53 protein-coding genes (1 of these 53 running past the window's edge) are annotated in these 57671 nt (G+C 70.0%); 18 read left to right on the plus strand and 35 right to left on the minus strand.

Annotation, left to right across the window (positions count from 1 at the left end; genetic code table 11):
* From CSR00_RS15055 to CSR00_RS15065, 3 genes are all read right to left on the minus strand, one after another.
* Nucleotides 1–622: anti-sigma-D factor RsdA (locus CSR00_RS15055; RefSeq protein WP_245906050.1), on the minus strand; the 622-nt coding region annotated here is incomplete at its 3' end.
* Nucleotides 615–1193 carry a sigma-70 family RNA polymerase sigma factor gene (locus CSR00_RS15060; protein ID WP_099023224.1) on the minus strand — a complete coding sequence of 193 codons (579 nt, stop codon included), beginning with the start codon at nt 1191–1193 and terminating at the stop codon, nt 615–617. The genes CSR00_RS15055 and CSR00_RS15060, both read right to left, overlap by 8 nt.
* Nucleotides 1194–1282: 89 nt before the next feature.
* Nucleotides 1283–2074: a hypothetical protein gene (locus CSR00_RS15065; RefSeq protein WP_245906052.1), complete on the minus strand. Its 792-nt coding sequence runs from the start codon at nt 2072–2074 to the stop codon at nt 1283–1285.
* A gap of 441 nt (nt 2075–2515) precedes the next feature.
* On the opposite strand from CSR00_RS15065, the gene CSR00_RS15070 reads away from it, so the two are divergent.
* The 6 genes from CSR00_RS15070 (at nt 2516) to CSR00_RS15095 (ending at nt 9396) form a co-directional block, all read left to right on the plus strand.
* On the plus strand, nt 2516–2806 hold the full coding sequence (locus CSR00_RS15070; protein WP_099023226.1) for a WhiB family transcriptional regulator: 291 nt from the start codon (nt 2516–2518) through the stop codon (nt 2804–2806).
* A gap of 129 nt (nt 2807–2935) precedes the next feature.
* Nucleotides 2936–3328 (plus strand): ArsR/SmtB family transcription factor, encoded by a 393-nt coding sequence (locus CSR00_RS15075; protein WP_099023227.1) that lies wholly within the window; start codon nt 2936–2938, stop codon nt 3326–3328.
* Nucleotides 3321–5315: a heavy metal translocating P-type ATPase gene (locus CSR00_RS15080; RefSeq protein ID WP_099023228.1), complete on the plus strand. Its 1995-nt coding sequence runs from the start codon at nt 3321–3323 to the stop codon at nt 5313–5315. Before CSR00_RS15075 ends, CSR00_RS15080 begins: the two co-directional genes overlap by 8 nt.
* A gap of 87 nt (nt 5316–5402) precedes the next feature.
* Nucleotides 5403–8201, plus strand: coding sequence for an ATP-binding protein (locus CSR00_RS15085; protein WP_099023229.1), 2799 nt, complete (start codon nt 5403–5405; stop codon nt 8199–8201).
* The gene (locus CSR00_RS15090) at nt 8198–8734 is read left to right on the plus strand and encodes a heme NO-binding domain-containing protein (protein ID WP_176562072.1); all 537 of its coding nucleotides are present in this window, start codon (nt 8198–8200) and stop codon (nt 8732–8734) included. Before CSR00_RS15085 ends, CSR00_RS15090 begins: the two co-directional genes overlap by 4 nt.
* A complete protein-coding gene (locus tag CSR00_RS15095; protein WP_099023231.1) occupies nt 8731–9396 on the plus strand; it encodes a histidine kinase dimerization/phospho-acceptor domain-containing protein in 666 nt (221 codons plus the stop codon). The genes CSR00_RS15090 and CSR00_RS15095 overlap by 4 nt, the downstream gene beginning before the upstream one ends.
* A gap of 13 nt (nt 9397–9409) precedes the next feature.
* Here the strand turns inward: CSR00_RS15095 and CSR00_RS15100 are convergent, their stop codons facing one another.
* From CSR00_RS15100 to CSR00_RS15120, 5 genes are all read right to left on the minus strand, one after another.
* Complete coding sequence (locus CSR00_RS15100; protein ID WP_245906053.1) at nt 9410–10090, minus strand: response regulator transcription factor; 681 nt, start codon at nt 10088–10090, stop codon at nt 9410–9412.
* A 274-nt stretch (nt 10091–10364) separates the two neighbouring features.
* Complete coding sequence (locus CSR00_RS15105; protein ID WP_099023232.1) at nt 10365–10781, minus strand: hypothetical protein; 417 nt, start codon at nt 10779–10781, stop codon at nt 10365–10367.
* Complete coding sequence (locus CSR00_RS15110; RefSeq protein ID WP_176562073.1) at nt 10778–11143, minus strand: STAS domain-containing protein; 366 nt, start codon at nt 11141–11143, stop codon at nt 10778–10780. Before CSR00_RS15110 ends, CSR00_RS15105 begins: the two co-directional genes overlap by 4 nt.
* A gap of 321 nt (nt 11144–11464) precedes the next feature.
* Nucleotides 11465–12685 (minus strand): glycosyltransferase, encoded by a 1221-nt coding sequence (locus CSR00_RS15115; protein ID WP_099023234.1) that lies wholly within the window; start codon nt 12683–12685, stop codon nt 11465–11467.
* An 82-nt stretch (nt 12686–12767) separates the two neighbouring features.
* Entirely contained in the window at nt 12768–13565 is a 798-nt protein-coding gene (locus tag CSR00_RS15120; RefSeq protein WP_099023235.1) for a dolichyl-phosphate beta-glucosyltransferase, read from the minus strand.
* Between the two features lie 293 nt (nt 13566–13858).
* Here CSR00_RS15120 and CSR00_RS15125 point away from each other — a divergent pair, with 293 nt between their 5' ends.
* The 3 genes from CSR00_RS15125 to CSR00_RS15135 all read left to right on the plus strand — a co-directional run bounded on the left by CSR00_RS15125 (nt 13859) and on the right by CSR00_RS15135 (nt 19687).
* Nucleotides 13859–15199, plus strand: a complete 1341-nt coding sequence (locus tag CSR00_RS15125) for an oligosaccharide flippase family protein (protein WP_099023236.1) — start codon at nt 13859–13861, stop codon at nt 15197–15199.
* Between the two features lies 1 nt (nt 15200).
* Complete coding sequence (locus tag CSR00_RS15130; RefSeq protein ID WP_099023237.1) at nt 15201–16442, plus strand: polysaccharide pyruvyl transferase family protein; 1242 nt, start codon at nt 15201–15203, stop codon at nt 16440–16442.
* A 131-nt stretch (nt 16443–16573) separates the two neighbouring features.
* Nucleotides 16574–19687 carry an FUSC family protein gene (locus tag CSR00_RS15135; protein ID WP_141564366.1) on the plus strand — a complete coding sequence of 1038 codons (3114 nt, stop codon included), beginning with the start codon at nt 16574–16576 and terminating at the stop codon, nt 19685–19687.
* A gap of 13 nt (nt 19688–19700) precedes the next feature.
* Here the strand turns inward: CSR00_RS15135 and CSR00_RS15140 are convergent, their stop codons facing one another.
* The 4 genes from CSR00_RS15140 to groES form a co-directional block, all read right to left on the minus strand.
* On the minus strand, nt 19701–20066 hold the full coding sequence (locus CSR00_RS15140; protein ID WP_099023239.1) for an Rv1352/Rv1906c domain-containing protein: 366 nt from the start codon (nt 20064–20066) through the stop codon (nt 19701–19703).
* 55 nt (nt 20067–20121) lie between these two features.
* Nucleotides 20122–22488: an arylsulfatase gene (locus CSR00_RS15145; protein ID WP_099023240.1), complete on the minus strand. Its 2367-nt coding sequence runs from the start codon at nt 22486–22488 to the stop codon at nt 20122–20124.
* Nucleotides 22489–22668: 180 nt separating this feature from the next.
* The gene (gene groL / locus CSR00_RS15150) at nt 22669–24297 is read right to left on the minus strand and encodes a chaperonin GroEL (protein ID WP_099023241.1); all 1629 of its coding nucleotides are present in this window, start codon (nt 24295–24297) and stop codon (nt 22669–22671) included.
* A 98-nt stretch (nt 24298–24395) separates the two neighbouring features.
* Nucleotides 24396–24698, minus strand: coding sequence for a co-chaperone GroES (gene groES, locus CSR00_RS15155; protein WP_003929249.1), 303 nt, complete (start codon nt 24696–24698; stop codon nt 24396–24398).
* A 238-nt stretch (nt 24699–24936) separates the two neighbouring features.
* On the opposite strand from groES, the gene CSR00_RS15160 reads away from it, so the two are divergent.
* The gene (locus CSR00_RS15160; RefSeq protein ID WP_218014494.1) at nt 24937–26427 is read left to right on the plus strand and encodes an HNH endonuclease signature motif containing protein; all 1491 of its coding nucleotides are present in this window, start codon (nt 24937–24939) and stop codon (nt 26425–26427) included.
* A 14-nt stretch (nt 26428–26441) separates the two neighbouring features.
* Here the strand turns inward: CSR00_RS15160 and tsaD are convergent, their stop codons facing one another.
* The 9 genes from tsaD to CSR00_RS15205 all read right to left on the minus strand — a co-directional run bounded on the left by tsaD (nt 26442) and on the right by CSR00_RS15205 (nt 35049).
* A complete protein-coding gene (tsaD, locus tag CSR00_RS15165) occupies nt 26442–27467 on the minus strand; it encodes a tRNA (adenosine(37)-N6)-threonylcarbamoyltransferase complex transferase subunit TsaD (RefSeq protein ID WP_099023243.1) in 1026 nt (341 codons plus the stop codon).
* On the minus strand, nt 27464–27964 hold the full coding sequence (gene rimI, locus CSR00_RS15170) for a ribosomal protein S18-alanine N-acetyltransferase (protein WP_099023244.1): 501 nt from the start codon (nt 27962–27964) through the stop codon (nt 27464–27466). Before rimI ends, tsaD begins: the two co-directional genes overlap by 4 nt.
* A complete protein-coding gene (gene tsaB / locus CSR00_RS15175) occupies nt 27961–28626 on the minus strand; it encodes a tRNA (adenosine(37)-N6)-threonylcarbamoyltransferase complex dimerization subunit type 1 TsaB (RefSeq protein ID WP_099023245.1) in 666 nt (221 codons plus the stop codon). Before tsaB ends, rimI begins: the two co-directional genes overlap by 4 nt.
* The gene (tsaE, locus tag CSR00_RS15180; RefSeq protein ID WP_099023246.1) at nt 28623–29093 is read right to left on the minus strand and encodes a tRNA (adenosine(37)-N6)-threonylcarbamoyltransferase complex ATPase subunit type 1 TsaE; all 471 of its coding nucleotides are present in this window, start codon (nt 29091–29093) and stop codon (nt 28623–28625) included. Before tsaE ends, tsaB begins: the two co-directional genes overlap by 4 nt.
* The gene (locus CSR00_RS15185) at nt 29086–30201 is read right to left on the minus strand and encodes an alpha/beta fold hydrolase (RefSeq protein ID WP_245906055.1); all 1116 of its coding nucleotides are present in this window, start codon (nt 30199–30201) and stop codon (nt 29086–29088) included. Before CSR00_RS15185 ends, tsaE begins: the two co-directional genes overlap by 8 nt.
* Nucleotides 30194–31363: an alanine racemase gene (gene alr, locus CSR00_RS15190; RefSeq protein ID WP_099023272.1), complete on the minus strand. Its 1170-nt coding sequence runs from the start codon at nt 31361–31363 to the stop codon at nt 30194–30196. The genes CSR00_RS15185 and alr overlap by 8 nt, the downstream gene beginning before the upstream one ends.
* 67 nt (nt 31364–31430) lie before the next feature.
* Complete coding sequence (locus tag CSR00_RS15195) at nt 31431–32816, minus strand: glutamate decarboxylase (protein ID WP_099023247.1); 1386 nt, start codon at nt 32814–32816, stop codon at nt 31431–31433.
* 10 nt (nt 32817–32826) lie between these two features.
* Nucleotides 32827–34242 (minus strand): NAD(P)H-hydrate dehydratase, encoded by a 1416-nt coding sequence (locus CSR00_RS15200; protein ID WP_099023248.1) that lies wholly within the window; start codon nt 34240–34242, stop codon nt 32827–32829.
* A gap of 60 nt (nt 34243–34302) precedes the next feature.
* Nucleotides 34303–35049 carry an SDR family NAD(P)-dependent oxidoreductase gene (locus CSR00_RS15205; RefSeq protein ID WP_099023249.1) on the minus strand — a complete coding sequence of 249 codons (747 nt, stop codon included), beginning with the start codon at nt 35047–35049 and terminating at the stop codon, nt 34303–34305.
* Between the two features lie 100 nt (nt 35050–35149).
* On the opposite strand from CSR00_RS15205, the gene CSR00_RS15210 reads away from it, so the two are divergent.
* Together CSR00_RS15210 and CSR00_RS15215 are read left to right on the plus strand one after the other, a co-directional pair.
* Nucleotides 35150–35524 (plus strand): hypothetical protein, encoded by a 375-nt coding sequence (locus tag CSR00_RS15210; protein WP_099023250.1) that lies wholly within the window; start codon nt 35150–35152, stop codon nt 35522–35524.
* A 141-nt stretch (nt 35525–35665) separates the two neighbouring features.
* Nucleotides 35666–37096, plus strand: a complete 1431-nt coding sequence (locus CSR00_RS15215; RefSeq protein ID WP_218014495.1) for an alkaline phosphatase PhoX — start codon at nt 35666–35668, stop codon at nt 37094–37096.
* Between the two features lie 9 nt (nt 37097–37105).
* Here CSR00_RS15215 and glmS read toward each other — a convergent pair whose 3' ends face one another.
* A complete protein-coding gene (gene glmS / locus CSR00_RS15220) occupies nt 37106–38971 on the minus strand; it encodes a glutamine--fructose-6-phosphate transaminase (isomerizing) (RefSeq protein ID WP_099023252.1) in 1866 nt (621 codons plus the stop codon).
* A 66-nt stretch (nt 38972–39037) separates the two neighbouring features.
* Between glmS and CSR00_RS15225 the strand changes: the two genes are divergently transcribed.
* Nucleotides 39038–39880, plus strand: coding sequence for a dienelactone hydrolase family protein (locus CSR00_RS15225; RefSeq protein ID WP_099023253.1), 843 nt, complete (start codon nt 39038–39040; stop codon nt 39878–39880).
* A gap of 57 nt (nt 39881–39937) precedes the next feature.
* Nucleotides 39938–40978, plus strand: a complete 1041-nt coding sequence (locus CSR00_RS15230; protein WP_176562074.1) for an LLM class F420-dependent oxidoreductase — start codon at nt 39938–39940, stop codon at nt 40976–40978.
* Between the two features lie 3 nt (nt 40979–40981).
* Here the strand turns inward: CSR00_RS15230 and CSR00_RS15235 are convergent, their stop codons facing one another.
* The 11 genes from CSR00_RS15235 to CSR00_RS15285 all read right to left on the minus strand — a co-directional run bounded on the left by CSR00_RS15235 (nt 40982) and on the right by CSR00_RS15285 (nt 51861).
* A complete protein-coding gene (locus tag CSR00_RS15235; protein WP_099023255.1) occupies nt 40982–42454 on the minus strand; it encodes an ICP22 family protein in 1473 nt (490 codons plus the stop codon).
* 3 nt (nt 42455–42457) lie between these two features.
* Entirely contained in the window at nt 42458–42766 is a 309-nt protein-coding gene (locus tag CSR00_RS15240) for a hypothetical protein (protein ID WP_099023256.1), read from the minus strand.
* A 46-nt stretch (nt 42767–42812) separates the two neighbouring features.
* Nucleotides 42813–44150, minus strand: a complete 1338-nt coding sequence (gene glmM / locus CSR00_RS15245; RefSeq protein ID WP_099023273.1) for a phosphoglucosamine mutase — start codon at nt 44148–44150, stop codon at nt 42813–42815.
* A 136-nt stretch (nt 44151–44286) separates the two neighbouring features.
* Entirely contained in the window at nt 44287–44754 is a 468-nt protein-coding gene (gene rpsI, locus CSR00_RS15250; protein ID WP_176562076.1) for a 30S ribosomal protein S9, read from the minus strand.
* Nucleotides 44755–44813: 59 nt separating this feature from the next.
* Entirely contained in the window at nt 44814–45257 is a 444-nt protein-coding gene (gene rplM, locus CSR00_RS15255) for a 50S ribosomal protein L13 (RefSeq protein WP_099023257.1), read from the minus strand.
* 181 nt (nt 45258–45438) lie between these two features.
* Nucleotides 45439–46605, minus strand: coding sequence for a GAF domain-containing protein (locus tag CSR00_RS15260; protein WP_099023258.1), 1167 nt, complete (start codon nt 46603–46605; stop codon nt 45439–45441).
* An 88-nt stretch (nt 46606–46693) separates the two neighbouring features.
* Nucleotides 46694–47218, minus strand: coding sequence for a glycerol dehydratase reactivase beta/small subunit family protein (locus CSR00_RS15265; protein WP_099023259.1), 525 nt, complete (start codon nt 47216–47218; stop codon nt 46694–46696).
* Complete coding sequence (locus CSR00_RS15270) at nt 47211–49091, minus strand: diol dehydratase reactivase subunit alpha (protein WP_245906057.1); 1881 nt, start codon at nt 49089–49091, stop codon at nt 47211–47213. Before CSR00_RS15270 ends, CSR00_RS15265 begins: the two co-directional genes overlap by 8 nt.
* A gap of 11 nt (nt 49092–49102) precedes the next feature.
* On the minus strand, nt 49103–49699 hold the full coding sequence (locus CSR00_RS15275) for a propanediol/glycerol family dehydratase medium subunit (RefSeq protein WP_099023260.1): 597 nt from the start codon (nt 49697–49699) through the stop codon (nt 49103–49105).
* Nucleotides 49696–51417, minus strand: a complete 1722-nt coding sequence (locus CSR00_RS15280; RefSeq protein ID WP_099023261.1) for a propanediol/glycerol family dehydratase large subunit — start codon at nt 51415–51417, stop codon at nt 49696–49698. Before CSR00_RS15280 ends, CSR00_RS15275 begins: the two co-directional genes overlap by 4 nt.
* Before the next feature lie 9 nt (nt 51418–51426).
* Nucleotides 51427–51861 (minus strand): diol dehydratase small subunit, encoded by a 435-nt coding sequence (locus CSR00_RS15285; protein ID WP_099023262.1) that lies wholly within the window; start codon nt 51859–51861, stop codon nt 51427–51429.
* A gap of 302 nt (nt 51862–52163) precedes the next feature.
* On the opposite strand from CSR00_RS15285, the gene CSR00_RS15290 reads away from it, so the two are divergent.
* The 3 genes from CSR00_RS15290 (at nt 52164) to cobA (ending at nt 54977) form a co-directional block, all read left to right on the plus strand.
* Complete coding sequence (locus CSR00_RS15290) at nt 52164–52937, plus strand: (2Fe-2S)-binding protein (protein ID WP_141564367.1); 774 nt, start codon at nt 52164–52166, stop codon at nt 52935–52937.
* Nucleotides 52938–53160: 223 nt separating this feature from the next.
* The gene (locus CSR00_RS15295) at nt 53161–53781 is read left to right on the plus strand and encodes a LuxR C-terminal-related transcriptional regulator (protein WP_176562075.1); all 621 of its coding nucleotides are present in this window, start codon (nt 53161–53163) and stop codon (nt 53779–53781) included.
* Nucleotides 53782–53828: 47 nt separating this feature from the next.
* Nucleotides 53829–54977: a uroporphyrinogen-III C-methyltransferase gene (gene cobA, locus CSR00_RS15300; RefSeq protein WP_099023265.1), complete on the plus strand. Its 1149-nt coding sequence runs from the start codon at nt 53829–53831 to the stop codon at nt 54975–54977.
* 28 nt (nt 54978–55005) lie between these two features.
* Here the strand turns inward: cobA and CSR00_RS15305 are convergent, their stop codons facing one another.
* A complete protein-coding gene (locus CSR00_RS15305; RefSeq protein WP_099023266.1) occupies nt 55006–55716 on the minus strand; it encodes an MIP/aquaporin family protein in 711 nt (236 codons plus the stop codon).
* Between the two features lie 289 nt (nt 55717–56005).
* On the opposite strand from CSR00_RS15305, the gene CSR00_RS15310 reads away from it, so the two are divergent.
* Nucleotides 56006–56410: a GlcG/HbpS family heme-binding protein gene (locus CSR00_RS15310; protein ID WP_099023267.1), complete on the plus strand. Its 405-nt coding sequence runs from the start codon at nt 56006–56008 to the stop codon at nt 56408–56410.
* Between the two features lie 165 nt (nt 56411–56575).
* Here CSR00_RS15310 and exaC read toward each other — a convergent pair whose 3' ends face one another.
* On the minus strand, nt 56576–57671 hold the 3' portion of the coding sequence (exaC, locus tag CSR00_RS15315; RefSeq protein WP_099023268.1) for an acetaldehyde dehydrogenase ExaC. The gene runs 428 nt beyond the window's last position; the window shows 1096 of its 1524 coding nt (coding positions 429–1524); its start codon lies off the right edge, out of view; its stop codon occupies nt 56576–56578.

Below are 57671 nucleotides of genomic sequence, written 5' to 3' on the forward strand. Positions count from 1 at the left end.
GGGGTGGCAGGGTGGCCTGCGGATCCCGGGTGCCGACCTTGACGCTGAGTTCGTTCCACTGCTGGATCAGATCCGTCTTGGTGTCGACGTTGTCGACGCTCTGCACCTGGGTGCTGACGGCCTGCAGCTTCTGCTGGGCCTGCTCCCAGTCGCCCTGCTCGATCATCTGCTGAACCTGGGCCATCTCCGTCTTGGCGGCCAGGGCGACGCGATCATCGCGGACGGCGGCCTGCTCGCCGAAGATCGCCGTGCGCATCCCGTAGAGGGGGTCTCCGGGGCCCGAGCCGGCGACCACCGCGCCGAACCCGCCGATGCCCAGCACCGCGGCGGCAAGGGAGGCGACCACGGCGAGGCTGCGGCGTGGCCGGTGCTGGCCCGGCCGGGCGGCCAGGCCGTCCTGCAGGGCGCCGATGGCCTCCTGCTCGCTGACCAGACCGGACGACGACGGCGTGCGGATACCGTCGCGCCAGCCCTCCAGCATCGCGAACAGTTCGGCGTCGTCGGGGTCGGCCGGCCGCACATGGCGCTGGTCGGCCAGCGCGTCGAGCAGACGGTCGGTGGCGGCGATGGCGTCCAGCGACTCGCCGCCGCCCGAACCCGCTCCCCTGGTGAAATCAGCCACGGTCGTATCCCGTCGCCGTGATCTCGCTCTTGAGGCGGGCCAGTGCCCGGTGCTGCGCCACCCGCACCGCGCCGGCGGTGCTGCCGACCGCCTCGGCGGTCTCCTCGGCGGACATCCCGACCACCACCCGAAGGATCAGAATCTCGCGCTGCTTCTCGGGCAGCACGCGCAGCAGTGCGTCCATCCGTGCCGCGGAGTCGGCGTTGATCGCCAGCTGCTCGGGCCCGGCCGTGTTCGAGGACTGCTCGGGCACGGAGTCGGTGGGTTCGGCGCGGTTGCGCGCCGCGGACCGGTGCGCATCGGCAACCTTGTGAGCGGCGATTCCGTACACGAAAGCCAGGAACGGTCGTCCCTGATCGCGGTAGCGCGGCAGCGCCATCATGGCGGCCAAGCAAACCTCCTGTGCCACGTCATCAGCCGAGAGACCACTACGCTCCGCGGTCCCGATGCGGGCCCGGCAATAACGGACCACGATCGGGCGGATTGTCTCCAGCACTTCCCGGAGCGCATCCCTGTCGCCGGCGACTGCGTCAGCAACGACGGCGTCGAGACGTTCTCCTGGAATTGTCATCGACGGCGGTATCTCCAACGTTACGAGCCGGACACTTCCGGGCGGCGTGGCACAGCTAAGACAATAGCGACCGGTCGGCCGCACACGGCTCAGCCCGCGGCCCAGCACCCGCCGCGTCGCGAAATCGCTGCGGCGGCCTCGTCCCGGATCGCCGTCATCTCATCGGCGGGATATGTCGCGCTGCCGATGCCGTCGAGCAGGCTGGCCACCGCCCAGCGCAACGGGAGTAAACCGCGGTCGGCCGTCTCGCCCAGCAACCCGTCGGCCAGCCGACGCGCCTCACCGGTGCGCCCCGCGCAACACAGGGCGGCCGCGGTCACCACCTCGCTCTTGACCCGGTGACGCACCGAGGACCAGGTTCCGGCGACTTCGGCGGCCCGGCGGGCGTGTTCGATCGCCGGCTCCCCCGCGCCGGCCGCCATCGCCAGTTCCGCCCGGACCCAGTGCAGTCTGATCTCCGGGCGTGTCGTCTCCCCGCCTGCCGCGGTGAGCGCGCGCTCGGCCCGGTCCAGCAAGGCCGCCGAGAGTGCCAACCGGCCGAGCCCCAGCGCGTCGGCGGCCAGGCCGATGAGCGCGTCGGCCCGGGCGACCTCGACTTCGGCGGATTCGCCCTCGGCCTCGGCGAGCGCCCGGCCGTCGTGACCGCGCGCCGCGGCGTGTCCGCCGAGCTGGCGCAGCAGTGACCCCCGGGTGCTGTGGGCCAGCGACACCCACGGCGCCGCCGGGTTCTCGCCGAGCAGTGTCGACAACTCGGTGTGGGCAATCGCGTAGTAGCCCTGTGCACCGGCGGCGACCGCGCGTAGCCAGCGTTGCCGTGGCGTGCACGCCGCCGGCAGCGGCCACCGGCCCGGTTCCGGGCCGAAGGCCGCGGAGTCGAGCACGGACTCGGTGAGCCGGGGTTGCGGCGAAGGGGTGGCGAGAGAAATGTGGGGCTCCTGGACGGCCGGCAGGTGAATTCTGTCCCCGGCGATAGTTAACAGTTTGTCTTCGTCATGTTACGAGCACATCAACTGCCTACTGAACGCTAGAAATGATCGCGGGCTCGCAGCCGATGACGAACTGCGGAAATCCATAATCGGGGTTATCCCCGCGCCCCGAATTAGCATTCCACAAGTTGCGAAACGGATCTAAGTATGAACGTGGCGTAAATTTTGTCGCCCTCGGTATGTCATTCCGCACATAACCCGGCTATTGACGCCATTTCCTGCCCGACTCTACGTTGTGAGCACGAGTTGTCACCGGCGACAGGACTCGGATCGGTTCCCGATCTCATGCATTCCCAAACGTGTGCTGGGAGAAGGCATCCAGGAAGGAACGTCCAAATGCCACAGCCGCAACAGCTACCCGGTCCCAACGCCGACATCTGGGACTGGCAGATGCAAGGACTTTGCCGAGGCGTCGACTCTTCGATGTTCTTCCACCCCGACGGCGAGCGCGGCAGGGCCCGCGCTCAGCGCGAGATGCGCGCCAAGGAGATGTGCCGGCGTTGCCCGGTGATCGCCCAGTGTCGTTCCCATGCGCTGGCCGTGGGCGAGCCCTACGGCATCTGGGGCGGCCTGAGCGAGTCCGAGCGCGAGCTGTTGCTCAAGCGCGGCATCCGACGCACCGCCTGACCCCGAAACACTTCCGCCCGAGCCCCTGCCACTGATTCCGGTGGCGGGGGCTTGGCCGTTCCCGGACTCCCTCGCGGGCTTCTCCGATCGGCGTACCATCGTCATATCAACACTCGTTAGCATGTTGATATGAGCGAGCCGAGCGCCGACACCTGCGACCTGCTGTGCCTCGATCTGCCCCATGCCGAACGGATCCGTGCGGCGCTGCCCCCCACCGGCACGATGGCGGCGGCCGCCGCCGGCGCGCGCGCCCTGGGCGACCCGACCCGCTTGACGATCGCCACGGCCCTGCTGCACTCCGACGAGATGTGCGTCTGCGACATGGCCTGGGTGGTGGGCCAGGCGCAGAACCTCGTCTCCCATCACCTGCGCCAACTCAAGACCGCCGGGATGGTGACCTCGCACCGCCGCGGCCGGCTGGTCATCTACCGGCTCAGCGAGCGCGGACGCGCACTGACCGAAGCGGTCACCGCTCCGTTCGTGTCCCCCGCGTCCCCCGCGACCGGGGCTGACCGTGTCTGACGACTGCTGCGGCACCGGGCGCGACGTCGAGGCGGGGCCGGAGAAGCTGTGGCAGGTGCGGCAGCTGCAACTGGCCGCGCTCGCGGCGGCGCTGCTGCTCACCGGTTGGGCGGTGGGCCACGCCGGCCTGCCCGCGGTGGCGTTGGCGGCGGAGCTGGCCGCCGTGCTCGCCGGTGCCGCGACGTTCGTGCCCGGAACACTGCGGAATCTGGCGCACGGCCGAATCGGCGTGGGCACCCTGATGACGATCGCCGCCATCGGCGCGGTCGCGCTCGGTCAGATCGCCGAGGCCGCGCTGCTGGCGGCCCTGTTCTCCATCGCCGAGGGCCTCGAAGACTACGCGGTGAACCGCACCCGCCGCGGTTTGCGGGCGCTGCTCTCGCTCGTGCCCCCGACCGCGTCGGTGCTCCGCAGCGGGCGGGAAATCGCCGTCGCTCCCGACCAACTCGTCATCGGGGATGTGTTGGTCGTGCGCCCCGGTGAACGCGCCGCCACCGACGGTGTCATCGCCGCGGGGCGCACCAGCCTGGATCTGTCGGCCATCACCGGCGAGTCCGTTCCGGTGGAGGCCGGCCCCGGCGATGCCGTGCACGCGGGGGCCATCAACGCCGGCAGCGCGATCGAGGTCACCGTCGCCGCCGCCACCGCCGACAGCTCACTGGCCCGCATCGTGCACATCGTCGAGGAGGCGCAGGAGCGCAAGGGGGCCGGCCAGCGGCTCGCGGATCGCATCGCGCGGCCGCTGGTGCCGGCGATCATGGTCCTGGCGGCCGTCGTGGCCGGCGTCGGCGCGCTGCTCGGCGACGCGGTGCTGTGGTCGCAGCGCGCGCTGGTGGTGCTGGTGGCCGCCTCGCCGTGCGCGCTGGCGATCGCGGTGCCGCTGACGGTGGTGGCCGCGATCGGCGCCGCGAGCCGACAAGGAGCCCTGGTCAAAGGTGGCGCAGCCCTGGAGGAGCTGGGTCGCATCGGCGTCGTGGCACTCGACAAGACGGGCACCCTGACCGGGAACAGCCCCGCGGTGATCGAGACGGTGACCGGTCCCGGGGTCACCGCGGATCAGGCACTGCGGATCGCCGCGGCCCTGGAGACCCGCAGCGAGCATCCGTTGGCTCGGGCGATCCTGACGGCGGCCGGCGGGGAGTCCGGCGAGGATCCCGTGCCCGCCGACGACATCGTCGCGATCACCGGCCACGGGCTCGCCGGGCACATCGGGGAGGTCACGGTCCGCCTCGGCAAGCCCGGCTGGATCCCCGCCGGGCCGTTCGCCGACGACGTCGCGCGGCTGCAGTCCGACGGGGCCACCGTGGTGCTCGTCGAACGCGGCGGCACGGTGCTGGCCGCGGTGGCCGTGCGCGACGAACTGCGCCCCGAGGCCGCCGAGGCGGTACGCCTCCTGCACCGGCTGGGCCTGGACACGGCGATGCTCACCGGCGACAACCGCCGCACCGCCGAAGCCCTGGCCGCGCGGGCCGGCATCACCACCGTGCGGGCCGAACTGCTGCCCGAGGACAAGGCCCGGCTACTGGCCGGGCTCTCCGGTGGGCGGCCCGTCGCGATGGTCGGCGACGGGGTCAACGACGCTCCCGCGCTGGCTACCGCCGATGTCGGGATCGCGATGGGTGCGATGGGTACCGACGTGGCGATCGAGACCGCCGATGTCGCGCTGATGGGTGAGGACCTCCGGCATCTGCCGCACCTGTTCGCCCACGCCCGTCGCGCCCGCCGCATCATGGTGCAGAACATCACGCTGTCGCTGGCCCTGATCGCCGCGCTGGTCCCGCTGGCGGCCCTCGGCGTTCTCGGCCTGGCGACCGTGGTGTTCATCCACGAACTGGCCGAGGTGCTGGTCATCCTCAACGCCATCCGCGCCGGTCGCACGGCGGCGCCGCCCGGCCCGGGCCGGGGCGCGCGGGCAACCGCGGCAGGCGGTCACCGGCCGAGCGGCAACACCGGCGCCGGTAGCCGTTCGGCGACGTCGTCGCGGTAGCACACCCACCCACCTCGATTTGCTCGGCAAATGCGCCAACGACTCGACGAATGCCGAGTACGCTCCACTCGCTGAGAGGTGATTGGGGTGGCGGGGACCGACGCCAACGTGTCATTGGTTTGGTGGATTCGCGGTGCCGTGGCGCTGGTGCTTGCCATCGCCGCGGCCGATGTCCTGGGTTGGACGACCGGTCTCAGGCCGCTGACGCAGGTGCATCCCGACTGGCCGCGCATGATGCCGTGGAGCGCCGCCCTGATGGCCGGTCTCGGCATAGCCATTCTGCTGCAGGCCGGGCGGTCGTCCGGCACCCGGGTGTGGATCGGGCGGGCACTGGCCCTGTCCGTCGGCGCCTTGGCGGCGGTGTTCCTCCTGCAGAACACCTGGCCCGGCCGTCCCAGCGTCCAGGCGGCGTTGTCCATCCTGGCGCTCTCGCTGGCGGTGGCTGTATTGCGGCTGAACCGGAGATGGGCCGACATCGCCTGGCCGCTCAGTACGATCACCGCGCCGATCCTGCCGCTGCTGGCGCTGGTGACCTACCTTTTCGACGCGGCCGAGATGCTGAGCGGGTCGCTGTCCGTCGGCATGAACGCGGCGACGGCGGTGGCAATCGTGTTTCTCACCGACGCAACGGTCGCCACCCGGCCCGACCGTCAACCGGTGGCCTGGCTGGTGGCCCGACCCGACCGCCGGATGCTGGTGCGGTTGGTCGTCACCTTCATCCTCGTCCCGATCTGGGTGGCGATCTGGCGGCTGCTGCTGCTGGCCTTCGGCCTGCGCGGCGACGCGGTGTGGGTGCTCTCGGTCGCCCTGGCCACACTCATCCTCGGGATGCCCTTCTTCGTCATCAGCCGTCGTGTCCAGAAACTGGTGACGGACCAGCTGGTACAGACCAGCAAACGCGCCGAGGCCGAGCACCAGCGCGCGGAGGCCGAGCACGCCCGCGCCGAGGCGGTCCAACGGTACCGCCTACTCGCCGACAACGCCGTCGACGTCGTCGTCCACCTGCGCGGCCGCGAGCCGGTGTGGATTTCGCCGTCCGCCGAGGCCGCCTTCGGCTGGCCCGCGCAGCAGTGGATCGGCGTCGATTTCGTCCCCCGCATACACCCGGACGATCTGGACGGCGTATTCGCCGCGCTGGCCAAGAACGCGCAGGGGAAACCCGCCGTGGAACGGTTTCGTGTCGCGACCGCCTCCGGCGACTACCGCTGGGTCGAAGGCCACGGAAAGCCCTACACCGATGTCGAGGGCAACGTCGACGGCGTCATCGTCGCCCTGCGGATCATCGACACGCAGGTGGAAGTCGAGCTGGAGCTGCAACGGGCGCTCGACTTCGCCATCGGGCTGGCCGGGGAGAAATCCGACTACGTCGCGACGGTCAGCCACGAGATCCGCTCCCCGATCCATGCCATTCTCGGCTTTGCCGAGCTTCTGGAGAGTCAGCTTTCCTCCGAGGGCCGCAACGAGGCCGCGGAGTGGTCCCGCCGCGTCCGGACGGAGGCCGAACGGCTGGCGCGCCTCATCGCCGATCTCCTGGATCTGTCCCGCCTGGATGCCGGCAGGACCAAGCTGGCGGCCGAACCTTTCCGGCTCCGAAAGATGGTCGACGAGGTCATCCAGATGTCGAGACTGAAGGCCGAGGCCAAGGGCCTGAAGCTCGACTACTCGGTGGACCCGACCATCTCGGATTGGCGAATCGGGGATGCCGACACGTTGCACCAGGTGCTGCGCAACCTCGTCACCAACGCCAAGAAGTTCACCCGCGAGGGCCGCATCGACGTCGAGGTCTCCCCAGCGGCCACCGAGACGAGCGCCGATCTGGTCCGGTTCGCGGTGACCGACACCGGCCCGGGAATTCCCGCCGAGGAAATCGATCGGATCATGCAGCCCTTCGCGCAAGTGCGGGGCTCCGACGCCGAGCGCGGAAGCGGTCTGGGACTGGCGATCTCGGACCGCCTCGTCAAGGCCATGGGCGGTGGCAGGCTCGAAGTCGCCAGCCTCGAGGGCCACGGCTCGACGTTCCACTTCACCGTCCCGCTGCCGGAGTCCGAACCACTCGAGCCGGCCCCGGTACCGGAGACCGGTCCCGCCCAAACGGATTCCGCCAAGACGATTCTCGTCGTGGACGACAACCCGACAAATCGCCTGTTGGTCGAGGCGCAGCTGACAAAACTCGGATACCACTGCGAGGTCGCCGCCGACGGGGCCGAAGCCTTGGAGCGCCTCGAATCGGGGGGAATCGATGCGGTGCTGATGGACTGCAACATGCCGCGTATGGACGGATACGAGGCGACCCGCCGAATCCGGGCCAGGGAACGCGGCACGGGCGGCCACATACCCGTGCTGGCGCTCACGGCCTCGGCGGTGGGCTCCAACCGCGACGCGTGCGAAAGAGCCGGTATGGACGGCTTCCTCGGCAAGCCGTTGCACCTGTCGAAACTCGCCGCGGAGATCGGCCGCTTCGTCGGAGCGGGTCGGGCCGGCAGCGTCGCCGCAACGGCCCACGCCGCTGGCGGCGGCCCGGAGACGACAGCGCCACACATCCTCGACGACGCGCGTGTCGACCGACTGCTCGAGGAACTCGGAGCCGATCCGTTGCAGAAGGTGGTTGCTGCCTTCGTCTCCGAGATGCCACGCCGCCTGGCCGAGTTGCGTCGAGTGGCCGCGCAACGCGACGCTGACGCCGTGCGGCGCAGCGCTCACGCCATCCGTTCGCCGAGCGCGATGCTCGGCGCTTCGGCACTGGCCGAGCACCTCAGGACCATCGAGGAGTCGGCCGACCCCGTCTCCCGCCTGTCGGAGGCGCAGCTCGAGGACCTGATCAACGCCTCGGTGCACCGATTGCAGGCGAGGCTGGGCCAACTCGTCGACCAAGGAGGAGCCCGGTGAAGGGTGTGTTGCTCAATGCGGTCGAGGAAGCGGTGTCGCGTCGGTGGGGCGAGGAGATGTGGGATGACCTGCTGGACACCTGCGGTCTGGATGGTGCGTACACGGCTCTGGGAAACTACCCGGACTCCGAACTCGTCGCGGTGGCTCGTGCCGCAGCCGACCGGCTGGGTTGCTCGGTCGACGACGTCCAGCGCACGCTCGGGCGGCTCACGTTCGGACCGCTGATGTCGCGCTACACCGGGTTTCCCGAGGCGCCGACCTCGCTGCGCGAGTTCCTGCCGAAGGTCAACGAGGTAATCCATCCCCAGGTGCTCAAGCTCTACCCCGGAGCCTCGGTGCCTCGATTCGTGTTGCGCGACAACGGCGACGATCTCGAGCTGGACTATCTGTCGGTGCGCAACATGTGCATGCTCGCCGAGGGGTTGGTTCTGGGGGTCGCTGATCATTACGCTGAGACCGTGGTCGTGGATCAGACCAGGTGCAGGCAACGGGGAGATTCCCGCTGCACCATTCGCATCAGGGCCGCGGGTTGAGCGAGCCCGATGATAGCGCTGCGGCCATCGAGCGCCTTCAGCGCCGCCTCGCCCGCGAGAAGTCGGCGCGGCTTCAGGCGGAGAACATCGCCGAGCGTGTCGCTTCGGATCGATGGGAGCTCCGCCAACAGCTCGAGGAGAAGCTCGCGCTGCGAACCTCCGAACTGGAAGCGGCACGGCGCACCGCCTCCGAGGCCGTGACCGGACGACAGCGCTGTCTCTCGGAGATCAGCCACGAACTGCGGACCTCGTTGACGGCGCTGTATTTCCTGGCGGAGTCACTGTCGGAGGAAAGGCCGATCAGCGCAGAGCAGATCGAGGAGTTGCGCAGGGTCGTCACCGACATGCAGTCCGTCATGGACGTGGTCGCCGACGCGTCGGACGGTGCGGATCCCCGGCCGGCGCGGGCCCCGGGTTCCCGGCATCAAATGCCGCTGGCCGACGTCGTCTCGGCACACGAGAACGGCTGGCACCAAGCCGCCGCCCGCTCGGGCAAACTGCTGATCCTGGATGTCGACACCCCGTCCGGTCCGCTGCACGCCGGCGCGGCCGATGAAGTCAACCAGCGGGTGCTCGGCCTGATTCACGAACGGTCGAACACCTCGGATCCGGTGATCGAGCTGCATCTCAAGGTCGGCGCCGACGGCCTGGAGGCCAGTTGAGGCCGGCCGGCCATCAGCCACCGGCGAGCCGGAAGCCGACTCCCCGCACCGTCGCGATACGGCTGCTCCCACCGGCCTTGTCGATCTTCTTGCGCAAGTTACCGATGTGCACGTCGACGACGTGATCGTCGCCGAACCAATCGGAGCCCCAGACGCCTTCCCTCAACATCTCCCGGGTGTGCACGACCTTCGGACGTGCGGTGATCGTGTCGAGCAGGTCGAACTCCGTCTTCGTGAGCACCACCTCCTCGCCGGCCACCGTGACCCTGCGGGCGTCAGGATCGATCTGCAGGTCTCCGAACACCCGCTCGCGCGAGGCGGAATCGGCCATCGGGGCACGCGCTCTTCTGCCCACGGCATTGATGCGCGCCGACACCTCTCTCGGATAGAAGGGCTTGGTGACGTAGTCGTCGGCGCCGATCGACAACCCGACGACGCGGTCCACCTCGTGATCCTTCGAGGTGAGCATGATGATGTGAGCGTCCGACGATCCCCGCACCCGCCTGCAGACCTCCAGCCCGTCGATCTCCGGCAGCACCACGTCGAGCAGGACAACCTCCGGCCGGAAGGAGGAAACGAGATCCAGCCCGGCTCGCCCGTTGTCGGCCACCGCCACCTCGTGGCCGTCCTGGAGCAGCACGGGCCGCAGCGTCTCGACGACCTCTGAAGAATCTTCGACGATCAGCACGCGCACAGACCCCAGTGTGCACTCATCGCCGCTCCGGGAGGGGCAAATCCATCGGCCCGAAGCGACGATCGCGCTGTTTGTGCACACGTGCCGCTGAAGCCGCCACCCCCGTGGAGAGGCCGGACCGACCGGGTCAGCGGGTGCTGACCTTCCGGGGTGCCGGCGTCCGCCGTTGATAGGCGGGATCCTTGCAGCCCCAGGCTGTCCGGCGGAGACGACGGGTGTTGCGGAAAGCGGCGAGAGCATCAGCGTCCATGTCGGGTCCACCTCTTCCTTGTGCTCATGCCGGGACCAGGGCCCGGTCTCCGCCGCCGCGGAACGCCCTCTGCACGGCGCGCAGCCGCCCCGGCCGCGCGCTTCGGGAGTCATCACCGGAGTGGCTGGATACGGTCAGCGGAGGCAGGGGGTTCCACACACCTCCCGGACGCAGGAAGCGCCACAAATCGGCCCGGCCGATGATGCGGGCGGCATCCGAGTCCTCCGGGGGCAGCAGCACCCGGATCGGGATACCGGTCCGGCTGCCCCGCGCGACGATGCTGGTGACGGCGGCCAATCCTGCGCCGGAGAGGTCCTGCACTCCGGTGAGATCGACTATCACGGTGCCGTCGTTGCCGACGGCCAGCTCGAAGTTGTCCCTGAGTCTCATCGCCTCGACCGGATCGAGGACGGGCCGCGACCGCAGGATTGTGGCGCTCATGCCGCCCGCACCGCGGTGGGCCGCCGCCCGGACACCGCGTCGGCGGGGTTCAGCGCCTCATAGTGTCCGGACAGTTCGAGGATGACCCGGGCCGCCACGCTGGGACCGGCGAGAGTGAGATCGCCGCCGTGGTCGATGCACCGCAACCGTGCCTGGATCAGCGCATCCATGCCGCTTCGATCCAGGTACCGAACCTGGGATGCGTCGACCACCACGTCGGTTCCCGGCGCGACCGCACGGTCGATCGCCGAATGGAACTCCGCGACCTCGTGCACGTCGAAGCGCTGGGGCAGGTCGATCGTGCGAATCGTCCTCGGTGCGGATGCGGCGGGGCGCTGGGCGACTGCCGTCGATGCTGTCATCGTGTTACACCTTCTGCTGGTTGTGTCCGGTTCGTCCGGTTCTGTGGAGGGCCGGTGTTCGGCCAGTTCTGAAGGTAGGGCGCCAGATGCAAGGCAAGAAGGGGACATTCTTCAGGATCTGCTCAAGAAATCCGTGCTCCCGACAGGTCGCCCGCGCGGATGCGGCGCCGGCCGGGCGAGAGGCCGGCAAGGCGGGCGAGTTCGCTACGCGATCGGCCGATGACCCGACCTCGGGCACGCCGAACGTGGCAGCGGGACATGCGAAGACCGCCGTAGCGTGGTCCCGACACCGTCGGCACCACGCTCGGCATATCCGGCCGATCAGCCCCGGCCGCAGATCTCCTGCAGATGGACCAGATGCCAGTCGGCGATGTCGGCAAGTGGAATGCCGCACGCCGCAGCGCGATTCGCCTCCCCCATCGCGGCCATGCCGACGGGATCGGCGAGCATCGCACGCAGAGCCCGGGCGAGGTCGCCCGGGTCGCCCGCATCGAAGGTGACGGCCTTGAAGCCCTCCTCGCGCACGCACTCGGCCAGGTCATCGATAGCGGGCAGCACCACCGGGCATCCGTATGAGCCGGCCTGGTGCAGGACGCCCGAAGAGCCCGTCGTGCTCGTGTAGGGGAAGACCGCGACGTCTGCCGCGCCGAACACGCCGGGTACGTCCTCCTCGGCCACGTATCCGGTGAAGCTGATTCCCGGCACGCCGCGATACTTCTCTTCGATGCCCTCGAGATACCCCACCGCATTGTGGCTGTCGGTACCGGCGACAACGACCTCGACGTCGACCCCCTGGGAACGCAGGATGGCGTGGGCATCGAGGAGGACCTCGAGCCTCTTGTAGGTACCCCACTTGCCGAAGGCGAGCAGAGACGGCATCCCAGCGGGCTCCCGCACGACGGGGTCCGGCTGCTCGAAGCTCCCGTGCGGGGCGAGGTAGACGTTTCGCGCGCCGTACCTGTCGGACAGCACATCCACGTACTGGGGCATCGTGACGCACACCTTGTTCGCCGCGAGAACCATCCTGGTCACCAGACCACCGAGGAAGGACAGCACCCAGGTGAGCACCCGGTTCGACGAGTACCCGGCCTCCTGGAGGTCGACGGTGTCGACCAGGTTGTGCAACAGGACCACCGTCGGCGTTCCGCCGGCGCGCAGGAGCGCGGGCACCATGAGCCCCAGCGCCGCGGCCGCCTTGCCGGACCCGAAGCTGGTGAAATGGGCATTCACCAGCACCACATCGGGTTTGCACGCCCGCACGGCCCTGGCGATCCGTACCGGATTCCACAGGGAACCGTATCGCCAGGCCGGCACCGCCCTGGCGCCGTCGGGCAGGTCGACAAGAGACTCCTCCGCGCCTTCTTCCAGATCATCATGGAGGATGATCAGCTCGCGCACTTCAGGTTTGGCCGCGAGGTGGCGGGCGAGGTGATAGCCGTACTCGTTCAGCGTCGTCCGACTCGGCGGATAGGCGGTGACGAGGGACACCCGCAGTCCGTCCGGACCCGGCGTGACGGGATTGATCTGGTCGGTGACGCTCATCGCTCGTCTGCTCTCGATGTGGGGCGGGCCCCGGGGTCGGTTCGATTCGACATTCGGGGTGATGTGGACATGTCGACGGCTCCTAGGACGCGACCGCGGCGGGCATCGCGCCGGCGTAGCGGCCGCAGAGGTCTCGATACCGCAATGCGGCGACGTCGCGCAGGAAGCGAAGCGACTCCCGGCCCGGGCTGACCTTGGAGCCCGGGGCCTCGATCCAGCGGACCGGGATCTCCTCGATTCCGATGCCCCAGCGCTGGGCCAGCCAGAGGATCTCGAGATCGAACGAGAAGCCGTCGACGCGGGACGCGCGGAACAGGGCCTGCGCCGTTTCGCGCGTGAACAGCTTGAAGCCGCACTGCGTGTCCTTGATCCGCACTCCCGTGACCTTCCGGACGCCCCCGCGCAGTGCCGCGCTGATGAAGCTGCGCAGGCGGCCCCGGCCGCGCTCCTCGGCCCCGGCCGCCGCCCTGGAGGCCACCGCGACGCCGACACCCTCGATCTTCTCGTCGATGGCCCGAAGCAGCCTGTCGAACTCCTCGATCGGCGTCGACATGTCGGCGTCGCTGAACAGGATGTACCGTCCCCGCGCCGCGATCACGCCGTCGCGAACGGCTGCGCCCTTGCCGCGGTTGATCCCCGGTTGCAGGACGGTGACGTTGGCAAGGCGAAGCGACCTGACCAGATCGGCCGTGCCGTCGACGCTGCCGTCGTCGGAGACGATCAGTTCCCAGGCGAGCCCGGAGGAACACAGGTGGGCCGAGATCGCACCGATGGTCGGCACGATCCGGTCGTTCTCGTCGAACGCCGGGATCACCACCGATACGTCGGGGGTGCCCGTCAGCTTCGTGTCGCGCCAAGTCTGGAAGTCCGAGTAAGTCATCCGAGTGGTCCTTTCGTCCTGCACCGAAACGTAGGGACGGCCCTTCAAGAAGACTTCCGGTGAAACATCAAGTGATCGGCAAGGTTGCGGCAAGCCCGCTCGGGGGTTCGCGGACCCCGAACCTCACACCCGCGAATACCGTTCACAGCGAGGAGATTCCGACCATGATCCGGTCGTCCGGCCCCGCTCCGGCACACGGCGGCCCGGCCCGGCCCGAGCCACGGACCGACCTTGACGATTTCTTGAGACGGCACAGCGGATGCGCTTGAGGACCGACCCCGAGCATGGTTGGCGTGGTGATCACGGAAGCACCGGCCGCGGCCGGCTCGGCCCGCACACGGGCACCCGCGGAGAATGCCGGCTTCGCCCGCCGGCAACTGAGCGGTGCGCTGATCCTCAGCGTGACGATGCTCGGGGTCAGCGCGGCCAACTACCTGCTGAACCTGCTGCTCGCCCGTTTCCTCACGCCCGTGGAGTTCGGCGACGCCAACCTCGCGGTGAACATGGTGCTGGCCGCCGCCGCGGCCGCGGCCACGCTGCAACTCCTGTCGGCCCGCACCGGCGCGATCGACGACCCCGCAGGGATCGAGGCACGCCGCAGACTGATGCGCTGGGCCTGGGGTGTCGGCGGGGCCATCGGAATCGGGCTGGTGCTGGGGTCGTCGTCGCTCGCCCACACCTTCAACACGTCCACCCCCGTACTGTTCGCCGTGATCGGGCTGGGACTTCCCGTGTACCTGGCGCAGGCCGTCCTGCGCGGCGCGCTGCAGGGCGACCTCCGGCTGGGACGGCTGGCGGTCACCTACGGTGTCGAGGCGGCGGCCAGGGTCGGGATCGCGCTGATCATGCTCGCGCTCGGCCTCGGGGTGATCGGGGCTGCGGTGGCAATCTCGCTGTCGTTCGTGGCCTCTGCGCTCGCGGCTCGTCACCGGAGCGCGACCACCGCCGCGGATGCGCAACCCACGCCCTCCCCCACCGCGGCCAAACCCCCGGGACTGGCCGCGGTGTCGGTGGCCGCAACCATCCTGCTCGTCGGGCAGGTCGTGATCGCCAACGGGGACGTCATCCTGGCCAAGGCGGTGATGGACCCGCAGGCGGCGGGCACCTACGCGGGGGCCGCGGTCATCGGGCGCGGACTGTATTTCCTGTCCTGGGCCGTCGTCCACAGCACGTTTCCCGTCGTCGCGCGGGCCGAGAGCACCGAGGAGCGGCGCCGGGCGTTGATCCGTGCCCTGGCCATGGTGGTGACCACCTGCGTGGCCGGCGTGGCCGGGCTTGCGCTCCTGGGTGGGCGACTCGCTCCGCTGCTGCTGGGGCACGGCTACGGGGAGGCCGCCGAGGTGCTGGTTCCCTACGCGGTGGCCACCGCACTGTTCGCCGTGGCCAACCTGGTCGCCAGCCTCGACCTCGCCATCGGCCGCCGGCTGGCGCCGTCGGCCCTGCTGCTGGGCGCTGTGCTGCAGACGCTTCTGCTGCTCACGTTCGGCACCACCCCCATGTCCATGGTGGTGGCCCAGGTCGTCGCCATGGCCGCAACCGCGGTGCTGGTGGGCGCGGCCCACCTCTGCGACAATCGGACCGACCGGCGGATCTCCCGGCCAGCGGAGAGCGCCGACGAGCACGGAGATCGATGAGATGACCGCCACCACAGGCAGCACGCACCAGGCGGCCCGGTTCCCCGGTACCGACTTCGGCTCGACACGGCGCCCACGGCGCAGTGTCCTGTTCCTGGGAACCCACGGGCAGGCCAACGTCGGCGACGAGCTGTTGCTCGAAACCTTCCTCACCGAGCTCGGTGCCGACCACACCTACGCGGTCAACTCCTATGATCCGGCCGCGACCACCGCGCAACTGGCAGGCCGCTTCGACGTGACGGTGTTCGACACTGGGTCGGATCGCCTCGGACTGCTCCGCAGCCTGTGGCGCTGCGATGTCGTCGTCTTCGGTGGCGGGAACATCCTCAAGGAGCTCTACCGCTCGGTGGGCAGGTGGAGGTACTCGACTCTGACGATGGTCCTCGCAGTCGTGCTGCTGGCCCGGCTGATGGCCAAGCCCGTCCTGATGGCCAACGTCGGAATCGGGCCCGTGACCTCCGTCCCGGGCAGGGTGTTGGTTCGGGCCATCCTGCGACTCGTCTGGCTCATCTCGGTGCGGGACGAGGGGTCGTTTCGCTTCGCCGTCTCGGTCGGCTGTGTCGGGCACAAACTGCGACTCGTCCCGGACGCCGTCTGGGCACGCGATCCTGAATCCCTTCGCGGCCGCACCGATCCCCGGGGGCGCGCGCAGGATCGTCCGCTGCGGATCGCGCTGAACCTGAACAAGGACGTCGATGCGGCCGACCAGTGGGGCCGGTTCCTCGATCTGCTCGTCACCGCGCTGGACGACGTGGCCGACACGCACCGCGTCGAATTCCACGCTCTCCCCATGCAGTGCGGCTACAAGAGCGGAACCGACCTCGAGGTGTTGAAGGAGGTGCTCGGACGCCTGGACGCACCTGTGCATATTCACGCGCCCACCGATCATCGGCAGGTCGCCGCCATCATCGCCGGCTGCGACGTCGTCGTCAGCGAGCGACTGCACGCCATCATCCTGTCGGTTGTGCTCGGATGCCCCGTCGTCGCGCTGCCCTACGACGTCAAGGTGCGCGAGCTCGCGACCCAACTCGGGGTCGAGAAGCGATCCTTCGATGTGTCCGCCGATCTGGACCCGGCCGCACTGGCGACGGCCATCCTGGGAGCCTCCGACGACCCGGGTTCAGAACGGGACCGGATGGCGGCCGTGGTGGCCGCCAAGCGGCGTGAAGCCGCTGCCGGGTTCGCGGCCGTGCGCTCCTGGGTCGCGTCCCCGGCACGAACGTGGGAGCTTCCCGGCGCGTGACCACCGCCGCCGAGCCGTCCGAGGGCACTGGTTCCCCCTGGACGCGGCGTGCGCGCGACGAGCCCCCCGGTACCGCGGGCCGACACCGATCCCTTTTCACCGCAGACCAATTCGCGCACCAGCGTGTCGCGGTGGTGGTCTGCGCACTGTATTTCGTCGCGAGCTTCGTGGTCTTCCGCGATGTGGCCCTCGCGATACCCGACGTCATCTCCGGCAAACGCGTGCTCGTCGGCGACGAACTCGTTCCGTTCTTCAATCCCAGCAGCCAGCTGCTCGAGCAGGCCCAGGGCCAGTTCAACGAACTGACCAACGGATACGAGTTCCGGGTCAGGTACTCGTTTCTCACCACGTGGTTGCGGCACTACATGGTGCTGCCTTTCGCCGTGCTGCTCGTGCTCCCCACCATCGTCAGCGCCGCCTATGTCACCACGTCGTGGTTCATACGGCGCAGCTTCCCCGCCCTGCCCGCGACGACGGTCTACCTGGCCACCGCCGCACCCACCGCCCTGATCTACATGATCATGATCTACGCCAAGATCACCCACTTCTACACGTTGGTGCTGGGCCTGTGCCTCATGACGATCAGCGCCTTCCTGATGCTCGACGCGTTGCTGTTCCGCCAGCAGAGGTGGGGCCGCCGGATGATCGCCGCGTGCCTGGTGACCCTGTTCAACCCGGCGGTGCACTACCTGGTCCTGTTCGCCCTGTTCCTGGGCTTGGCGGTGGTGACGCTCGTCCTCGGCGAGGTGGCCAAGTTCATCCGCTCCGGCGGGCCGGGCGGACTCTGGCGGCGGTTTCGGATGCCGGTGCGGATGCGGTGGGCCCGGCTGAGTGCGGCCCTCGCATCGGCGGGGCGCACCGGCAGGGTGCGTGCGGCACTGGTGCGGATGAACGGCACGACGACCGTGAAGTGCGGTTGGGCACTGGCCACACTGGTGATCTTCGCCCTCGTGCCCTACGCCCTGTTCGTGAAGTTCGTTGCCCTGCGGGGGGTAAGCGACCTCTCCGAAACGGTGCCGGGCGACTACTACTTCATCCGCGACGCGTCGGTGTCGCTGTTGCACATCCTGTCCTGGGATCTCGCCGGGATCATGGACAAGATCAACTTCGGCGACTACCTCGCCAAGGTCCCCCGGGTCTCGAATATCGTCTACACCGTCCTGATCCTCGTCCCCATCGCAGTTCCACGGGTGCGCCGTACGTTGCTCACCTCCCGGCCACAGCGCCAACTCTTCGGCGTGATCTATGTGAACGTGGCGTTCGCGGTCTGGGCCACCGTGGGTTACGGCGACCCGACCTGGTTTCCCACCTTCCACCGTTCCGTGGCGGCGCTGACGCGTTCGGTCGCGGAGCTCAATTCGACCGCGGGCGACGCCACCCTCGCGATTGCCTCGACGGTCGTACAGGTTCTGCGATTTCCCCACCGCTTTCAGCTGATCCTGTTCATGCTGGCACCGCTGCTGCTGGCCCTGTCCCTCGCCTGGGCGCTGGGTGCACTCGGCCGGAGGACGGAGCATCTGCGCGGCGCTCCGGGCCGTCGGCGCGGCCACGACCGGAAGCGCCCACGTCCGGCCGGGAGCACGGCGGCGGCGGTGCCGGTGGCCCTGACGATTGCGCTGAGCCTCGGTCTCTTCGCGCCGTTGCTGTCCAACGAGAGCTACCGCTCGGCGTACGCGACCGGTGATTTCGACGATTTCCTGTCGGCCTACCCGCTGGACGATCTGAAGGACCTGAAGAACGAACTGGTCACACTGCCGAAGGGCAAGACCGTGGTGTTGCCGCCCACCGAGACCGCCAAACTGGTCGTCGGCCCGGATGGGGTGCCCCACAAGTTCATCGACAAGTTCTACATCTACTATCTGGACCAGCCGAGCTTCTACTACGGCCTCACCGGGGACAAGAAGAACAAGTTCGAGTTCTTCCTGCTGTTGCGCGCCCTGTACTACAAGCAGGACTGGTGGGTGGACATCGCCCGCGACATGGGCCTGGAATACATCGTGCTGAACAAGCAGATCGAGAACAACCGTGGCGTCGGCGCCGAGTACCTCCCCGACATCGAGACCTACCTCAGGGACGGCATCGAGGCGGTCCCCCAGCACGCGAGGCAGCTCTACGAGAACGACAGCTTCGTGCTGTACAGACTGGAGGACCCGGCGCCCCCGGACCGGCCGGTGCTGCTGTTCGACACGTCCTGGAACGGCTTCCTGAACACCGTTTTCGACCGTCTGGATCTGAGCCGCTGTTATGACTTTCAGTACATCTCGGATTTCGGGGGCAGCGCATCCGGAGAGCCGATCAACCTCATCACGACGGACCCGCGGGAGGCCGCACTGGACATCTGGTCGGTCGACCATCCGGGGAGCTTCTTCGCACCGACCACCAACGGCAACGCGTTCAACTCCGACGTGGTCACCTCGGCCTACTACCTCTCGCCGATGTTCCGGCTGTTCTTGATGTTCTCCTTCACCAAGTTCAACCGAACCGAGATCGTCACGCCCGGCATCTTCGGCACCCTGATGGGTTCCTTCACCGGACTGCCCAGGGCAACCCAGGTCAAGGTACCCGTGCGGGTACCCGACGCCGGCCGATACCGCGTCCTGATGCGCGCCGCTGCCACCGCCAACGATCTGGAGGTGACATCGAAATCCCTTGGGCTGCAGAGCGGAATGGAGCTCCGCTCACCGCCCGACGCGCTCCAGGTGTTCGGCAAGCAGATCGTGTACGACCCCAACCGCACACCCACACCGGTGTCTGCCCTGTCGGTCCCCCAGCTTGAGAAGCTCATCCCCGACAAGCTCATTCCGGTGAACCTACGCTACGCATACCAGGACCTCGGGGTGGTCACCGCCGAGTCCGGGGCGCACACCGTGGTGATCGACAAACTCGATGACAATCCGATGCTGCTGGAAGGTCTGCTTCTCGTCCCGGAGGACGAGTACCAGCGGGTCGGCCTGCCCCCGTCGGTGCACGTGGTGGACAACGTCGACGATCTGGACTGCTCGGAGAGATCGGACGTCCGCTCCGGGATACTCGAATCCGCCGACGCCGTCGGCGGCGAGGTCAACCAGGGGCCCACCCTGGAACAGCTGCTGGAGTTGCTCGGCGGCATGGACGACCTGAAGACGGCCGAACCCGGCGGCACGGGGCAACGATGGCTGCACCTGGGAGCGACGATTCTGTTGGTGTTCGCGGCCCTGGCGGTGATCCGCCGGCGCATCCGGCGTGGGCCGGAGGCCGACGACTGATTGCGCTCGGCGTTCAGGTGACCCGGGTCCAGGGTTGACAGTTCCGCGACTCGAAGGCCCTGACGGTGGAGTTGATGTTCGCGTACATCGGACCGAGGGAGATGTTCGTGGCGACCACGTTGTCCTTGTTCCCGTCGGGCGTGCTGTAGGTGAACCACAGGCACATCGAATCCTGCGTCGGCACGTCGTTGATCCACACTCCGAAGGCCGACGCGGTGCCGCCGGTGCGGTAGAGGCCCGGCGCGATGCCGGGTCCGACGAGGAAGAACCCGTTGCCCGGGATCGGGTCCATCGGGTCCGCCGCAGCCGGTGGCGCGAACGCGATCGCGGCCGCGGCGGCGAGCCCGGCCGCGGCGTGCTGGAGGCGCGGTGAGGGCACCTTCCCTCCTCGTTCGCGTACCCGATTCCACCAGCAGCGTACTACCGTCGGGCGACTACTGACGGGCCATGGCCACGCGGGCCTCGGCCTTCCTGGTCTCGTCGGGATCCTCGTGTTCCGGATCGCCCAGGGCGACCCTGACGGTGTGGATCGCCCCGGTATACCGGTACGGCGGCGCGTACCGCTCCGAGATGGCCGAGCCGGGGTTGCGTCCCACCGTCATGCCGCCGCCGATTCCCACGGCCAGCGGGATCGTGACGTCGAAGTCGGCCTCGCCCACCAGGGTGTCGTCGACGAACAGACTGGCGTGTCCGGGAGTTCCCTTGCCGTGCCTCACATCCGGAGCGCCGGTCGGCGTGAACCGGTACCGCAGCGTATGCCGGCCCGGGCCGATCGGCTCGCCGGAGACCACGTGGAGCTCCTTGATGCCCACGTAGTTGTGGACGTAGTGCAGCTTGCCGCCCTCGACGAACAGGGCGTAGCCGCCGACACCGCTGCCGTGGCAGAACAGCACTCCCTCGTCGCCGTCGCAGATCTCGGCGTCGACGGTGATCGTGTGCGCGCGATTGAGCACCTTGGCCGCCACGTTCTCGGGAACCACCTGGGTGCCGGGGAAATACACGAATTCGTCGCGCTGGGCGCTGATCTGCGGCCGTTCGTCCGCGAAGCGCATGGTGCCGCGACTGTCCAGCGGCAGTACGTTGTACTTGCCGGCCTCGGTGTACCACATGGCGATCATCTCGATCAGACGCGGCCGTTCCCGGTCGGCCAGGTTGTGGGTCTCGGCCGGGTCCACGTCGACGTGATAGAGCTCCCACGACGTCGCATCGATCTCCCGCAACTTCTCGTCGGTCAGTTCCAGCATGCCGAAACCGACTCCGGCCTCGGCGAACGAAGGACCGGGGAACGGGCAGACCGCACGCCATCCGTCGTGGTAGAGCGAGCGGTGGGCGAACATCTCGAAGTACTGGGTGTGGTGTTTGGTCGGCGCGTCGGCGGCGTCGAAGGTGTGCGCCATGCTGACGCCTTCGATCGGCGACTGGGTGACTCCTCGAACCTCGTTGGGCGGCGCCAGATTCAGAGCCTCCAGGACGGTCGGCACCATGTCGATGGCGTGCGCGTACTGGTGGCGCACCTCGCCCTTGGCCTCGATCCCGGCCGGCCAGTGCACCAGGAAACCGTCGGCCACCCCACCGCGGTAGGTCTCCCGCTTCCAGCGCCGGAACGGGGTGTTGCCGGCGAAGGTCCAGCCCCACGAGTAATGGTTGAAGTACTTCGGGCCGCCGAGATCGTCCAGGGCGGCGAGGTTCTGCTGCAGGTCGTCGGGAACGTTGTTGAAGAACTTGTTCTCGTTGACCGAACCGTGCGGCCCACCCTCGGCGCTGGCCCCGTTGTCGGAGATCACCATGATCAGGGTGTTGTCCAGCTGACCGATGTTCTCCAGGTAGTCGAGCACCCGCCCGATCTGGTGGTCGGTGAACTCGAAGAACCCGGCGAAGACCTCCATCATCCGCGCATACAGCCTGCGTTCGTCGGCCGACAGCTCGTCCCATCTGGCCACGTCGGGGTCGTGGCTGGACAGTTCGGCGTCGGCGGGCAGGATGCCCAGTTCCTTCTGGCGCGCGAACACCCTCTCCCGGTAGGCGTCCCAGCCGTCGTCGAACCGGCCGCGGTACTTGTCCGACCACTGCTTGGCCACCTGGTGGGGAGCGTGGTTGGCACCGGTGGCGAAGTACAGGAAGAACGGCTTGTCGGGGGCGACCTGCTTGAGGTCGGCGACGAACTCGATGGCCCTGTCGGCGAGATCCTCCGACAGGTGATACCCCTCCTCGGGAGTCTTGGGCGCGTCGACCTGGTGGTTGTCGAAGACCAGGTCGGGATAGTACTGGTGGGTGTCGCCACCGAGGAAGCCGTAGTAGCGCTCGAAGCCGCGGCCCAGCGGCCAGCGGTCGTACGGGCCTGCGGCACTGACCTGCTCGGACGGGGTCAGGTGCCACTTGCCGATGCAGTACGTGGCGTAGCCGTGCTGCAGCAGCATCTCCGAGAGGAACCCGTTCTCGAACGGAATGGCACCGTTGGACCCCGGGTAGCCGGTGGAGCCCTCGGTGATGCACGACATCGCGTTGGAGTGGTGATTGCGCCCCGTCAGCACGCAGGACCGGGTGGGCGAACACAGCGCGGTGGTGTGCATGTTGGTGTAGAGCAGGCCGTTGGCGGCCAGCCGGTCGAGGTTGGGGGTGTTGATCGGCGAGCCGTAGCAACCGAACTGACCGTAGCCGGTGTCGTCGAGCACGATGAACAACACGTTGGGCGCACCCCGCTCGGCGCGCAGCGGTGCCGGCCACGCGGGATCGGATTCACCGACGGTCCGGCCCATCCGGCCCGGGAAGGTGGTCCCGGGCTGATACTCCGTCAAGCTCATCTCGCTGCTCCTTCGCCATCGCCGGCTGGAACCGCCGTCGGCCCGTGCCGAAGTCGATGCTATCGGTGGGCACATCGATGCCGTGGTCGAAAGAGAACCCGGGCGCCCGGCGGCCGCGAACACGACAGAAGAACACCCCCGGCCCATCGGGACCGGGGGTGTTCTCTCGTGCTTCGCTTCTCAGTGGTGGTGGTGATGACCGTGGCCGTGGCCGTGGTCGTCCTCCTCCTCCTCTTCGGGCTTCTCCACGATCGCGGTCTCGGTGGTCAGCACCATCCGGGCCACCGACGCGGCGTTGAGCACCGCCGAGCGGGTCACCTTCACCGGGTCGATGACACCGTCGGCGACCAGGTCGCCGTAGACCAGGGTGGCCGCGTTGAAGCCGTGCCCGGCGGGCAGCTCGGAGACCTTGCTGACGACGATGGATCCGTCGAGACCCGCGTTGCTGGCGATCCAGTACAGCGGGGCCGTCAGCGCACCGGCGAAGACGTCGACGCCGAGCGCCTCGTCACCGGAAAGCGTCGACTTGAGCTCCTCGAGCTTCTTGCGGGCCTGCACCAGGGCGGAACCGCCGCCGGCGATGATGCCCTCCTCGACCGCGGCCTTGGCGGCGGCCACCGCGTCCTCGACGCGGTGCTTGCGCTCCTTGAGCGCGGTCTCGGTGGCCGCGCCGACCTTGATCACCGCGACGCCGCCGGCCAGCTTCGCCAGTCGCTCCTCGAGCTTCTCGCGGTCCCAGTCGGAATCGGAGGCCTCGATCTCGGCGCGCAGCTGCTTGGCCCGGGCCGCGACGGCCTCGTCGGTGCCGCCGCCGTCGACGATCACGGTGTCGTCCTTGCTGACCACGACGCGCCGGGCCGATCCGAGCACCTCCAGGCCGGCCTCACGCAGCACCAGCCCCACGTCGGGGTTGACCACCTGCGCGCCGGTGACGACGGCCAGGTCCTCCAGGAACGCCTTGCGGCGGTCACCGAAGAACGGGGCCTTGACCGCCACCGCCTTCAGCGTCTTGCGGATGGCGTTGACGACCAGCGTCGACAGCGCCTCGCCGTCGACGTCCTCGGCGACGATCAGCAGCGGCTTGCCGGCCTCGGCGACCTTCTCCAGCAGTGGCAGCAGGTCGGGCAGCGAGCTGATCTTGTCGCGGTGCAGCAGGATCAGCGCGTCCTCCAGGACGGCCTCCTGCGAGTCGAAGTCGGTGACGAAGTAGGCCGACAGGAAGCCCTTGTCGAATCCGACGCCGTCGGTGATCTCCAGCTCGGTCTGCAGCGTGGAGGATTCCTCGACGCTGACCACGCCGTCGCCGCCGACCTTGGTCATCGCCGCGCCGACCATCTCGCCGACCTCCTCGTCACGCGAGGACACGGTGGCGACCTGGGCGATCGACGACTTCTCCGAGACCGGGGTGGCCGAGTCCAGCAGCGCCTCGGAGACGGCGTCGCCGGCCTTGGCGATGCCCGCGCCGAGCGCGATGGGGTTGGCGCCGGCCGCGACGTTGCGCAGGCCGCTCTTGATCAGGGCCTGGGCCAGCACGGTCGCGGTGGTGGTGCCGTCACCGGCGACGTCGTTGGTCTTGGTGGCCACCGACTTGACCAGCTGGGCGCCCAGGTTCTCGAACGGGTCGTCGAGGTCGATGTCGCGGGCGATGGTCACGCCGTCGTTGGTGACGGTCGGGCCACCGAAGGCCTTGGCCAGCACCACATGCCGACCACGCGGACCCAGGGTCACCTTGACCGCGTCGGCGAGCTTGTCCACGCCGGCCAGCATGGCGCGGCGGGCGGTTTCGTTGAACTCAATCTGCTTGCTCATAGGAGTCTTTCTCTATCGAGACGTTCGGTACTACGTGATCCGCCCCGGACATCGCCCGTGCCGAGGCACGGGGATCTCCGGGGCGGACACGGTTCGCCTTACTTGGAGACGACAGCCAGCACGTCGCGGGCCGACAGGATCAGGTACTCCTCGCCGTTGTACTTGATCTCGGTGCCGCCGTACTTGCTGTAGATGACGACGTCGCCCTCCGACACGTCCAGGGGGATCCGCTTCTCGCCATCCTCATCCCAGCGGCCGGGGCCAACTGCGACGACTGTGCCTTCCTGCGGCTTCTCCTTGGCGGTGTCGGGGATGACCAGACCGGACGCGGTCGTGGTCTCGGCCTCGTTGGCCTGTACGAGGATCTTGTCCTCGAGTGGCTTGATGTTCACGCTCGCCACGATGGAGCCCCTTCACTCAAATGTTAGGTGTGTGTGTTCGGCAGTGGCCCGTACCCTCGCGCCGTCGTCGCGGGTGCCGACACCAGGGTGGTTCCAGCTGCCGCCTAGCACTCTATACACGAGAGTGCTAGCACTCAAGGGTGGGTGGGCACCGGGCCCGTTTTGATTGCTGACAGCGAACACGCGCGGCCGCCCGATGACAGGCCCGATGTCAGACCCCGGTTCTACTATCGAATGTATGTTCGATATGCCGGTGGAGCCGGCGGACCTCGCCGAGGCCGACGACGCCGCGGTGATCACGGCGATCACCGGCTGGAAGCGCGTCGCCGCGGCAGCCGAGGCCCGCAAACTGGCCGCCATCGCCGAACTGACCCGACGCCGCGAACCCGCCGAACACCCGGACTGGGCTTGTGACGATTGGGACGCGACCGCCGCCGAGATCGCTGCGGCTCTCAACACCGGTCACGGACGCGCCCTGGGCCAACTGGAGCTCGCCACCACGTTGCGGGACCGATTGCCCCGGGTCGGCGCCCTGATGATGGACGGGCAACTCAGCGCCCGCACCGTCGCCGTCATCGCCACCCGCACCGCGTTGATCACCGACCCTGACACCCTGACCCGCCTGGACGCCAAGGTGGCCGAACGTGCCGCCTCCTGGGAAGCACTGTCCGAGGCCAACCTCAAGGCGCGCGTGGACTTCTGGGTCGACACACTGGACCCGGGCGCCGTGCGCCAGAACCGCGCCCGCGCTCAAAACCGCGACATCCACATCGGCGATCCCCAGGACGCCGACAGAGCTACCACCAGCATCGCCGGCCGACTGCTGTCCCCCGACGCGGCACTGCTGGACCAACGCCTGACGGCCATGGCCCGAGGCGTCTGCCTCGAGGACCCCCGCACCCTGGCCCAACGCCGAGCCGACGCCCTCGGCGCGCTGGCCGCACACGCCACCCATCTGGCGTGCCGTTGCGAAAGTCCCCACTGCCCCGCCGCCACCGACGACGGCCGCGCCTCGAGCGTCGTCGTGCACGTCGTGGCCCAGACCACGACCACCACCGCCGACCCGGACCCGCTCCTGCACGGTGAACACTCACCCGCAGCCGATACTGCGACCCCGCCGACCCCACCACCCGGGCTCATCCTCGGCGGCGGGATCATCCCCGCACCGCTGTTGGCAGAGTTGATCGCCCATGGCGCCAAAACCCGCCAGGTCACCACCCCCGGACCTGCCGCCGAACCCCGCTACCGACCCGGCACCGCGCTGGACGAATTCGTCCGCACGCGTGACCTGACCTGCCGCTTCCCCGGCTGCAACTGCCCCGCCATCCACACCGACCTCGACCACACCACCCCTTGGCCCGCCGGAAACACCCACGCCGGCAACCTGAAAAATTACTGCCGCCTGCACCACCTGCTAAAAACCTTCTGGCCCGACTGGACCGAACACCAACTCCGCGACGGCACCCTGAACATCACCACCCCCACCGGCCACACCTACACAACCTCACCCGGGGCCGCGCTGCTGTTCCCCGCCTGGAACATCACCACCCCGGCACCTTCGGCCACAGCAGCCTCTTCGGCCTCAGCGAACCCCCCACATCCCGGGCGGACCCTGATGATGCCCCGGCGCAAACGCACCCGCGCTCAAGCTCGCGCCTACCGCATCGCCGCGGAACGCGCACTCAACGACGCCCACGTCGCCGAACGAAACCGGCCTCCGCCCTTCTGACCACCTCAGGACGGTCAGGCAACCTGGCCGCGCACCACCGGCAGGCCCGGATCGCTGGCCACCCCCAGCGGGGAGGGCGCGGCCCCGGCGGCCAGCAGGTGCGCGGCGAAGGAGGCGATCATCGCCCCGTTGTCGGTGCACAGCCGCGGTCGCGGCACCCGCAGCGTCAATCCGGCCTGCGCGCAACGCTCCTCGGCCAGCTCCCGCAGCCGCGAGTTGGCGGCCACCCCGCCGGCGATCAGCAGGGTCGACACCCCCAGATCGGTGGCGGCGCGCACCGCCTTCATGGTCAGCACGTCGGCGACGGCCTCCTGAAAGCCCGCCGCGACGTCGGCGGTCGGTGCGTCGGGATGGGCCTCGACGTAGCGCGCGACCGCGGTCTTGAGCCCGGAGAAGCTGAAGGCGTGCCGGTCGTCGCGCGGGCCGGTCATGCCCCGCGGAAACACGATCGCGTCGAGGTCACCGGTGCGGGCCAGCTCGTCGAGCACGCGTCCACCCGGGTAGCCCAGACCCAGCAGGCGCGCGACCTTGTCGTAGGCCTCCCCCGCGGCGTCGTCGACGGTGCTGCCCAGTTCGACGATCGGTTCCCCGAGGGAGCGCACGTGCAGCAGATGGGTGTGCCCGCCGGAGACCAGCAGACCGACGCTCTCGGGCAGGGGCCCATGGTCGTAGACGTCGGCGGCCAGGTGCCCGCCGAGGTGGTTGACCGCATAGAACGGGACATCCCAGGCCGCGGCGTAGGCCTTGGCGGCGGCGACCCCGACCAGCAGCGCACCGGCCAGGCCCGGGCCGATGGTGGCCGCCACCACGTCGGGCCGGCGCACCCCGGCGGCGGCCAGCGCCCGGCGCATCGTCGGCCCCAGCGCCTCCAGGTGCGCCCGCGAGGCGATCTCGGGCACCACTCCGCCGAACCGGGCGTGCTCGTCGACGCTGGAGGCCACCTCGTCGGCCAGCAGCGTGACGGTGCCGTCGGCGCCGAGGCGGGCGATGCCCACGCCGGTCTCGTCGCAGGAACTCTCGATGGCAAGGATGACGGTCATGATTCTCGCCGCATCGTATAGGCGTCGGCGCCGCTGCCCTGGTAGTAGCGCTTGCGCAGGCCAACGCGGGAGAAACCGACGCTCTCGTACAGCGCGATCGCGGAGTCGTTGTCGGTGCGCACCTCCAGGAAGACCGCACCGCCGGGACCGGCCGAATCGGCGAAGCCCAGCAGGTCGGCCAGCAGCCGGCGGCCGATGCCGCGGCCCTGGAAGTCCGGATGCACGCCGATGGTGTGCACCTCGTGTTCGAACGGGGCCCGCCGGCCCAGCCGGGCGATCCCGGCGTAGCCGACCAGCCGGCCGTCGGCGCGGGCGGCCACGTAGTGGTGATGCGCTTCGCGCACCGCCTCGCGGAACGCCCGGGCCGGCCACGGGTCGTCGCCGGCGAACAGCAGGCGCTCCAGCTCCGCGCAGGCCTCGGCGTCGGAGCCGGTGAGCGGGTCGATCACCACCGGACCCGTCTCAGGTCCCGGCTCACGGTCGGGGCCGCCGGTCATCGCCCCGCCCGCCGTTCGGCCAGCGTCTTGGCGTCCGGCCGGCGCAGATACAGCGGCACCAGGGCCGCGGGCGGGGCGTCCCAGTCACCGACCGCGGCGGCCAGGCCGGCCGGCGACGGGTGCTCGGGCCCGGTGACGGGCAGCCCGAACAGCGCGGCGTGGGCCGCCGATCCGGCGACCACCGCCACCCCGTCGAGGGGCACGTCGGCCGGTGCGCACACCGCCGGTTCGCCGGTGCGCCGCCCGTCGCGGTAGCGCGCCCAGTACACCTCGCGGCGGCGCGCGTCGGTCACCACCAGCAGATCGGCGGGCAAATCCGCCCCCGCCGGCGCCGCCCCGGCGGCGATCGCGTCGAGGGTGCACACCCCGAACACCGGGACGTCCAGCGCGTGCCCGTAGGCCGCGGCGGTGGCCATACCCACCCGCAGACCGGTGAACGGTCCCGGCCCGGTCCCCACCACCACGGCGCCGATATCGGCCATCGTCACCCCGGCCTCGGCCAGCGCGGCCAGCACGTTGGGGGTCAGGCATTCGGCGTGCGCGCGGGCGTCGACGGTGCGCTTGTCGGCGAGCACCTCGGGCTCGCCGGCGGCGCCGACCCGCACCAGCCCGGCGGTGACCGCCGGAGTGGCGGTGTCGATGGTCAGCACGACCCGGGTCATGCGAGGCTCCAGGACCACATGGCGGTGCGGGTCTCCGAATCGGGCGCGCGTTCCAGCCGGATGTCCAGGTGCCGCTCGGAGAGCCGTTCGGCCAGCCCCTCGCCCCACTCGACCACCACCACGGCGTCGTCGAGGTCGGTGTCGAGGTCCAGCGAGTCCAGCTCGCCGAGCAGGTCCGACCCGGGGTGGTCGAGCAGCCGGTAGACGTCGACGTGGACCATGTCGGGGGCCCCGGCCCGGCGTGCGCGGTGCACCCGGGCCAGGACGAACGTCGGCGACGTGACCGGGCCCTCGACATCCATCGCCGCCGCGATCCCCTTGGCCAGCACCGTTTTCCCGGCGCCGAGCGGACCGGAGAGCACCACCACGTCCCCGGCCCGCAACCCGCGCCCCAGCCGCTGCCCCAGCGCCACGGTGTCCTCGGCGGTGGCCAACTCTGCGGTGCCCGCCGTCGTCGCGTCAGCCACGGGCCCGCACCCGGTCGCGCAGCCGGCGGGTGAACGCCACCAGCCGGTTGGGCATGGCGTGGTTGATCAGTCGCAACAGCGCGTCGTTGATCGGGTCGGGCTGCTCCAGCTGCACCAGGTGGCCCGCGCCGCCGACGACGAGCAGTTCGGCCCGCGGCAGTGCCTCGGCCATCTCCTCGGAGTGCTCGGCGGTGGTCAGCCGGTCGGCCGAACCGCAGGCGATCAGCGTGGGCACCGCGGCCAGCACCGCCAGGCCGTCGGCCTCGTCGTGCACCCCCAGTGCGTGCAGGAAGCCGACCATGGTGGCCACCGGGGTGTCGTGGATCATCTGTTCGGCGTAGCGCACCACCGTCGGGCTCACCGCGTCGTCACCGAAGGAGGCGGCCTGCAGGATCGGCGCCAACACCGAGCGGACGGCGCCGCGGCCGCGGTGAATCAGGTTGGGCGCATACCGTGCGGTGAACCGCGCGGCCTCCAGGGCCGGGTTCTGCAGGATCTCCCCCAGCGGCGAGCGGTCCAGCCCCTCGGCGGCCGAGGAGATGATCGCCGCACCGACCACGTGCGTGCCGTACTGGGCGGGGAACTGCCTGGCGTGCGAGAGCACGGTCATCCCGCCCATCGAATGACCCACCAGCACAACCGATCCGGTCGGCGCGGTCACCTTCAGCACGGTGTCCAGGTCCTGCCCGAGCTGGGGCACGGTGTAGGTGTCCGGCGACGCCGAACCCGACGCGCCGTGCCCGCGCTGGTCGTAGAACACCATGCGCAGCTGGTCACCGCAGACCTCGGCGAGGTCACGACGCTGAAAGTAGAAGGCGCCCATGTTCATACAGAAACCGTGCGCGAAGACGACGGTGAGCGGAGCGTCGGGCGGGCCGACCTCGCGCACCGCCAGGTCCACCCCGTCGGGTGTGGTCACCACCCCACCGGGATCGGAGTCGAAGAGCCCGAAATCCTCGTCGCGGTAGGGGTCCTCGATCGGCGCTCGGCGAGCCACCTTGCGCGCGGCCGAGGCGCCGGCCACGGTGCCGACCGCGGTCAGCCCGGCCACGCCGGCCAGCCAGCCCGCTCTGCGTCGGCTGGCCAGGTCGATGCGCTTGTCAGACACCGGCGCCGGCCTCCCGATAGACCCGGATGACGCGCCCGCGCGGACTGGTGACCACCTCGTAGTCGATGGTTCCCAGGAGTTCGGCCCAGTCCTTGGCCAGCGGCTCGCCGGCGGCGCCGGGGCCGAACAGCACCGCGGTGTCGCCGGTGGCGACCCGGGCCGGTCCGGGCCCGAGGTCGACGACGAACTGGTCCATGCAGATCCGTCCCACGCCGGGATACCGGCGACCGTTGATGAGCACCTGCAGACGGTTGCCCAGCGATCGGAACAGCCCGTCGGCGTAGCCGATCGGCAACAGCGCCACCCGGGTGTCGCGCTCGGCGATCCAGGTGTGCCCGTAGGACACGCCCTCGCCCGCGGCCACCGGTTTGACCATGGCGACCGGGCAGGTCAGCGTCATGGCCGGGACCAGCCCCCGATCGCCGTGCTGCGGGACCGGATCGAGTCCGTAGACCGCGATACCGGGGCGCACCAGGTCGAAGGCCAGATCCGGGCGGGTCAGGGTGGCCGGCGAGTTGGCCAGGTGCAGCACCTCGAAACGCAGGCCCCGCTCGGCGGCGTGCGCGGCCATCTCCCGGAACCGCCGCGCCTGCAGATCGTTGATCGGGTTGTCCGGTTCGTCGCCGCTGACCAGATGCGACATCAGGCCGCGCGGGGTGACGGCCCCGTCTGCGGCGGCCCGGGCCAACGCGGTCACCAGGGCGGGAAACTCGGCGGCCGACACCCCGTTGCGGTTCAGGCCGGTATCGACCTTGAGGGTGAGCGCGGCGGGCGTCCCGGCGCGTGCCACCCCGTCGAGCAGCTCGGTGAGCTGCCGCAGGGAGGACACCGCGATCTGCACACCGGCGGCGACCGCGGGAGCGAAGTCGGTGCCCGGACCGTGCAGCCAGGCCAGCACCGGGGCCGTGATCCCGGCGCGGCGCAGTTCCACCGCCTCGGTGACGGTGGCCACGCCGAGTTCGGCGGCACCGGCGGCCAGCGCGGTGCGGGCCACCTCGACGGCGCCGTGACCATAGGCGTCGGCCTTGACGACGGCCATCACCTCGGCGGCGCCGGCGCATTCGCGCAGGACACCGACGTTGTGTGCGATCGCGCCGAGGTCGACGACCTTGGCCGGGGCCGAATGGGCGGCCGGGGCCGAACTCGTGGGCGCACCGTTCATCGTCATAGTCACCGCCCCCGATTGTCCCAGAACCGGCGCCCAAACCCCGGAACAGGGGTTGTCCGGCTCAGTGCGCGAAGTGCTGTTCGGTGGCAAACCCGCCCGGCTTGAGCTGGTCCAGCTTGCCGAGCACCTCGACGAGGTCGTCGCGCAGCGCGCGGGCCAGGTTGGCCGACAGGCCCTCGCGCACGACGATGCGCAGCACGGCGACGTCGGTGGCGTCGTCGGGCATGGTGTAGGCGGGCACCTGCCAGCCGTAGCCGCGCAGCATCGCCGAGATGTCGAAGACCGAGTACTCGGCCCCGTCGACCAGGCGGAACGACACCACCGGAATGGCCGAACCGTCCGAGATGACCTCGAACATCGGCATCTGCTCCAGTTCGTCGGCGATCCAGCGGGCCGTCTCGGACAGGCACCGCATCACCTCGGTGAACCCGTCACGGCCCAGTCGCAGGAAGTTGTAGTACTGGCCGACCACCTGGTTGCCCGGCCGGGAGAAGTTCAGCGTGAAGGTCGGCATGTCGCCGCCCAGATAGTTGACCCGGAAGACCAGTTCCTCGGGAAGGTACTCGGCGCTGCGCCACACCACGAAACCGATCCCCGGATAGGTCAGGCCGTACTTGTGGCCGCTGACGTTGATCGACACCACCCGCGGCAGCCGGAAGTCCCACACCATGTCCGGGTGCAGGAACGGCACCACGAACCCGCCGCTGGCGGCGTCGACGTGCACCGGCACGTCGGGCCCGCCGCGCCCGGCCAGCGCGTCGAGGGCCGCGCAGATCTCGCCCACCGGTTCGAGTTCCCCGGTGAACGTGGTGCCCAGAATGGCGACCACGCCGATGGTGTCCTCGTCGACGGCGTCGATGACCTGCTCGGGGGTGATGACGTAGCGCCCCTCCTCCATGGGCAGGTAGCGGGCCTCGACGTCGAAATACCGGCAGAACTTCTCCCAGACCACCTGCACGTTGGAGCCCATCACCAGGTTGGGGGTCCGCCCCTTCCAGTCGTCGCCCTGTCCGGAACCCAGCCGCTGGCGCCAGCGCCACTTCATCGCCAGCCCGGCCAGCATCACCGCCTCGCTGGAGCCGATGGTCGACACACCGGTGGCGCTGGCGGGGTCGTCGTCACGCAGGTGCTCGGCGTGGAAGAGATCGGCCACCATGCACACGCAGCGCTGCTCCATCGCCGCGGTGACCGGGTACTCGTCCTTGTCGATCATGTTCTTGTCGAATGTCTCCGACATCAGTTGGCCCGCTTCGGGATCCATCCAGGTGGTGACGAAGGTGGCCAGGTTGAGCCGGGAGCTGCCGTCGAGCATCAGTTCGTCGTGGATGAAGCGGTAGGCCGACTCGGGGTCCATGGCCTCGTCGGGCAGCCGCAGCGCCGGCAGTGGGGCCATGGCGAGCCGGCCGGTGTAGGCGGGCCTGGGATTCGACGAGTGTGGTGTGGGCATGGATACCTTTCTAGAGGATGGTGGCCAGCGCCGAGCGGATATGGGCCTGGATTCGGGAGGACGACGTGGGCACCGGCGCCGGACCCGGGTCGGCCGCCGACAGGCCGGCGGCGCGGGCGTGCACGAACGCGGCGGCGGCGGCGGCCTCGGCCGGCGGCAGCCCCGCGGCCAGCAGTGCCCCGATCATCCCCGACAGCACATCCCCCGAGCCCGCGGTGGCCGCCCACGACTGGCCCGCCGGATTGAGGTACACCGGCCCGGCGGGGTCGGCGATGACGGTGACGTTGCCCTTCAGCAGCACCGTGGCGCCCAGGTCTTCGGCCAGCGCACGGGTCTCGCCGATGCGGTCGGGGCCCACCGAATGCCCGGTCAGCCGGGCGAACTCGCCGGCGTGCGGGGTCAGCACCGTAGGTGCGTTACGGGCGCGGACCAGTTCCGGACGGTGCGACAGCAGCGTGAGCGCGTCGGCGTCGACGATCACCGGGAGATCGGTGGCCAGCACCGCGGCCAGCGCGTCGGACGCGTCGTCGGCGGTGCCCATGCCGGGCCCCACGGCCCAGGCCTGCACCCGCCCGGCGTCGCCCAGTTCCCGGACGGCGATCACCTCCGGCCAGTGCGAGACCACCTCTGCGGCCGCGGTTCCGGCGTAGCGGACCATGCCCGAGTGCGACGCCACCGCCGCCCCGGTGCACAGAATCGCCGCACCGGGGTAGGTCGCCGATCCGGCCAGCACGCCGGTCACGCCCTGGCTGTACTTGTCGTCGACCCTGCCGGGCACCGGCCAGCGTTCCCGCACGTCGGCGTCCTCGAAACCCCGGATGTCGCTGGGCGGCAGATCCAGGCCGATGTCGATCAGCTCCACCCGGCCGCAGTCGGCCAGGGCGTGCACGGGTTTGAGCCCACCGAAGGTGACGGTGAGCGCCGCGTGCACGGCGGGCCCGCTGGTCGCCCCGGTCCACACGTCGATGCCGCTGGGAATGTCGACGGCCACCACCGCGGCATCGGTACCGCCGAACACCGCCGCCGCCTCGGGACGCAGCGGGCCGTGCCCGGAGATGCCGACCACCCCGTCGATCACCAGATCGGTTGTCGGCGAGACGGCCTCGACGACCCGGCCGCCGGCGGCCCGGAACGCGGCCAGCGCGGCGGGATGGGTGTGCTCCGGGCGCATCAGCACGGCCTCGGCGGCGGCCCCGCGCCGGCGCAGCAGCGTCGCGGCCCACAGCGCATCCCCGCCGTTGTCACCGGAGCCGACCACGGCGCACACCCTGCGGCCGGCCACCCCACCACAGCGCCGGCGCAGCTCACCGGCGACGGCGCCGGCCAGCGCGTGGGCGGCGCGGCGCATCAGCACACCTTCGGGCAGGGCCGCCAGCAACGGCGCCTCGGCGGCGCGGATCTGCTCGGCGGTGTAGTAGTGCCGCATCGGCCCCAGATTACGTGGTGGACCCCCGGTCCGGACGGACGACGAGGAGGTCTGTGTCGCTCAGCGCACCTCGGAGGGCTGGACCCACTCGTTGGGGCGCAACAGCACGACCTCGGGCACGATGCAGGCCCGCGACAGGCGGGTGGTCAGCCGGACCGTCTCGGCGACGTCCCGCGGGGTGATCATGCCCTGGGCCGCCGCGCCGCCGCTGCGATAGGCGTCGGCCATCGGGGTGTCGACGAGTCCCGGGCAGATCGCGGTGGCCTTGATGCCCTCGGCGGCCAACTCGTCGTGCAGGGCCTCGGTGAACCCGACGACGGCGGCCTTGGTGGCCGAGTAGGAGGCCAGTGTCGCCTCGCCGCGCTTACCCGCGTTGGAGGCGGTGTTGACCACCTGCGCCGAACCACGCAGGGCCACCGCCTTTCTCAATAGGCCCAGGCACTTGTCGGTGAGCAGGATCACCGCCCTGATGTTGACGTCGAACTGCGCGTCGAGGAACTCGGCGGTGATCTCACCGACCCGGCGGTGCCCGGAGACACCGGCGTTGTTCACCAGCAGGTCGAGTGCGCCGTGGCGGGCGGTGTGGCGCGCGGTGATCTCGTCGAGGAACGTCTCGTCGGCCAGCGAACCGGCCAGCCAGTCGACCGCCGCGCCGCCCGTACCGGTCAGCGTCTCGGCGAGCGCGGCCAGCTTGGCGGCATCGCGCCCCACCAGCGTCAGCGCGAAACCCTCCTCGTGCAGGGCGGTGGCGATGGCCGTGCCGATCCCCCCGGAGGCACCGGTCACGATGGCACTGCGGGAAGTCATCCCGGAATTAGACACCGAAGAACGGCGACGTGCGCGCCGAGACGGCAACTTCTGTACACAACGCCCGAGTGGGCCCGTCACTAAGTACAGTTTCGGCGCAATGGCATACGGCTATCACCAGCACCCCTACTCCCCGCCGCCGCAACCGGAGCGTTCGGGGGCGGATCTGGCGGCGTCGATCGCCCTGCTGGTCCTCACTCTCGTCGCGTGGGGGCTGGCCGCCTTCTTCGGCATCTTCATGGTGGCGTTTCTCGACCACTGCCCGCCCACCACCTGCAGCATCGACGGCGCGGTCACCGCCGTCGGGACCACGCTGCTGGCGGCGGCGGCCATCGCCGTCACCGGGTCGGTGGTCACGATCGTCCGGCTGGTGCGCCGCCGCACCGGGTGGCCGGTGGCGCTGGTGACGCTGGGGCTGTGCGTGCTGGCCTATCTGCTGGGCGGTCTGGCCTACGGCGCGGCCGTCGGGGCCTGACCGACCCGGCGGCGTCAACAGCGCGACAGACCGCGTTGGGTCCGGCGTCACTGCCGCGACACCACCGGCTGGGAGGGTTTTCTGGCCGCCCGGCGCCCACGGTGCGGCGATCCGTCCGCCACCGTCATCGAGGAGCACCCCGTGGCTTTGAGCCGTCGCGACATGTTGGCCGTCTCCGGCCTCGGCCTGGTCGGCGTGGGGTTGGCCGGCGCGTTCACCGGTTGCGCCAACAACAGCGCGCCGTCGCCGAGCAGCACCAGTACGGCCGCCGCCGGTGGTGGCGGCGCCCGGGGCGGCTGGGGCCCGCTGACCGAGGCCGGGCAGGAGCTGGCCCTGCCCCGCGGCTTCACCTACCGCACCTTCGGCGCGGCCGGAACGCCGATGAGCGACGGGTTGCCGACCCCGGGCTGCCACGACGGGCAGGCCCTGTTCGACGGCGGCAACGGCCGGCTGCGGCTGCTGCGCAACCACGAGATCGACCTGGACATCCCCGGCGCCACGCAGCGGGCCATCGCCCCGCGCAGGGCCTACGACCGGGCGGCCCCGGCCGGGGTCACCTCCTCGCTCTACGACCCGCGCTCGGGGCAGTTGGTGGAGAGCTTCCTGGTGCTCAACGGGACGCTGTCCAACTGCAGCGGCGCCCCGACCCCGTGGGGGTCGTGGCTGACCTGCGAGGAGACCACCGACGGGGTGGGCGCCGGCTACGAGCAGCCGCACGGCTACGTGTTCGAGATCCCGGCCACGGCCACCGGACTGATCGAACCGGTGCCGCTCAAGGCGATGGGCCGCTTCGAACACGAGACCGCCCCGGTGGACCCCGACACCGGCATCGTCTACATGACCGAGGACAACAACGACCCCGGTGACGGCTTCTACCGTTTCGTGCCGAATCAGCCGGGCAAGCTGGCCGCGGGTGGGCGGCTGCAGATGCTGGCCGTCACCGGCGACAAGGAGTACGACACGGCCACCGGTCAGCGGGTCGGCGAGGTGATGGACGTGCACTGGGTGGACATCGACGAGCCCGACCCGTCCGACGCCGAGGACAACCCGGCCGCGGTGTACGCGCAGGGCCGGGCCAAGGGCGGTGCCCGCTTCTACGCGCTGGAGGGCTCGGCCTGGTCCGACGGCGGGGTGACGTTCGTGGCCAGCGAGGCCGGCGACGCCGCGAACGGCCAGGTCTGGCGCTACGAGCCCACCGGCGCCGACACCGGCACGCTGCGGCTGCTCTACGAGTCGACGGACCCGCAAACCCTCAATCAGCCCGATTCGGTGACGGTGTCGCCGACCGGCGCGGTGTTCATGGCCGAGGACGGCGACGGTGAGGACGAAGACGGCGGCGACAACTGGCTGCGGGTGCTGACCCCGTCGGGCACCGTCGCCGATCTGGCGCGGGTGATCGAGCCGCTGGACCTGCACACGTGGAACGCCGAGGACTTCCCGGAGCCCGGCGCGACCGGCGCCAGCGAGATGGCCGGACCGGCGTTCACCACCGACGGAAATCTGCTGTTCGTCAACGTCCAGTACCCGGGTGTCACGACGGTGATCACCGGGCCCTGGACCCTCCCCAGCTGAGCCGGGCGGCTACTCGACGGTGACCGACTTGGCCAGGTTGCGCGGTTTGTCGACGTCGTAGCCGCGGGCCCGCGCCACCGACGCCGCGAAGACCTGAAGCGGGACGGTCGACAGCAACGGCTGGAAAAGCGTTGTGGTGGCGGGTATCTCGAAGATGTAGTCGGCATACGGGCGCACCGTGTCGTCGCCCTCCTCGGCGATGACGATGGTGACCGCGCCACGGGCCTGGATCTCGCGGATGTTGGACAGCAGCTTGGCGTGCAGCATCGCGGCGCCCTTCGGGGAGGGCATCACCACGATCACCGGCAGGTTCTCGTCGATCAGCGCGATCGGGCCGTGCTTGAGCTCGCCGGCCGCGAAGCCCTCGGCGTGCATATAGGCCAGCTCCTTGAGCTTCAGCGCCCCCTCCAGGGCCACCGGGTAGCCCACGTGGCGGCCGAGGAACAGCACCGTCGGCGACGCCGCGAAGCGGCGGCCGAGTTCGGCGACCAGCTCCAGATGTTCGAGCACCTGCGACACCAGCTTCGGCATGGCCTCCAGCTCGCGGTACTCGCGGGCCACCTCGTCGGGGTACTTGGTGCCGCGGGCCTGCGCGAGCGCGAGCCCGACCAGATAGTTGGCGGCGATCTGGGCCAGGAAGGTCTTGGTGGCCGCCACCCCGATCTCGGGCCCGGCGCGGGTGTAGAGCACCGCGTCGGCCTCGCGCGGGATCTGGCTGCCGTTGGTGTTGCAGATCGCCAGCACCTTGGCCTTCTGGGTCTTGGCGTGCCGGACCGCCTCCAGCGTGTCGGCGGTCTCGCCGGACTGCGAGATCGCCACCACCAGGGTGCTGCGGTCCAGCACGGGGTCGCGGTAGCGGAACTCGCTGGCCAGCTCGACCTCGACCGGCAGCCTGGTCCAGTGCTCGATGGCGTACTTGGCCAGCAGGCCGGAGTGGTAGGCGGTGCCGCAGGCCACCACGAACACCTTGTCGATCTCGCGCAGTTCCTGGTCGGAGAGCCGCTGCTCGTCGAGCACGATGCGGCCGTCGACGAAGTGCCCGAGCAGGGTGTCGGCGACGGCGGTGGGCTGCTCGGCGATCTCCTTGAGCATGAAGTAGTCGTAACCGCCCTTCTCGGCGGCCGACAGGTCCCAGTCGATATGGAATTCCCGGTAGTCGACGTCCGGGGAGCCGTGGAAGTCGGTGATGGTGTAGCCGTCCGCGGTGATGACGACGGCCTGGTCCTGCCCCAGCTCGACGGCATCGCGGGTGTACTCGATGAACGCCGCGACGTCGGAGCCGACGAACATCTCACCCTCGCCGACACCGACCACCAACGGGGTGGACCGGCGGGCGGCCACGATGGTGCCCGGCTCGTCGGCGTTGGCGAACACCAGCGTGAAGTGGCCCTCGAGGCGGCGCAGCACCGAGCGCACCGACGCGGCGAAGTCGCCGGCCGTCTCGCCGTGGCGGTAGGCCTGGGACACCATGTGCACCGCCACCTCGGTGTCGGTGTCGCTGGCGAACTCGACGCCGGCGGCCTCCAGCTCGGCGCGCAGCGACGGGAAGTTCTCGATGATGCCGTTGTGGACGACGGCGATCTTGCCGGCGGCGTCGCGGTGCGGGTGGGCGTTGCGGTCGGTGGGGCGACCGTGGGTGGCCCACCGGGTGTGGCCGAGCCCACTCGTACCGGCCAGCGCGGTGCTGTCGGCCTCGGTCAGCGCGCTCTCCAGGTTGGACAGCCGCCCGGCCCGCCGGCGCACCGTCATGGCCCCATGGCCGTCCAGCAGCGCCACCCCGGCCGAGTCGTAGCCCCGGTACTCCATCCGGCGCAGCGCCTCGACGACGACGTCACAGGCCTGCCGCTGCCCGACGTAGCCGACGATTCCGCACATGGCACCCCAGGGTAATGCAGGAGGCCGGCGAGCCCGGGATCCGCGACGGTGAGCTACCGTCATCGGGTGGCCAGCACGAAGAAACTCGTCGCCGCCCTGACCCGCCGCGGCCCGCACCGCGTTCTGCGGGGTGACCTGGCCTTCGCCGGGCTTCCCGGGGTGGTCTACACCCCGGAGTCGGGGCTGAATCTGGCGGGGGTGGCGTTCGGCCACGACTGGCTGACGCCGGCCGGCGGATACGCCCGCACCCTGGAGCATCTGGCCTCCTGGGGCATCGTGGCCGCCGCGCCGGACACCGAGAAGGGGCTGGCACCGTCGGTGCTGAACATGTCCTATGACCTGGGCACGACCCTGGACATCATCTCCGGGGTGCGGCTGGGTCCCGGCCAGATCAGTGTGCATCCGGCCAAGCTCGGCCTCGCCGGTCACGGTTTCGGCGCGTCGGCGGCGGTGTTCGCCGCGGCCGGGCTGGGTGACCGGGTCAAGTCGGTGGCCGCGGCGTTCCCGGCGGTCACCAAGCCCTCGGCGGTCGAGCCGGCCGGCTCGCTGCGGATCCCGGCGGTGGTGCTGAGCGCGGCCGGCGAGGAGGTGACGCTGCGCTCGAATGCTCTCGAGCTCGCGCGCGCGTGGCCCGACGCCGCGCTGCGGATCGTCAGCAAGGGGCAGGCGGCCGGCCTGGCCGAGGGCCGGCGGCTGGCGAAGTTCGTCGGGCTGGGTGGGTCGGATCGGCGGACCCAGAAGACCGTGCGGGCGCTGCTGACCGGGTTCCTGCTGCACACCCTGACCGGGGACAAGACCTACCGGGATTTCGCCGACCCGGAGGTGGTGCTGCCCCGCACCGAGGCGCCCGACCCCGAGCTCGCCCCGGCCACCCCGGAGGAGAAGACGGTCGCGCTGCTGCGCCCCTAGTCGCACCGCGGCCACACCACCGGTTTCCAACCAACCGGTTGGTGATATAACTCGTTGATGCGGACGGGCATCTTCCTCAGCTATGCCGGCGGTTTCAAAGAGGCCGCCGACCAGGTCGTACACATGGAGGCCGCGGGGGTCGACATCGCCCTGGTGGCCGAGGCGTACTCCTACGACGCCATCAGCCAGCTGGGCTATCTGGCCGCCAAGACCTCGACGATCGAGCTGGGCACCGGCGTGGTGCCCATCTACACCCGCACCCCCACCCTGCTGGCGATGACCGCCGCGGGCCTGGACTACGTCTCCGACGGGCGGTTCCGGCTGGGCATCGGCACGTCGGGCCCCCAGGTGGTCGAGGGGTTCCACGGTGTTCCCTTCGACGCGCCGTTGGGACGCACCCGCGAGGTGGTCGACATCTGCCGGCAGGTGTGGCGCCGCGAGCGGGTCGAGCACACCGGCCGGCACTATCAGCTGCCGCTGCCCGCCGAGCGGGGCACCGGGCTGGGCAAACCGTTGAAGTTGATCAACCATCCCGTGCGCGACCGCATCCCCATCACCATCGCCGCGCTCGGACCCAAGAACGTGCGGCTGACCGCCGAGATCGCCGAGGGCTGGCAGCCGGTGTTCTTCTTCCCGGAGAAGGCCGACGACATCTGGGGTGAGGAGCTGCGGGCCGGCTTCGCCAAACGCGACCCCGCGCTCGGCGAGCTCGACATCATGGTGTCGGCCAGCCTGGCGATCGGCGACGACGTCGAGGAGCGGCTGACCTGGGCCAAGCCCCAGCTGGCGCTGTATCTGGGCGGGATGGGCGCCCGGGGCAAGAACTTCTACCACAATCTGGCCACCCGCTACGGCTTCGGCGCCGCGGCCGACCGGATCCAGGATCTGTACCTGTCCGGCCGCAAACAGGAGGCGGTCGCGGCGGTCCCCGACGAACTGGTGCGCAGCGTGTCGCTGGTCGGCCCGCGCGGCTACGTCAAGGAACGCCTGGCCGCGTACGCCGAGGCCGGTGTGTCCACCATGCTCGTGCATCCGCTCGGTGTCGACGACCGCGAGTCGCTGGCCTTCGTCGAGGAGCTGCTGAGCCTGACCCGCTGAGCCTCACTCGCCGGCCTGCGGGAGCTCATCGGCCGCGATCTCGCAGGGCGTCGCCCCGGCCGGGGGCGGGATCGACGGCTCCGGGACGGGCGCGATGACGCCGTCGCCCGGGTGCGCGGCGCCGTCGGCGGGCCCCCCTGGCGCCGTGGCGGGTTCCGCGGGGTCTGCGGGCTCTTCGGTGTCTACGGTGGCGCCGGGGTCGCCTGGGTCGCCGTCGGCCGCTTCGGGATCGTCGGCCTCCTCGCTCTCGCCGGCATCCCCGCCTTCGGTGCCCTCCTCCGCGGACTCCTCGTCCTCGGTGCCCCCCGCGTTCTCCTCGGTGTCCTCCTCCGCGGTGTCCTCCTCGGTGTCCTCACCCGTCTCGTCGACGGGGTCGGCGGGGCCCTCGCCCGGCCCGGCCGTCTCGTCCGGGCCGAACGGATCCGCGGGTGGGCCGAGGTCGGGCACGTCCAGCCCCGCCGGGCGCAGGGGGTCCAGCCCGGACAGCCCGCCCAGGCCGTCGGCCGGGGCGCCCAGCAGGCCACCGACCGCATCGGCGAGGCGGCCGGGCAGGGCCGCCACGGAGTCCAGGGCGGGCGGCGAACCCGCCGCCTCCTGGCCCGGCACGGCGCCCGGCGCGGCCGCGGTGGCCGGCCCCGCTCCGCCGTCGCCGGGGATGGCCGGCGCCGGAGCGCTCATCCCGCCGGGATCCGGCCCGAGCGCCCCCGCCGTGGGTGCGGCGAACGGTGAACCCATCGGGCCCGGACCCGGGCCCGACACCGACCCCGCCGCCGCGAACGCGGCGCGGGGCGGGGGAGCCAGCTCCCCCGGTATCTCGAAACGCCCCGGCACGGCAGCGTCCACGGCGAGCACCGCGGACCGGTAGGCCGACACCACGCGGTCGAACACCACCCGCATTCCCGGAACCCACTGTCCGCCGACGACATTGTCGACATACGGCAGCACCTCGGACGCGACGACTCCGTCATCGTCGGCACCACCGGCGAGCACCGACCGCGCCGCCGCCAGCCACCGGCCGTGGTGCGCCGAGGCCTGCTCGTCGACGCCGACCGTGACCGTGACCTGCCGGTCCACGGCCTGCCACAGCTCGTCGCGCAGCCCGGCAAACGCCTCGGCGGCCCGGTGCAGTGCCTCGGTGCAGCGCGCGGCGGCGACACAGTGCCGGCGCACGAAGTCCGCCGCCACCCCGGCGGCGGATCCGCTCCAGGCCGCCGCGAGTGACTCCGCGGCGGAGCGGGCCGTACTCACCCCGTCCTCGGCGCGGGCCGCCGCCGCACGCAGCGCGGAGGCATCGGCGTCGAGGATCGACAGATCCAGTCCGTCCTGGCGGCCGTACCAGTCCCGGACCTGCCCGGCGTGCCCGGTGAGGTCCGGGTGGACATAGCCGCGCAGGGCACAGGCCCACACGTAGGTCTGCAGGCGTTCCAGGGCGGGTGTGCCGTCGGCCAGCCGGGCGGCGACATCGAAACCGGCCACGCCTCAACCGATCCGGAGGCCGATCCCGGCCGCCGCGGCGTCGTCGGCCGCGGTGAGCCGCGCGAGACTGACCCGCAGACCGGCGGCGACCTCCTCGGCGGCGTGCGCCCAGCCCGCCGCGCCGGTGAGCAGCCCGTCGACCGCGCGGCGCAGTGCCTCGCCGTCGCCGGTGTGAGCGCGGCCGGCGATGGCGCCGTCGAAACCCACCCGGGTGCGTGCGGCGGCACCGGCCGAGCCGGCTACCTCGTCGAATGCCCCCGCCACCTCGCGCAGCGTCGCGACGTCGAGCCGGGCCCGTTGTTCGTCTGTCATACCCTGCTTGGACGCACCGGGGCCGCGATCGGTTCCCCTGCGGTGCTCAGCGGTGGCCGCTGACCGTCTCGGCGACCCGAATCGCCAGCTGACGGGCGGTGTCCTCGTCGGCGGCCTCGACCATCACGCGGACCAGCTGCTCGGTTCCGGAGGGCCGCAACAGGATTCGCCCGGTGTCGCCGAGCTCGGCCTCCGCCGCGGCGACGGCCGACTGCACCGAGGGCGCGCGGGTCACGGTGACCTTGTCGGTGACCTCGACGTTGATCAGCACCTGGGGCAGGGTCCGCATCGCGCCGGCGAGTTCGGCCAGCGGCCGGCCGGTCTGCACCATCCGCGACATCACCCGCAGCCCGGTGACGATCCCGTCGCCGGTGGTTCCGAAGGCGGGCAGCACCAGGTGACCGGATTGTTCCCCGCCGAGGCTGAATTCGCCCGCCCGCATCTCCTCGAGCACGTAGCGGTCGCCGACACCGGTGGTGCGCACGGCGATCCCCGCTTCGCGCATCGCCAGATGCAGCCCGAGGTTGCTCATGACGGTGGCCACCAGGGTGTTCGATGCCAGCTCGCCGGACTCCTGCATGGCCAGGGCCAGCAGCACCATGATCGCGTCGCCGTCGACCACCTGCCCGGCGGCGTCGACGGCCAGGCACCGGTCGGCGTCGCCGTCGTGGGCCAGACCCAGATCGGCGCCGGAGGCCAGCACCGCCTCCCGCAGCCCGTCCAGGTGTGTCGAGCCGCAGCCGTCGTTGATGTTGAGGCCGTTGGGCTCGGCGTTGATCGCGATGACGGTGGCCCCGGCGGCCCGGTAGGCCAGCGGGGCGGCCACCGAGGCCGCGCCGTGGGCGCAGTCGACGACCACCGTCACCCCGTCCAGCGGGGTGACCGCCGCCTTGCCGACGTGGCGCAGGTAGCGCTCCATGGCGTCCTCGGCGTCGAGGACGCGGCCGATTCCGGCGCCGACCGGGCGGGCGCCGGGCCCCGAGGCGACCAGTTCGGCGATGCGGTCCTCGGCGTCGTCACCCAGTTTGTGGCCGCCGGGGCCGAAGATCTTGATGCCGTTGTCCGGCATGGGATTGTGCGACGCCGAGATCATCACCCCGAAGTCGGCATCGTAGGCCTGCGTCAGATAGGCGATCGCCGGGGTCGGCAGGATGCCGACGCGCAGCGCGTCGACACCCTCACTGGTCACTCCCGCGACCACGGCCGCCTCCAGCATCTCGCCGCTGGCCCGCGGGTCGCGGCCGATCACGGCCACCCGGCGACGGGCCGGTCCCGCCAGCGCCAGCCGGCGTGCCGCGGCCGAGCCCAGGGCCAGCGCCAGCTCGCCGGTCAGCTCACGGTTGGCGACACCCCGGACACCGTCGGTGCCGAAGAGTCGTTGCATGCGTACACCCTCCATGAAGTGCCGAGAGGCCGCGGCCGGGTCGCCGAAACAAGACCGAACTCGACAGCATGTCCATCAAACGCCGAAGGCGGGCGTGCCGATACTGTGACACGCCCGCCCGTCGGACAGGAATCGATCAGCGCTTGCTGTACTGAGGCGCCTTGCGGGCCTTCTTCAGGCCGTACTTCTTGCGCTCGATGGCGCGCGGGTCGCGCGTCAGGAATCCGGCCTTCTTGAGCACCGGACGGTCCTCGGGCGTCACCAGGATCAGCGCCCGGGCGATCGCCAGGCGCAGCGCACCGGCCTGACCGGAGGGCCCGCCGCCGTCGAGGTGGGCGTAGACGTCGAAACTGCCCTCACGATCGACGGTGACCAGCGGAGCCTTGATCAGCTGCTGGTGCACCTTGTTCGGGAAGTAGTTCTCCAGGCTGCGGCCGTCCAGGTCGAACTTGCCGGTGCCGGGCACCAGGCGCACCCGCACCACGGCCTCCTTGCGGCGGCCGACGGTCTGCACGGGACGGTCGATGTACACCGGCTCGGCGGGCACGATGTCGTCGAGCACGGCGGCTTCCTCGACCGTCTCGGCGACGGGAGCCTCTTCCATAACCTGCTCGGCGACCTGCTCGGTGGTCTCTTCGATGATGTCGGTGGCTTCGTTCTCGCTCACTGGCTCACCTTCTTGATCTCGTAGGCAACCGGCTGCTGCGCGGTGTGCGGGTGCTCCGGGCCGGTGTAGACACGCAGCTTCTTCTGGATCTGGCGACCCAGCTTGGTCTTGGGGAGCATGCCGACGATGGCCTTCTCGACGAGCCGGTCGGGATGCTTCTCCAGCATCTCCTCCACCGAGCGCCGCCGCAGACCGCCGGGGAAACCCGAGTGGCGGTAAACGAACGTGCGGGTGGGCTTGTTGCCGCTCATCGCGATCTTGTCGGCGTTGACGACGATGACGAAGTCTCCGCCGTCGACATTGGGTGTGAACGTCGGCTTGTGCTTGCCGCGCAGCAGGTTGGCTGCCACGACGGCAAGACGGCCGAGACGCACATCCGTGGCGTCGAGGACGTACCACGAACGCGTGGTGTCCCCGGCCTTGGGCGTGTACGTGGGCACAGCGCTTACCTTCTCTTCCATCTCGGGTTGGGTCCCGGGGCTACCCGGGGGCCGGTCCGGCGTGGGCGTTGGAACTGCCTCGGCGACCGACAGAGACCCGAGGTTCCAGCAAGCCAGCACACGCCAACGAAGGAGCTTACCCGCCGGCGTCGTCGCAGGTCAAAACGCGACCACCGGGACGTCAGCGGGGGTTGCCGTAGGTGCGGTCCAGCCGTGCCCACCGGGCGAGCACCGCGTCGTCGCGCGCATCGATCGCCGCCTGACGCAGCGCCGCGCGAAGCTCGACCCGCAACCTCGCGATGCCGGGCGAGGTCGAGTTCGGCAGCAGCGGGCCGCCGCACAGGTCCATCGCCCGCGCGACATCGCCGCCGGCCAGCGCGTCGAGCACACCGTCGAGGTCGCTGGTGACCGGTTCCAGCAGCCGGTACGGTTTGGAGCCCAGGAACCGTGCGCCGATGGCGCGGCGCAGCCGGGACATCTCCGCCCGCACCGACACCGCATCGAGGTCGTTGTTGTCCAGCAGTACCGCGAGGTGATCGGCGCTGAGCCCTTCGGGGTGCTGCATCAGCAGCACGAGAATATCGGCGTGCCGCGGCGCCAGGGTGCTGGTCTGTCCGGCGCCCGCCCCGGTACACACCGACCAGGTGGGCCGGCCGGCCCCCAGCGCCGTCACCCGTGCGCTCCATACCGTGAGGCCGGTGGGCACCGCGGTCTGCGCCAACCGCTGCAGCGCGACGTGCTTGCCGACCGCGAAGGCCGTCGCCCGCAACAGCGCCAGGGTCTGGGAGGTGGCCGCATCCGCCTGCCCGGTCAGGTCGATGACCCCCAACAGCTCACCGGTGGTCGGGTCCCGCACCGGTGAGGCCGTGCAACTCCACGGCTGGGCGACCCGGGAGAAGTGTTCCCAGCGCCGGATCTGCACCTCGCGGTCGAGTACCAGCGCGGTGCCGGGCGCGTTGGTGCCCGCGCTGCGTTCACTCCAGTCGGCGCCGGGCAGAAAGTTCATCTCCTCGCCCCTGCGGCAGGCTCGGCGGTCGCCCTCGACCCACATCAGGGTTCCCCCCGCGTCGGCGACGCCGACCATGTGTCCGGCCTCGGCGGCATCCTGCACCAGCAGGCGGCGGATCAGCGGCATCGCTCGGGTCAGGGGATGGTTCCTGCGAAGCCGCTCCAGTTCGGTGTCGTTTCTCGAGTGCGGGCCTTGCCGGTCCGGGTCCACCCCCGTGCTGAGGCTGCGCCGCCAACTGTCGGCGACCAGACCCCGCAGCGCCATCGCGCCGAGCGCGGCCGGATCGACCTGACCCGCGACGACGAGCTTGTGCAGCGCCTGTACCTGCTTGTGGGGCATCTGGCCATTGCGGACCGCTGCCAGCCCCCCTGGGGCAGCGGTCGCCTCCTTCCACCGCTTCCGCCGATGAACTGTCCGATCCACGAGGTTAACCCAATTTCCTGTGAACGGACCCCTGCGGTGGCGGGCGTCGGGCGCCGGCCGGAGGCCCCGACCGCGGGCCCTCAAGACCCTCAAGACCCGCAAGGCCCTCAAGACCCTCAAGACCCTCAAGACCCCGAAGGCCCCGAAGCCGTAGCGGGACCCCGACGACGAGCCGGGCCGCGTTGTGGCCGGCGTCGCGCGCGGCGGATCTGTCGGCCGCGCCGTCACAGGCCAGGCCCTGCATCGGGTCCTGCATCGGGTCCCGAATAGCACCACTGAGCAGTTCGTGCCGGACCGACACCCGGTCGTGGAGATCGATACCCACCCCCACATCCAGTGACGACAACCGCGCGGCCTCCCGCGCGAGCAGGTCCGCGCCGGCCTCGGGGAAGACGATGTCGACGAGACGGCTCAGCACGTAGGGGACGCACTCCTCCTCGATTCCGGCGAGCACCTCCCGTTCCACGGGCCCCGGGGAGGCGCTGAGCACGTAGATCGCCGGTTTCTCCGGCTGCCCGCCCTCAAGCATCGACGGTCAGCCCACCGGGCGGTGCGTCCGAACGGCTGGCCGCATACGACGCGACGAGACCGGACGCGACGGCGTTGCGGGGGCCCTCGGTGCCGCGGACGTTTCCGGTGCCGCAGACGATCCCGTACGGGGCCAGTGCGTCGGCGATGAGTTCGGGGATCTCGAAGTCGAGCGCGCACCCACCGAGCAGCACCACGAATCCGATCTGCCGCAGATCACCACCCGGCGCGATGCTGCGCAGCGCGCGCAGCGCATTGACGACGAACACCCGTTCCTTGGAGCTGCGACGCACCTGCCGGATCCGCTCCAGGGAGTGCCGGGTGGGAATGGGGTGCATCCCCTGATCCGTCAGGGTCACCACCCGCGCGAACGCCGTTGGCGGCAAGGGCTTTTCGAAGAACTGTGCGGTACCGTTCTCCATCCGGACGTGGAAGAAGCTCTCCGCCTTTCCCGCCGGCCACCGCTTGATGTCCTCGGCCAGCTCGAGGTTGTCCAGGCCGAGTTCGGCGTCGATCAGCTTGGTGACCAGGTCCCCCGCGCCGGCCAGGTGGACCGCCTCGACATCGCCGGCCGCTCCGATCACCGCGGCGTCGGTGGAGCCCCCACCCATGTCCAGCACCACCATGGGCTTGTCGGTGCCCGGCGTGGTCAGGGCACCGAGAACGGCCATCTCGGCCTCCACTCCCCCCACCAGGACGCTGATCCGGCCGGCGCCGGCGGCCCGAAGCCGTTCGGCGATGGCGTCGGCGACGGCCTGCATACCGCTTTCCCTGGTGCGCACCATCGCCGCCAGCGCGACGGCATTCTCCAGCGCGACCTCACCGGCCACCCCGCCGCGGACCTCCTGCGGCACCAGCGTGTCGATCGCGAGCAGGTCCTTGATCCTGACGTCGCGCAGCTCGTGGCGGGTCAGGTCGGCCATGCTCTGTCGGACGTTGGCGATCATCCCGCCGGTGTTGGTGCCGGATTCGCCCGACACATCGGCCAGCGGACCGACTCGCTCCACGGCGGCCATGATCTCGGCCGCGCCCCGCGAGACGTCGACGGACACGGACCGACTGGCCCCGATCAACTCGAGGCTGCCCGCCGGGATCGCCCGGTCCTCGACATCGCCCGCCGGTGTCCGCACCACCACCGCGGATCGGTTCCCGGTGAGCGCCCGGGCAACCGGGGACACCATCCTGGTCTGATCGGCATCCAGCCCGAAGATCGTCGCCAGACCGTAGGCGTTGGACAGCGTGCGGATCGACTGGCCGGGACCGGCGACCTCGACGGCGGCCAGCATCCCCACCGGCACGGCGTCGACCCGGGACACCTCGTCGATGATCGGCACGGGCGTCGACAGCCGGTTGGCCACCAGCACCGCGTCGTCGTTGCCGAGGATCGCCGCGACGACCTCGACGCCCCGCTCCACCGCGCTGTTCAGTCGGGACGCGGTCACGTCGAAGTCGACACCGGCGGGGACCAGCGCGATCACCGGTACGCCCGGCGGCTGGGCGGCCACGGCCTCGAAGTCGACGATGGTGCCGACCCCGAGACCTCGCCCACCCGGTGTCCTCGGGTCGTGTCCGATCATGGTGGACTCGGTGATGATGGTCTCGGTGATGGTCTCCATCGCCAGACCGCTGATGACCGGCGTCGCCTCGTTGAGCAGCACCACGTCGACCCGGTCCAGCCCGATCCCGGCGCTCTCCGCGGCCCAGGTCACCGCCTTGACCGCACCGTCGACGTTCTTGACGGTGCCCTTGATTCCCGTCGTGCGGGTCAGGGCACCGCCCCGATAGTCGATCCCGGCCTGCGGGCCGACGTGGGCGAGGCTGGCTTCGGTCGTGGAGTTGCCGATGTCGACACCCACGACCATCAGTTCGGCCACACCGGCCTCCGTCAGCCCAGCGCGGCGGTGGAGAACTCCGCCTGCACCTCGACCGGTCGCGCGGCCTTGCTGATCTGCTCGGTCTCCTTCAGATGCAGCAGTGCGGCCTTGGCCTGCCATCGGGGACGGGCCATCTGGTCGTTGAGCGTGGGAACCGGCTGCGGCGATTCGCCCTTGGCGTACTGCGCGGCGTTGGCACCGATGTTGCGGTAGGTCTCCAGCGTGAGCAGCGGGCTCTGCGGGAACAGCTCGAGGCTCGACAGCCGGGGCAGATCGCGTTGGTGGATCATCGACGTCCCGCGGGACAGCAGTCCGATGCCGATGCCCGAGCCCGACAATCTGGCCCCGGTGTGGGCCACCACGGCGAGATCGGAGCTGTGCCGCACCCGGATCAGCCGCGCGGTGACCTCCTGCTCCTCGATGCCGGCCAGGATCTGTCGGATCACCTCGGAGTGCGGGATGTTCACGATGGTCTGGGTGAAGAAGCCGGCGAACGCCGGGGATACCGCCACCACCACCTCGTCGGAACGGGAGCCGCGTTCGGCCTGACCGATCTCGGTGAGCGTCAACATCCGCTGCGCGTCACTGGTCGTGCTCGTCACCGTCACTGGACCTCCCTCTCGGGGTTCGACGCGCTGGTCACGTGTCGTAGCTTCTTCATCTCTTCCCAACGCGCGCCCGAGGGGCGGTAGCCGGTGCTGGGACCCTGGTAGTCGTTGGCGTCGTTGACCGCCGACAGCGGCTCAAGATCGTTGGTCATGATCGCCGAGGTCTGCAGCAGGTCACCGGACACCCGCTGCCGCAGCACCGCCAGCAGATTCGACGCGACATCGGAGAACCCCGTCGACTCCAGCGCCTTCACCAGGTCCAGGCCGGTGATTCCGCGGTCCATGACCTGCTGGGCGGACTTGAGATCCTCCAGCACGTCGCGCGGCAGCAGGTCCGCAGATCCGTTGGCGTACACGGCGGCATCGATCTCGGCGTCGGAGATCGACGCCAGATCCAGGTAGTCGAACACCGCCTGCAGGGCCTTGGCCGCCCGCGTGCGGACCGCGAGGATGTCGGACTCCTTCACGTGCCGAAGCCCGCCGTCGACCTGCAGGTCGCGCTGAATGGTGTTGAAGTCGTCGAAGTCGTCGCTGTCGACGTTGGATCCGGCGAACATGTTGTCGTAGTTGGGGGTGGCCGAGTATCCCGAACACACGAAGTCGGTCCCGGGCATCATCTGCGGCATCAGCCGGGCGGTGCGCCGCATCGGCGAGTGCGAGAACGACTGGTCATTACCCGAGGCGCATTCCAGGTCGACCGCCGAAGCGATCATGTTCTCGGCCGCCACCGCCCGGATACCGGCGGGGACCGCTCCCGGGACCCCGATGCAGGAGATCGAACCGTTCTGCAGGCCCTGCACACCGGCGCCCTTGGTCACCAGGATGCAGCGGATCTCCAGGTAGAGCATCGACTTGCCCTGGGCGTTGCCCATCTGCACCTCCGAGCCCGTGCCCGAGGTGAACCGCATCTTGATCCCGCGCGAGGCGTAGGCCGCCGCCAGGAACGCCTTCGACCAGGGAGTGTCGTCGCCGTCGACGAAGACCGGCTCGGTGCCGTACACCGAGATGGTCTCGGCGTAGGCGGTGATCCCGCGCATGCCGAGTTCGAGCTCGGTGGCCTCCTCCAGGGCGCACTGCGTCAGCGCCACGCCCTCGCCCACCTGGCTCCCGATCTGCAGTGCCATCGCCACCAGCGGCGCATACCGCACCACCCCGAGGGTGGTCTCCACCTCGGAGAACCCTCGGATCGAGGCCTCGGCGGCTTCGCAGACCACCTGGAGCGGGTTGTCGCGGGCGCTGGTGCAGTGCGCCTGGTTGGCCGGGGTCCGGCGGGCCCGCATCTTCTGCATGGCCATCATGATCTCGACGATGTTCATCGTCTTGGCGACCTCGAGCAGTTTGGCCGGCGTCAGCCCGGTGGTGACGGAGATGACCTCGCTGCGTGAGGTGTTGGGGTCGACCAGCATTCGGGCGATCTCGACGGCCGGGATCGCCATCGACGCCTCGGTGGTCTCGATGTCGATGGCGTTGTCGGCGATGAACTGGTCGATGAAGTCGAAGTCGGCGCGTGCGACGCCGTCCATCTCGACGACGACCCCGTTCTCCACCCGCACGCTGGGCGACGGGTCGAAGGGGCTGTCCATCGCGACCATGCCGACCTCGGGCCACTCCTCGACGAATCCGTCGAGATTGACCGGCCGACTCTCCAGGGCTTCGGTGCGAAGGGAGTGCCGCACACCGTCGACGGACGCTCCCTGGGGGACCGCAGAGGCAGTCATGTGTGTCTCCTATTCGCTTTCGCTCGTGGCCAGGATGTCGCGGCGCTCGTAGACCTCAGCGGCCTCACGCACCAGTTCGGCGAGCAGCTCGGCGCGATACGTGGAGGACAGCTCCTCGGCGATGGACTCCAGCTCCGCTCTGGTCGATGCGTTCGGGCGCAGGGCGTTGTAGATCGCCAGGACACGCTCGTCGGACAGCGCCGTCATCTCGGCCGCCCGGCGCAGGTTCGCCCCGAGCGCCCTGCGGCCGACCTTCTCCGAGATCTGCGCCTGCAGCCGCAGGGTCTCGGGGGTGATGCGCAGATCCGCGGCTTCGATGTCACCCGCCATGACGGCGGACATGGTGATCGCGTCGATCGGCTTGCCGGTTGGCGTGACGAGCAGGTCCCTGCGGTTCACGCTCAACGGATAGTCCACCGCGGGGTCGAGGTTGGGTTCCGTCATGCACTTCTCCAGGAATACGGGGCGGCGGCCGCCGCCCGGTGGTCAGGACTTGTCGAGCCCTTGGTTCCAGTGTGGCTAGCGTCACGTTGCACGGACGTTGCAGTCCACGACCGGCCTTGCCGGGCCCACCGCCGCGCCCCCGGTAAAGCCTCCTGACATGCTGCAATGCCGCCACCGTGCGGGGTCCGGCCCGTTCACCCCCGTCGCGCGGCCCCGTCGCACCGACCGTTCGGCGGGGAAATGGCCGGATGTTTGCACAGCGCCGCGAGCGGCGCCGCCGCGGGCACTAGCGTGGGCGGCCGATGGACGACCGACAGCACGAGCCGGCAGCGGAGCGGCACCTTGCCGTCCCGCCCCGAGTGGCTCGCCTCGGCGAGTACTTCTCTCTTCCCGAAGCCCTCCCCGAAGCCCTCCCCGCTGCCGGGCCGGACTGGCTGCGCTTCGAGGAGCTGCTCGACGCGACGACCCTGACCGGGTTGGTGACCGCCACCCGGCGGGCGATCGCCGTGTCCTCCGGCGCCGAGGTCGACGACGTACCGGAGCGGGTGGCCGCATCCTCGCTGCAGCTGGCGATGGCGGCCCGTCTCGTCTCGCCGCTGATCGGGTCGGTCCTGACGACCCGCAACGCGCCGTTGCTGACACCGGGATCGCTGCGATGGAGTTCTGCCGGCCATTCGGTGCGGTTCGCCGCCACGGGACTGCGGTGGCGGCGAGCCGAGGACGCCGCCGGTGCCGCCGGGACGATCCGGGACACCTTTCTGGAGGGCGCGATGGCCGCGATCGTCGAGAGCCTGCACTCGGCGGTGTCGTTGTCGCCCACGGTGATGTGGGGAAACACGATCTCGGCCGCCCATGGCGCGGTCACGGTGGCGGGAATGACCGACCCCACCCTGATCCCGGCCGGCCGGCAGCTGGTGCGGGCGATGGCCGACACGGGCCCTCTCACCGGAACCGCTGCCGTCGGCGAGGGCACCTTCACCCGCAGATCCTGCTGCCTGTTCTATCTGGCCCCGGGTGGCGGACTGTGCGGCGACTGCGTGCTGCAGGCCTCCGATCGGTCACATCGATCACACTGAGGGCGGCGGCGCAGACTTCGTCTCATTGCAACGTCGATGCAACGAAGGCCTCATTAGCATTCGGGCCCGCCGACCAACCGGACTGGAGTCCCCCATGAGCTTGTCCCCAGGTGATTACGCGGCACCAACCGGTCTCACTGCCCGCCCCCCGCGCGCGCACCGCCAGCAACTCTCTTCTCCCCGAAAGGGTTTCGACGGTACCCGCAGGACGCGCACCGCCGTCGTGACCAGCGACGAACTGCTGCACCACGGACTTCTGCACGTGATCTCGCGCACCCAGGGTGTGCAGCTCGTCGGAAGCATGCGGCCCGGCCCCGACCTGGTGGCCCAGCTGCGGAGTGTCCGGCCCGACCTGCTGGTGCTCGGCGCCGACCGCGACGTGGAACTGCCGACCCTGCTCGACCGGCTGCACACGCGGCCCAAGGTGATCGTCGTGATCGACACCGACGACACCCAGACCGATCCGCTCGAGCTGATCCGCGCGGGCGCCGACGGACTGATCGACCGACGGTCGACCTCCGCGGATCTGCTCTCCACACTGATGCGGGTGGCAGCCGGGCACAACGCGCTGGATACGTCGTGCGCGAACGCCGTCATCACGCAGCTGCGATCACCGGTCGGGAAAACGGCCGACATCGGCGTACCGACGTTGACGCGCCGCGAACACGAGGTGCTCGACCTCGTCACCGACGGCCTGGACAACCGCACCATCGCCCGGAGCCTGTTCATCAGCGAGGCCACCGTCAAGTTCCACCTGCACAACATCATGAGCAAGTTCGGCGTCCACAAGCGGGCCGCTCTGGTATCGACCGCGCTGCGTGGCCGGAAGGCCGGCGGTCGTTGACCTCGCCGCACCCCACGCATGGATCGCGAAGCCGGACGGGAACCGAGATGAACCCCGAGACGACCCCCAAGACGGACACAGCCATCACCGTCGAGCTCCCCGTCGCGCGCCGGCGCGTTGCCGTGGCGGGTTCGTCGGCCCCGGCGCTCGCCGCCACGGCCGAGCTGCTGGGGGCGGGCGCCCTGGTGACCATCGCCAGTCCCGACCCGAGTCCCTATCAGGAGGACCTCGCCGACCGCGCCCTGCTGACGCTGCACCGCCGCGAACTCACCGACGACGACATCGACTCGGCCGAGATCGTATTCGCCTACACCGGCGATCCCGCCGCAGACCGGCGGGTCCAGTGCCTGGCCGAACAACGGCACCGCATCTGCATCACCACCCCCCGGCCAGCCGCGCCGAAGCCGCGTAATCCGTTGACCGGCAGGGTTATTCTGGTCGGCGGCGGGCCCGGCGACCCGGATCTGCTGACCGTGGCGGGGCGTGATGCGCTGGCCGGTGCGGACGTCATCGTCACCGACCGGCTGGCCCCGGTCGGTGCGCTGGCCGCCGTCGCGCCGCGGGCACGGATCATCGACGCCTCCAAGATCCCCGGTGGACGCCGCATCGACCAGGACACCATCAACAGACTGCTCGTCGAACACGCTCTCGCGGGCTGCACCGTGGTCCGGTTCAAGGGTGGGGACGGCTTCGTCTTCGGCAGGGGCGGGGAGGAACTCGACCACTGCCTGCGCGCGGGAGTGCCCGTCGACGTGATTCCCGGTGTCAGCGCGTCGATCGCCGCACCGGCGGCGGCCCTGATACCGGTGACCCACCGTGGCCTGACCCAGGGATTCACGGTGGTCTCCGGTCACGTGCCTCCGGGACATCGCGATTCCACCATCGACTACGCCGCGCTGGCCCGGACGAACACCACCATCGTGTTGATGATGGCGGTGGCCAACCTCGACGCGATCGCCGCCGCCCTGACCGATGCGGGCATGGCGCCCGACACACCGGCCGCGGTGATCGCCGACGGGTGCCTGCCCAGCCAGAGACATGTGCGGGCAACGCTGGGCACCATCGCCGAGTCGGCGCGTTCCGCGCGGATCGGCCCGCCCGCCACGACGGTCATCGGCGCCGTCGCCGGCTTCGTGCCGGGGCTTCCGGTCGACGCCCCAGAGGCCGCGCGAACGGCCGGAGTGCCGGCCCGATAAGGGCTCTCGGCGCTCCCGGGCCGGCCCATCAGGTCAGCGCCCCGGCCAGCAGCGCCGCCAGGGAGGCCCCGACGAACGGCCCGAACACGGGGACCCACGAATACGACCACAGCGGGCTGCCCTTGCCCTTGATCGGCAACAGCGTGTAGGCGATACGTGGACCCAGGTCACGGGCCGGGTTGATCGCGTATCCGGTCGGTCCGCCCAGACCGAAACCGATGGCCATGACGACGAAGGTGACCGCCGCGTACCCCAGGGTGTTGTTGACTTCCGGAGTGGTGAAGATCCACAGGATCAGCACGAACGTCGCGATGACCTCGGTGACGAAGTTCCAGCCCGTGCCGCGGATGGCCGGCGCCGTGCAGAAGATCGCCCGTGTTCCGGAGTTGTCGTCGTTGTGGTCGTACTGCAGCTTGAACGCGGCCCAGCACAGTGCCGCACCGGCGATCCCCCCGAGCAGTTGGCCTGCCATGTAGAACGGGACGCTGCTCCACGGGATACCGCCGGAGATGGCCACGGCCAGCGTGACGGCCGGGTTGATGTGCGCGCCGGACGGGCTGGCGATGCTCGCGCCGGTGAATACGCCGAAGCCCCAGCCCAATACGATGACCAGCCAGTCACCACCGCCGCCGTGCGAGTACGAGTTCTTCAACACGACTGCTGCCACGGAACCATTGCCGATCAGCACGAGGACACCCGTGCCGAGAAGCTCCCAGATGAATATGTCGAAGTTCGACAATGCCCAACCTTCCTGAAGGCCCTTGATCGCGGATACTCCCGGCATGCAGAGGAGCCGGAGTGCACCGGGGGTGCGCGTTCAGTCTTTGCGAAGGTTCGGTCGAAAATGACTGCTGTCGGCGATGTCCCAACCGCCAACTGTCCGAAGCACTGGGCTTTCGGCTAGGTTGCTGACCGGAATGCGGCGGGAGCCGGGAATTCGGCATCCCCGCCGCTTCGGCGGAATACCATGAAAGTGCTGACATTCCGTCCAAAACAACTGCAGCACGACTTATTTGAAAGGTTGGCCAATGACCGCCCTGCCGCTGACGAAAGCACAAGCCGTCGTCCAGGCCGCAATCGCCAAAGCACACGAGATCGGTCAGCCGATGAACATCGCCGTCGTCGACGACGGCGGCCACCTGATCTCCTTCGCCCGGATGGACGGGGCGATCAAGGCCAGTATCGACATCTCGACGCGTAAGGCCAGGACGTCGATCCTGATGAACGCTCCCACCGCCGCGCTCACCGAACTGGTGCAGCCGGGCGCCGAACTGTACGGGCTCGAACAACTCTCGGGCGGACTGGTGATCTTCGGCGGCGGGCTGCCGCTGGAGATCGACGGTGTCGCGGTCGGCGCGATCGGTGTCAGCGCCGGCAGCGTCGCCCAGGACGTCGCGGTTGCCGAGGCCGGCGCCGCGGCCTTGAACGACTGAGCACAGCTGAGAACGGCCGGCGCCGGCGCATCCCTCCCCGATGCGCAGGCGGGGCCATCCAGCGGCGTCGTCCGTTCCGCAAACCCCGAACCGGCCGGCCCGTCACCGTGTGACGGGCCGGCCGGACCCTATCCGGGGCTCGATCGGGGCCCGATCAGAACTCGATCAGAAGAAGCCCTGCGCCTTGCTGCTGTAGGACACCAGCAGGTTCTTCGTCTGCTGGTAGTGGTCGAGCATCATCAGGTGGTTCTCGCGGCCGATACCGGACTGCTTGTACCCGCCGAACGCCGCGTGCGCCGGGTACTGGTGGTAGCAGTTGGTCCACACCCGGCCGGCCTTGATGTCACGCCCGGCGCGGTAGGCGGTGTTGCCGTCGCGGCTCCACACGCCAGCGCCCAGACCGTAGAGGGTGTCGTTGGCGATCGAGATGGCCTCGTCGTAGTCGCTGAACGAGGTCACCGCCACCACCGGGCCGAAGATCTCCTCCTGGAAGACACGCATCTTGTTGTGGCCGGTGAACACCGTGGGCGCCACGTAGTAGCCGCCGTTGAGGTCGCCGCCGAGCTCGGCGCGCTCGCCGCCGGTGACGACGGTGGCTCCCTCGCTCTTGCCGATCTCGATGTAGGACAGGATCTTCTCCAGCTGGTCGTTGGAGGCCTGGGCGCCGATCATCGTCTCGGTGTCCAGCGGATCGCCCTGCCGCACGGCCTTGGTGCGGATCGCCGCCAGCGCCAGGAACTCGTCGAAGATGTCGGCCTGGATGAGCGAGCGCGACGGGCAGGTGCACACCTCGCCCTGATTGAGGGCGAACATCGTGAAGCCCTCCAGCGCCTTGTCCTGGTAGTCGTCGGCCGTCGCCATCACGTCGTTGAAGAAGATGTTGGGGCTCTTGCCGCCCAGCTCCAGGGTGACCGGGATCAGGTTCTGGCTGGCGTACTGCATGATCAGCCGGCCGGTGGTGGTCTCCCCGGTGAAGGCGATCTTGGCGATCCGGTTGCTGGAGGCCAGCGGCTTGCCCGCCTCCACCCCGAACCCGTTGACCACGTTGATCACGCCCGCGGGCAGCAGGTCACCGATCAGGCTCATCAGGTACAGCACCGAGGCCGGTGTCTGTTCGGCCGGCTTGAGCACCACCGCGTTGCCGGCGGCCAGCGCCGGGGCCAGCTTCCAGACCGCCATCAGGATCGGGAAGTTCCACGGGATGATCTGGCCGACCACGCCCAGGGGCTCGTGGAAGTGGTAGGCGATGGTTTCGTGGTCG

The sequence above is a fragment of the Mycolicibacterium palauense genome (assembly GCF_002592005.1).
In the GTDB taxonomy this organism is placed as follows: Bacteria; Actinomycetota; Actinomycetes; order Mycobacteriales; family Mycobacteriaceae; genus Mycobacterium; species Mycobacterium palauense.

Bases quoted from the DNA above. Each gene is read 5' to 3' on its own strand.
- CSR00_RS15230 (WP_176562074.1), top strand. From the start codon at position 39,938: ATGCGGACGGGCATCTTCCTCAGCTATGCCGGCGGTTTCAAAGAGGCC.
- CSR00_RS15160 (WP_218014494.1), top strand. From the start codon at position 24,937: ATGTTCGATATGCCGGTGGAGCCGGCGGACCTCGCCGAGGCCGACGAC.
- CSR00_RS15240 (WP_099023256.1), bottom strand. From the start codon at position 42,766: ATGACAGACGAACAACGGGCCCGGCTCGACGTCGCGACGCTGCGCGAG.
- CSR00_RS15285 (WP_099023262.1), bottom strand. From the start codon at position 51,861: ATGACGGAACCCAACCTCGACCCCGCGGTGGACTATCCGTTGAGCGTG.
- CSR00_RS15310 (WP_099023267.1), top strand. From the start codon at position 56,006: ATGACCGCCCTGCCGCTGACGAAAGCACAAGCCGTCGTCCAGGCCGCA.
- CSR00_RS15105 (WP_099023232.1), bottom strand. From the start codon at position 10,781: ATGAGCGCCACAATCCTGCGGTCGCGGCCCGTCCTCGATCCGGTCGAG.
- CSR00_RS15260 (WP_099023258.1), bottom strand. From the start codon at position 46,605: ATGCCCCACAAGCAGGTACAGGCGCTGCACAAGCTCGTCGTCGCGGGT.
- glmS (WP_099023252.1), bottom strand. From the start codon at position 38,971: ATGTGCGGAATCGTCGGCTACGTCGGGCAGCGGCAGGCCTGTGACGTC.
- tsaD (WP_099023243.1), bottom strand. From the start codon at position 27,467: ATGACCGTCATCCTTGCCATCGAGAGTTCCTGCGACGAGACCGGCGTG.
- CSR00_RS15130 (WP_099023237.1), top strand. From the start codon at position 15,201: ATGACCGCCACCACAGGCAGCACGCACCAGGCGGCCCGGTTCCCCGGT.
- CSR00_RS15115 (WP_099023234.1), bottom strand. From the start codon at position 12,685: ATGAGCGTCACCGACCAGATCAATCCCGTCACGCCGGGTCCGGACGGA.
- CSR00_RS15290 (WP_141564367.1), top strand. From the start codon at position 52,164: ATGGACGACCGACAGCACGAGCCGGCAGCGGAGCGGCACCTTGCCGTC.
- CSR00_RS15070 (WP_099023226.1), top strand. From the start codon at position 2,516: ATGCCACAGCCGCAACAGCTACCCGGTCCCAACGCCGACATCTGGGAC.
- rpsI (WP_176562076.1), bottom strand. From the start codon at position 44,754: ATGGAAGAGGCTCCCGTCGCCGAGACGGTCGAGGAAGCCGCCGTGCTC.
- CSR00_RS15145 (WP_099023240.1), bottom strand. From the start codon at position 22,488: ATGAGCTTGACGGAGTATCAGCCCGGGACCACCTTCCCGGGCCGGATG.
- CSR00_RS15120 (WP_099023235.1), bottom strand. From the start codon at position 13,565: ATGACTTACTCGGACTTCCAGACTTGGCGCGACACGAAGCTGACGGGC.
- CSR00_RS15210 (WP_099023250.1), top strand. From the start codon at position 35,150: ATGGCATACGGCTATCACCAGCACCCCTACTCCCCGCCGCCGCAACCG.
- cobA (WP_099023265.1), top strand. From the start codon at position 53,829: ATGAACCCCGAGACGACCCCCAAGACGGACACAGCCATCACCGTCGAG.
- groL (WP_099023241.1), bottom strand. From the start codon at position 24,297: ATGAGCAAGCAGATTGAGTTCAACGAAACCGCCCGCCGCGCCATGCTG.
- rimI (WP_099023244.1), bottom strand. From the start codon at position 27,964: ATGACCGGCGGCCCCGACCGTGAGCCGGGACCTGAGACGGGTCCGGTG.
- CSR00_RS15060 (WP_099023224.1), bottom strand. From the start codon at position 1,193: ATGACAATTCCAGGAGAACGTCTCGACGCCGTCGTTGCTGACGCAGTC.
- CSR00_RS15280 (WP_099023261.1), bottom strand. From the start codon at position 51,417: ATGACTGCCTCTGCGGTCCCCCAGGGAGCGTCCGTCGACGGTGTGCGG.
- CSR00_RS15195 (WP_099023247.1), bottom strand. From the start codon at position 32,816: ATGCCCACACCACACTCGTCGAATCCCAGGCCCGCCTACACCGGCCGG.
- alr (WP_099023272.1), bottom strand. From the start codon at position 31,363: ATGAACGGTGCGCCCACGAGTTCGGCCCCGGCCGCCCATTCGGCCCCG.
- CSR00_RS15205 (WP_099023249.1), bottom strand. From the start codon at position 35,049: ATGACTTCCCGCAGTGCCATCGTGACCGGTGCCTCCGGGGGGATCGGC.
- CSR00_RS15110 (WP_176562073.1), bottom strand. From the start codon at position 11,143: ATGACAGCATCGACGGCAGTCGCCCAGCGCCCCGCCGCATCCGCACCG.
- CSR00_RS15265 (WP_099023259.1), bottom strand. From the start codon at position 47,218: ATGCTTGAGGGCGGGCAGCCGGAGAAACCGGCGATCTACGTGCTCAGC.
- glmM (WP_099023273.1), bottom strand. From the start codon at position 44,150: ATGCAACGACTCTTCGGCACCGACGGTGTCCGGGGTGTCGCCAACCGT.
- CSR00_RS15075 (WP_099023227.1), top strand. From the start codon at position 2,936: ATGAGCGAGCCGAGCGCCGACACCTGCGACCTGCTGTGCCTCGATCTG.
- CSR00_RS15200 (WP_099023248.1), bottom strand. From the start codon at position 34,242: ATGCGGCACTACTACACCGCCGAGCAGATCCGCGCCGCCGAGGCGCCG.
- tsaB (WP_099023245.1), bottom strand. From the start codon at position 28,626: ATGACCCGGGTCGTGCTGACCATCGACACCGCCACTCCGGCGGTCACC.